Raw genomic sequence first — 57459 nt, 5'->3', positions numbered from 1 at the left:
GTCGGACCGTCATACGACTCTGGCGCGGGGGATCTCCGTGGTGGAGGCGGCGGTGGCCGCGGTGTCGGTGTTCTCCGGGGATGACGGGTCCGCGGACTGAGCGCTACGGCCGCAGGCCGAAGCGGCCGCGCCGCCCGCGCCAGACCGCGACGGCCGCGCCGAGGAGGACGACTCCGGTGCCGCCCGCGAGCCAGGCCGTCCAACCCGCCGGCCCGTCGTCGGAGGTGGCGGCGTCGGGGCCGGCGCCGAAGTACTCCTCGCTGTGCGCCACCGGCTTCAACTGCCGCGGCTTCATCCGGGCCGCCTTCGCGAGGGCCGCGGCCGGGTCGACGAAGCCGTAGCCGCGGGAGTCGTCGCGGCCCGAGGCGGGGGCGTTGCGGGCCGTGTCCTCCAGGAGCTTCTTGACCTGGGCCGGGGTCAGTGAAGGGTGGGCGGCCTTGATCAGGGCGACCGCCCCGGAGACGAAGGCGGCCGCCGCGCTCGTGCCCCAGCCCTCGTAGTACTTGCGGTCGGGGTCGGCGATGACGACCTTGTCGCCGGGTGCGCTGACGGTGGCGTACCAGCGGCGGGTGGAGAAGGAGGCGCGGGTGCCGTAGCGGTCGACGGCGGTCGCGGCGATGACGCCCGGGTAGGCGGCCGGGTAGGAGATGTGGTCGCCCTTCTCGCCGCCGTTGCCCGCCGAGGCGACGACGACGGCGCCCTTGCCGAGCGCGTACTGGACGGCCTCGTCCTCGCCGGCCTCGGGGTGAGCGGACTTGGAGTCGTCGCCGAGCGAGAGGTTGATGACGTCGGCGCCGTGGTCGGCGGCCCAGCGGATGCCCTCGGCGAGGGCGTTGCCACGGGTGTTGCGGGCCTCGGCGCGGGAGGGGTCGCCGTCCTCGAGGATGACCCGCACGGGGAGGATCTTGGCTTCGGGGGCGAGGCCCATGACGCCGTCGCCGTTGCCCTCGCCGTGTCCGTGACCGGCGATGATGCCGGCCATCGCGGTGCCGTGCCGGGCCCAGGCGCGGTCGCCGCGCTCGGCACCGAAGCCGACCATGTCCTTGCCGGTGAGGACGTTGCCCGCGAGGTCGGGGTGGTCGTTCTCGACGCCGGTGTCGAGGACGGCGACGGTGACGCCGGCGCCCTTGGTGGTGCGCCAGGCCTCCTGGGTGTGCATGGCCTCCAGGGCCCACTGCTGGGCCCGTATGGAGTCGGCGTGCGCGGTGGTGGCGGGCAGGACGGCCAGGCAGGCGCCGAGCAGGGTCGCGAGGGGGGCGGTGCGCCGGGTCAGGAAGGTCTTCACAGCTCTGGTCACGGCGGTGGGCGCCGGTTCGTTCAGGGGGGCGGTCACGACGACGGCTCCGCGGAGGGGCCGACGTCCCTGCGCAGGGTGCGCTCGACGCGGTCGGCGAGGCCCCGCGCCTCGTGGCCGAGTCCGGCCTGGGCCACGGCGGAGGTGGCGCCGGCGCGCATGGCCTCCTCGGCGGGCTCGGGCCGGGCGACGACGCGGTCGTCGGCCCAGCCGGAGACGGCGTAGACGACCACGGGCGCGTCGGTGAGGACGGAGACGGTCCAGGCGGCCCGCTGCGCGTCGCCGAAGCCGGCGGCCAGGGTGCCCTGGGGGGCGTAGGGCCGCGGGACCAGGTCGGCGCGCCGGTCGAGGCCGTCCCGGGTGAAGCGGGTGTCGAGCGAGCGCATGGTCGCCGGGTCGGCGTTGGTGAACAGCAGGCCGACGGTGGTGACGTGGCTCTGGGTGGCGTCGATGTAGGTGGCGCGCAGCAGGCGCCGGCAGCCGGCCGGGGCGAGGGCCTTGCGCAGCAGCGGGTCGAAGGCGTTCGCGCAGCCGGTGTCGGGGGCTACGGCGATCCGCGTCCAGGTCCGGTCCGCGCCGCCGGGACCGGCGCCCTTGCCGTCCACGGTCGGCGGGAACAGCCGGTCGACGGGGATGCTGTGCCACAGGCTCCCGGCCGCGGCGAAGGTGCCCTGGGCTCCGTCGTCGCCGGGCTCGCCGACCAGCCAGCTTCCCGTCAGGGCGCCGCCGATGAGCCCGAGGCCCAGGACGACGCAGGCGGCGGCCAGGGCGGTCCGGGGCCGGATCCGCAGGCCGAGGGGGCGCGGCCGGGCCCGCTCGTCGTACCCCTCGGGCTCCCCGAACGACACGACGGGCCGTCCGGGGGGCGGAGGCGTCGGCGCGGTCCAGGAGAGGGAGGGGTCGGGCGCGGAGACTCCGGGGGCGTGCCCGGTGGACGGGTTCCGCGGCGGCACGGGGGGCGCGCCGAACACGCCGGGCGCCGGCCGGGTGGGCGTGCCGGTGCCTCCGGCGGCCGCCGACGGCTCGCTGGGGACGGGCCGGAGCCGGAACGTGGTCTCGGCGGACGTCTCGGCGGGGGCACCGCCCCGGCGCGGCTGCGGGGCCCGCTCGGGCTGCCGTGGCGCCGGAGGGCGGGGGGCGGCCCGTTCGGGGGCTTCCCCGGGCGCGCGGCTGGCCGGACGGGCGGCCGTGCCCGGGTATCCGCCCGCCGCAGCGCCGTCCCGGCGCTCGCTCTCGGCAGGCATCGGAGTACCCGTGCCGGAGCGGGAGGCGGCCGAGTGGGCCGAGGACTGCGGAGGCACCCCCTCATACCCGGCGGCCGACGAGGCATCCCGACGGGCGGCCTCGGCAGGCATCGGCGTACCGGTGCCCGGCCCGGAGGCGGCCGGATGGGCCGAGGACTGCGGAGGCACGCCCTCATACCCGGCGGCCGACGAGGCGTCGCGGCGGGCTGCCGTGCCCGGGTATCCGCCTGCCGCAGTGCCGTCCCGGCGCTCGCTGTCGGCGGGCATCGGAGTACCCGTGCCGGAGCGGGAGGCGGCCGAGTGGGCCGAGGACTGCGGAGGCACCCCCTGGTACCCGGCGGCCGACGAGGCATCCCGACGGGCGGCCTCGGCGGGCATCGGCGTACCGGTGCCAGGGCGGGAGGCGGCCGGGTGGGCCGAGGACTGCGGGGCCACGCCCTCGTACCCGGCGGCCGACGAGGCGCCCCGGCCGGCGGCCTCGGCAGGCATCGGCGTACCCGTGCCCGGCCGGGAGGCGGCCGGGTGGACCGAGGACTGCGGGGGCACGCCCTCGTACCCGGCGGCCGACGAGGCATCCCGGCCGGCGACCGTGCCCGGGTACCCGCCCACCGCAGCGCCGTCCCGGCGCTCGCCCTCGGCAGGCATCGGAGTACCCGTGCCCGGCCGGGAGGTGGCCGGGGGCTGCTGGGGGACGCTCTCGTGCCGGGCGGACCGAGGGGCCGTCGTCGGAGGTGCGGACTCGCGGCCCGCCGTCGGAGGGGTGTCCGGGAAGCGGGCCGAGGCGCGGGGCGGAGGCGGGGTGCTGTCGCCGGGCGGCGGGGAAGGGACCGAGGAGTCGTCCGACGGGGCCGGGGGCTCCGTGGGGCGGGGCGGTGCCGTCGGAGGGGGCGGGGCGGCCGGGGGCGGCGGCGTGGCGGGACGCGGCGGGATGGGGGCGCGGCGCGCTTCCGTGCTCATGCACCCCCCGTTTCCTCGTGTCCGGGCCCGTCCTCGTCCACGGGCCGTCGTCCCCGGTGCCGGTCCGCCCCGTGGACTTCCCCGACCAGGCACGCATACCCGCACCCGGGAAGCGTCATCCCGGCGCGGTGCGCGGCCGGTGGCGTTCCCCTTGCGTGCGCGTCACTCTACGGGTTGATGCCGGGCGAGAGGGAACCAGTCCGCGTCCCCGTGTGCATCTGCCCGGAACGTCCCCCTACCCTGCGGTAATCCGTTCTGGCAGGCTTCGTTCATGACTGCGCGCGCCGCCGACCGGGCCCGTTACGACCGGGCCACCGCCCATCTCGACGCCCCTCTCGCGATCGTGGACCTGGACGCCTTCGACGCCAACGCGGACGACATGCTCCGCCGGGCCGGCGGTAAGCCGATCCGGGTCGCGAGCAAGTCCGTGCGCTGCCGGGCGCTGCTCGAACGCGTCCTCGCGAAGGACGGCTTCACGGGTGTCATGTCGTTCACCCTCGCCGAGTCCCTGTGGCTGGCGCGGTCCGGTTTCGACGACGTCCTGCTGGCCTATCCGTCCGCGGACCGGGCCCGCTTCGCCGAGCTGACGAGTGATCCCAAGCTCGCGGCCGCGGTCACCGTGATGATCGACGACCCGGCGCAGCTGCGGCTGATCGACGAGTCCCGCTCGGGTGGCCGTGAAGTGGTGCGGGTGTGCCTGGAGTTGGACACCTCGCTGAGGCTGTTCGGCGGCCGGGTGCGGGTCGGTGCCCGCAGGTCGCCGCTGCACTCCCCCGCCCAGGTCGCCGACATGGCCCGGGCGGTGGCCCGCCGGCCGGGCTTCGAGGTGGTCGGGATCATGGCGTACGAGGGGCACGTCGCGGGTGTGGGCGACTCCGTGCCGGGGCGGCCGCTGCGCTCACGTGCCGTCCGGCTGATGCAGGCCAGGGCCCGCCGGGAGCTGGCGGAGCGGCGGGCCGCGGTGGTGCGGGCCGTCCGGGACGTGGTGCCGGGGCTGGAGTTCGTCAACGGCGGCGGGACGGGCAGCGTGCAGTTCACGGCCGCCGAGGAGTGCGTCACCGAGATCGGGGCCGGTTCGGGGCTGTACGTGCCGCGTCTGTTCGACAACTACACGTCCTTCACGGGGCGTCCGGCCGCGCTGTTCGCGCAGCCGGTGGTGCGCCGGCCGGGGGTCGGTGTGGTGACCGTGCTCGGCGGCGGCTATCCCGCGTCCGGTGTCGCGGGCACGGACCGGCTGCCGGTGCCGTACCTGCCCGAGGGCCTGCGGTACGACCCGCAGGAGGGGCCCGGCGAGGTGCAGACCCCGCTGCTCGGCTCCCCGGCCGACGATCTGCTGATCGGGGACAAGGTGTGGTTCCGGCACGCCAAGGCCGGGGAGCTGTGCGAGCGGTTCGACGCGCTGCATCTCGTGCAGGGCGACACGGTGACGGAGACGGTGCCGACGTACCGGGGCGAGGGTCACACGTTCCTGTAGCCGGGCCGGCCGGACGGGGGCACTCCCTTCCGGCCGGACGGGGCGCCGGGCTACAGCGGGGTGACGTACGCCCCGGAGATCCCGCCGTCGACCAGGAAGTCGGTGGCGTTCACGAAGGACGAGTCGTCGCTGGCCAGGAACGCGACGGCGGCGGCGATCTCGTCGGCCTCGGCGAACCGGCCGACGGGGATGTGGACGAGGCGCCGGGCGGCCCGCTCGGGGTCCTTGGCGAACAGCTCCTGCAGCAGCGGGGTGTTGACCGGCCCGGGGCACAGGGCGTTGACCCGGATGCCGTCGCGGGCGAACTGCACTCCCAGCTCACGGGACATGGCGAGCACGCCGCCCTTGGATGCCGTGTAGGAGATCTGGGAGGTGGCGGCGCCCATCCGGGCCACGAAGGACGCCGTGTTGATGATGGAGCCCTTGCCCTGCCGCCGCATGTAGGGGATGGCGGCCTTGCAGCACAGGTAGACGGAGGTGAGATTGACCTCCTGGACCCGCTTCCACGCCTCCAGGCCGGTCTCCAGGATGGAGTCGTCGTCGGGCGGTGAGATGCCGGCGTTGTTGAAGGCGATGTCGACGCTGCCGTAGGTGTCGTTCGCGGTCCTGAACAGCGCCTCGACCTGCTCGGCGTCGGTGACGTCGACCTTCACGAACGTCCCGCCGACCTCCTCGGCGACGGCCTTGCCGCGCTGCTCGTCGACGTCGCCGCAGACGACGTGCGCCCCTTCGGAGGCGAGCCGGCGGGCGGTGGCGAGGCCGATGCCGCTGCCGGCTCCGGTGATGACGGCCGTACGGCCGACGAGGCGACGGCACACGATTGCTTCGGTCACTGTGCGGGGCCCTCCGTGCTGATGAAGACGTTCTTGGTCTCGGTGAAGGCGGTCAGGGCGTCCGGTCCCAGTTCACGGCCGATGCCGGACTGCTTGAACCCGCCGAACGGGGTCCAGTAGCGGACGCTGGAGTGGGAGTTGACGGACAGGTTGCCGGCGCGGACGGCCTGCGAGACGCGCAGGGCGCGGCCGACGTCGCGGGTCCAGATGGAGCCGGACAGGCCGTAGTCGGTGGCGTTGGCCAGTCGTACGGCGTCCGCCTCGTCCTCGAAGGGGAGGACCACGGCGACGGGGCCGAAGACCTCCTCGACGGCCACGCGCGCCCGCGGGTCGACACCGGTGAGGACGGTCGGCGGGAACCAGAAGCCGGGCCCCTCGGGCGCCTTGCCGCGGATGCCGGGCGCCCGCGGGTCGACGTAGGAGCGGACCCGGTCGAGCTGGGCGCGGGAGATCAGCGGGCCCATCTGGGTCTGCTCGTCGGCCGGGTCGCCGACCCGCACGGCCTCGATCGCCGGGGCCAGCAGTTCCAGGAAGCGGTCGTGGACGGAGCGCTGGACGAGGATGCGGGTGCGGGCGCAGCAGTCCTGGCCGGAGTTGTCGAGGAAGGACAGGGGCGCGGCGGCCGCGGCGGCTTCGAGGTCGGCGTCGGCGAAGACGACGTTGGGGCTCTTGCCGCCGAGTTCGAGGGTGACGCGCTTGAGCAGGGCGGAGCCCTTCGCCAGGACCTGCTTGCCCACGGTGGTGGAGCCGGTGAACACGATCTTCGCGACGCCCGGGTGGGTGACCAGGGCGTCGCCCGTGACCGGGCCGTGGCCGGGCAGGACCTGGAACAGCCCTTCGGGCAGCCCGGCCTCCAGGGCGAGTTCCGCCAGCCGCAGGGCCGTCAGCGGGGTCGTCTCGGCGGGCTTGAGCAGGACGGCGTTGCCGGCCGCGAGCGCGGGGGCGGTGCCCCAGGCGGCGATCGGCATGGGGAAGTTCCAGGGGGCGATGACGGCGACGACGCCGAGGGGTTCGGGGATCGTCACGTTCAGGCCGCCGGCGACCGGGATCTGCCGGCCGGTGAGCCGCTCCACTCCCCCGGCCGCGTAGTCGAGCAGGTCGCGGACGTTGCCCGCCTCCCAGCGGGCGTTGCCGAGGGTGTGCCCGGCCTCGCGGACCTCGAGGCGGGCCAGTTCCTCGAGGTGGTCGTCGACGGTGGCGGCGAACCGGCGCAGCAGGCGGGCGCGTTCGCCGGGCGCGAGGGCGGACCATACGGCCTGCGTCCTCGTGGCGCGTACGACGGCCGCGTCCACGTCGGCGGCGCCGGCGGCCGGGACGGTGGCGACGACCTCTTCGGTGGCCGGGTTCAGGACCTGGAGCCGGTCGGATGCCTGGAGCTGGTCGGACAAGAAGGGCCTCACATGCGTTCGAAGGAGCGGCGCAGCTCCCAGTCGGTCACCGCGGCGTCGAAGGCGTCGAGTTCGACGCGCGCCATGTTGCGGTAGTGGGCGACGACCTCGTCGCCGAAGGCGGCCTTGGCGATGGGGCTGTTCTCCCAGAGTTCGGCGGCCTCGCGCAGCGTGGTGGGGACGTGCTCGAAGTCGGCGGTGTAGGCGTTGCCGGCGCAGGGCTCGGGCAGTTCCAGCTTCTGCTCGATGCCGTACAGACCGGCGGCGACGAGCCCGGCGACGGCGAGGTGCGGGTTGACGTCGCCACCGGGGAGCCGGTTCTCGAAGCGCAGGGAGCGGCCGTGGCCGACGACGCGCAGGGCGCAGGTGCGGTTGTCGCGGCCCCAGGCGACGGCGGTCGGCGCGAAGGAACCCGGCGCGAACCGCTTGTAGGAGTTGATGTTGGGTGCGTACAGCAGGGAGAAGTCGCGCAGGGCGGCGAGCTGGCCGGCCAGGAAGTGCCGCATGACCTCGGACATGCCGTCGGGCCCGGCCATGACGCTGTCGCCGTCGGCGTCGGCGAGCGAGAGGTGGATGTGGCAGGAGTTGCCCTCGCGCTCGTTGTACTTGGCCATGAAGGTGATCGAGACGCCCTCCTGGGCGGCGATCTCCTTGGCGCCGGTCTTGTAGACGGCGTGCTGGTCGCAGGTGACCAGGGCCGCGTCGTACCGGAAGACGATCTCGTGCTGGCCGGGGTTGCACTCGCCCTTGGCGGACTCCACGGTGAGCCCCGCGGCCGCCATCTCGTTGCGGATGCGGCGCAGCAGGGGCTCGATGCGGCCGGTGCCCAGCACCGAGTAGTCGATGTTGTACTGGTTGGCAGGGGTGAGACCCCGGTAGCCGGCGTCCCACGCCTGCTCGTAGGTGTCCTTGAAGACGATGAACTCCAGCTCGGTGCCGACGTTCGCCGTGTAGCCGTGCTCGGCGAGGCGCTCCAGCTGGCGGCGCAGGATCTGGCGGGGCGCGGCGGCCACGGGTGAGCCGTCCTCCCACGCGAGGTCGGCGATCAGCATCGCGGTGCCGGCGTTCCAGGGGACGCGGCGCAGGGTGGTGAGGTCCGGGTGCATGGCGAAGTCGCCGTAGCCGCGGTCCCAGGACGACATGGCGTAGCCGTCGACGGTGTTCATCTCGGTGTCGACGGCGAGCAGGTAGTTGCAGCCCTCGGTGCCGTGGTGCAGGACCTCGTCGAGGAAGAACCGGGCGGCGAACCGCTTGCCCTGGAGCCGGCCTTGCATGTCGGGGAAGGCCAGGACGACAGTGTCGATCTCACCGCCGGCGACGAGGGCGCGCAGCTCCTCGACGCTCAGCGGGGGTGTGCGGTCTGCCACGGGAGAGCCTCCATTCGGCTACTTCGGTCAGCCGGGAGCCATAAGGTATTGCGCAGGACCATTGATTGGGAAGGGGGTCCGGTGACATGTCGCGGACGGACACGGGGCACGGGGCGCCCGGGGCCGCCGACCGGCTGACGTCGGTCCTGCGGCCGGTGCGGGCCGGCAACGGCTTCGAGGAGGCCCTGGAGCAGATCCTCCAGGTGGTCAGGCTGGGCCTGGTGCCGGGCGGGGAGCGGCTGCCGGCGGAGCGGGAGCTGGCCGAGCGGCTGGGGATCAGCCGGGTGACGCTGCGCGAGGTGCTGAAGGTCCTCCAGGACCAGGGGCTGGTCGAGTCGCGGCGCGGGCGCTACGGCGGCACCTTCGTGCTGCCGCGCACCGAGACGCCCGGCGAGGAGGAGCTGCGGCGCCGGCTGAAGGACGTCGACGTGGAGGACGCGCTGCGCTTCCGTGAGGTCCTGGAGGTGGGCGCGGCCGGGCTGTGCGCGGCGCACGGGCTGGACGAGAAGCAGGCGGACCGGCTGCGTGAGGCGCTGGCCCGCACGCACGACGCGCCGCTGAGCGAGTACCGGCGGCGGGACACGCTGCTGCACCTGACCCTGGCCGAGCTGTCCGGCTCCCCCACGCTGACCGCGCAGTACGCGGCCGTCCGCGCGAGCGTCAACGACCTGCTGGACTGCATCCCACTGCTGGTGCGCAACCTGGAGCACTCGCAGCGGCAGCACAGCGCGCTGGTGGAGGCCGTGATCGACGGCGACGCCGAGGAGGCGCGGGAGATCATGCGCGAGCACTGCGCGGGCACGGCGGCGCTACTGCGGGGCTTCCTCGGCTGAGCGACGGCGCGGGCTTCCTCGGCGAAGCTGATCGCTGCGCGAGTTGACCGGGGACCGAGGCGCGACCGGGGACCGAGGCGTGACCGGGGACGGCCGGGGAAGGTTTTACGGGCGATTAACGCACGGGGCTTGCCTTCCCCGGACGGCGACCGCAAAGGTATGCATCCATTCCATTGCGCCGGAGCCCGGTCGTCGACCCCACCGTGCCCGGAACAGTCCGTGCCCGTCGCCCCGTGGGGAGTCCGCACATGTCCCAGGAATCCACCGACACCCCGTCCGCCGCGGAGGCGGACGACTATCTCAGCCGCAGAGCGCTGCGCCGCGGCAGCGCCGGCTGGGTGCTGCTGACCGGTCTCGGCGTCGCCTACGTGGTCTCCGGCGACTACTCCGGCTGGAACTTCGGCCTGGCCGAGGGCGGCTTCGGCGGCCTGGCGATCGCCATGGTGCTCATGGGCGCGATGTACGCATGCATGGTCTTCGCGCTCGCCGAGCTGTCCTCGATCCTGCCGACGGCCGGCGGCGGCTACGGCTTCGCCCGCCGGGCGCTCGGCCCCTGGGGCGGCTTCCTCACCGGTACGGCCATCCTCATCGAGTACGTGCTCGCGCCCGCCGCCATCGTCATCTTCATCGGCGACTACGTCGAGTCGCTCGGCCTGTTCGGTCTGGAGTCGGGCTGGCCGCTGTACCTGGTGTGCTTCGCGATCTTCCTCGGCATCCATCTGTGGGGCGTGGGCGAGGCGCTGCGGTTCAGCTTCGTCGTCACCGGCATCGCGGTCGCGGCCCTGGTCGTGTTCGCCCTGTCGGCGCTGCCCGAGTTCTCGTTCGGCGCGCTGGACGACATCCCGGTGGACCCGTCGGCCGCCGGGTCGAGTTCGTGGCTGCCGTTCGGTCTGCTCGGGATCTGGGCGGCGTTCCCCTTCGGCATGTGGTTCTTCCTGGGCGTCGAGGGCGTGCCGCTGGCCGCGGAGGAGACCAAGGAGCCGGCCCGGACGCTGCCGCGGGCCATCCGCTGGTCGATGGGCGTGCTGGTGGTCCTGGCCGTGGTGACCTTCTTCGCGGCGGCGGGGGCGCGCGGCTCGTCCGCGATCCAGGGCGCGGGCAACCCGCTCGTCGAGGCCCTCCAGCCGGACGGCGAGGCGACCACGCTGAGCCGGATCGTCAACTACGCGGGCCTGGCCGGGCTGGTGGCCTCCTTCTTCTCCCTGATCTACGCGGGCTCCCGGCAGCTGTTCGCGCTGTCCCGCGCCGGCTACCTGCCCCGCTTCCTGTCCCTCACCAGCCGCCGCAAGGCGCCCTACCTGGGCCTGCTCGTGCCCGGCAGCATCGGCTTCCTGCTGGCGGCGGCGTCCGGCAACGGCGCCAGGATGCTGAACATCGCCGTCTTCGGCGCGACGATCTCCTACGCGCTGATGTCCCTGTCGCACATCGTGCTGCGCCGCCGCGAGCCCGGGCTGCCGCGGCCGTACCGGACGCCGGGCGGGGTGGTGACCTCTTCCGTCGCGCTGGTGCTGGCGTGCGCGGCGCTGGTGGCGACGTTCCTGGTGGACGTGACGGCCGCGCTCATCGCGGTCGCGGTGTACGCCGTGGCCGTGGCCTACTTCGGGCTGTACAGCCGCAAGCACCTGGTGGCGAAGGCACCGGAGGAGGAGTTCGCGGCGCTGGCGGCGGCCGAGGCAGAGTTGACACGGGACTGAGCACAGCGGGAAGGAGCGGTCGTGAGCAGGCCGTTGATCGGGGTCAGCACCTATATGGAGGTCGGGGCGCGCTGGGGCGTGTGGGAGCTGGAGGCGGCCCTGCTGCCGGTGGGCTACCCGCGGCTGGTGCAGCGGGCGGGCGGCCTGGCCGCGATGCTGCCGCCGGACGACCCCGAGCACGCGGCGGCCGCCGTGGCCCGGCTGGACGGGCTGGTCGTCGCGGGCGGCCCGGACGTCGATCCGGTCCGCTACGGCGCCGAGCGCGACCCCCGCACGGGCCCGCCGGCGCCGGACCGCGACGTCTGGGAGCTGGCCCTGATCGACGCGGCGCTGGCGGCGGGGATCCCGCTGCTCGGGATCTGCCGGGGCATGCAGCTGCTGAACGTCGCCCTCGGCGGGACGCTCGTCCAGCACCTGGACGGGCACGCGGAGGTCGTGGGCGTCTTCGGCGGCCACCCCGTCAAGCCGGTGCCGGGCACCCTGTACGCCGCCGCCGTCCCGGAGGAGACGACCGTACCGACCTACCACCACCAGGCCGTCGACCGCCTCGGCGAGGGCCTGGTCCCCTCGGCCCACGCGGCCGACGGCACGGTGGAGGCGGTGGAACTCCCCACCGCCGGCTGGGTCCTGGGCGTGCAGTGGCACCCGGAGATGGGCGACGACGTGCGGGTCATGCGGGCGCTGGTGGAGGCGGCGGGCGGCTGATGCGCGGGTCGCGGGCCGGCGATCCGGCGCCTGCCCCACCTGCGCGCCCGGTCCCGGGCGGCGGCACCGGCGCCCTTCGGCCGCCCGGCAGGGCGTGGTCGACCTCCTCGGCGCCGCGCCGGTCGCGGCGGGCCGTCCCCGCCGAGCCGACGGCAGCCGCCCGTCCCGCCGACGGAAGGCGTTCTCCGGCGTACTCGGGCGCCGCCGGCCACGGGCCGAAGGCTCCCGCGGGTGCGGGCGGCGGATGATCGATCCGGCGGATCCGGGGGCCGCGCCCCGCGCCGGCCGCAAGCCGCGAGCGGCCGGTCCCGCGGGCGGAACCCCCTCCACCCCCGCGTCAGCGACAGCACGTCCCCTGGACGAAGCCCCTCCACCCCCGCGTCAGCGACAGCACGTCCCCTGGACGAAGCCCCTCCACCCCCGCGTCAACGACAGCACCGCCCCTGGACGAAGCCCCTCCACCCCCGCGTCAACGACAGCACGTCCCCTGGACGAAGCCCCTCCACCCCCGCGTCAACGACAGCACGTCCCCTGGACGAAGCCCCTCCACCCCCGCGTCAACGACAGCACCGCCCCTGGACGGAGCCCCCTCACCCCCGCGTCAGCGACAGCAGGTCCCGTGCCGGGCCGACCGGACGGTGGCCCGTCGGCCAGACCGCTCGCAGGTCACGGGCCAGGGAGACGCCGGACAGGGGGATGCCGACCAGACGGCGCATGGCCAGTTCCTCCCCCACCGCGAGTTCGCTGAGGACCGCGGGGCCGGCTCCGCTGACGGCGGCCGCCTTGACCGCCGTCGTCGAGGACAGTTCGATCAGCGGCCGGGCCAGTCCGCCCAGTGCCGCGTCCAGGACCTGCCGGGTGCCCGAGCCCTTCTCCCGCAGGATCAGCGGGGTCGCCCCGAGCTCCGCCGCGTCCAGCGGCCTGCGCCGCCGCGACCAGGCGTGTCCCGGCGCGGTGACCACGATCAGGTTGTCGTGGGCGATGACGACCGAGTCCAGCCCGGTCGGCACGGTCAGCCCCTCGACGAACCCGAGGTCCGCCTCGTCGGCCAGGAGCCGCTCCGCCACGGCCGCCGAGTTCCCGGCGTGCAGGGACACCGCGGTGTCCGGCCGCTGGGCGCGCAGGGCGAGCAGCCACCCCGGCAGCAGGTACTCGGCGATGGTCATGCTCGCCGCGACCCGCAGCCGCGAGTCCCGCCGTACGCGCAGGGCCTGTGCCCCGGCGTCGAACGCCTCCGCCGCCTCCACGACCCGCCGCGCCCAGTCCGTCACCAGCGCCCCGGCGTCGGTCAGCCGTGAGCCGCGCGGCGACCGGTCCACGAGCGCGACCCCCAACTGGCGTTCCATGGAGCGGATCCGGCTGCTCGCCGCCGGCTGCGTGATGCCCAGCTCCCGCGCCGCCCCGCCCAGACTGCCCAGCCGCGCGACCGCCAGCAGGAGTTCCATCGCGCCCAGATCGGGGACGCGGTGCGCCACGGACCCGGCACGGTACGTCTCCCCCGGCTGCTCGCTCATAAGGTCAGTTTATGTCGCCATAGGGAGAGGCTCCCTGGTGGGCCGGGCGGAACACCCCGACGCTGAGGCCATGGTCACCGCCGTCCGTCACCTCGGACCCCACTGGTACGCCGCCGTCATGGGCACCGCCGCCGTCGCCACCGCGGGCGCGGCGCTGCCCGTGCCCCGCGTCCCGGGCCTGCGCACCGTCTGCGCGGCCGTCTGGGCGCTGTCGCTGCTGCTGCTCCTCGCCCTGCTTTCGGCCCGCGCCCTGCACTGGGCCCACCACCGCGACCAGGCCCGTGCCCATCTCCTCGACCCGGCGGTGGCCCCGTTCTACGGCTGCCTGTCGATGGCCCTGCTCGCCGTCGGCGGCGGGGCCCTCACCGCCGGCCGCGTGTGGATCGGCGACCGGGCCGCGCTCGGCCTGGACGCCGTGCTGTTCACCGCCGGTACGGCGACCGGGCTGGCGGCGGCCGTCGCCGTCCCGTACCTGATGGCGGTACGGCACCGGGCCGAGGCGGCCCAGGCGACGCCCGTGTGGCTGCTGCCGCTGGTCGCGCCCATGGTGGCCGCGGCGACCGGTCCGCTCCTCGTGCCGCATCTGCCGCCGGGTCAGCTGCGCCGGACGCTGCTGCTGGGCTGCGTGGCGTTGTTCGGACTGAGTCTGCTCGCCACCGCGCTGATGCTGCCGCTCGTCTTCGCCCGGCTGATCACCGGGGGTCCGCTGCCGCTCGCGTCGACGCCGTCGCTGTTCCTGGTGCTGGGGCCGCTCGGGCAGTCCACGACCGCCGTCGGCGCGTTCGCGGACGCCGCCCCGGGCGCGTTGCCCGCCCCGTACGCCGACGGCTTCGGTGTGCTCGCCGTGCTCTACGGCGTGCCCGTGACGGGTTTCGCGCTGCTGTGGCTGGGGCTGGCCGCCGCGCACGTCGTCCGGGCCCGGCAGCACGGCATGGGCTTCGCGATGACCTGGTGGGCGTTCACCTTCCCGGTCGGCACCTGTGTCACCGGCGCGGCGGCGCTCGCCCGGCACACCGGGCTGTTCGTCTACGACGGGCTCGCCGTGGGCCTGTACGGCCTGCTGGTCGCCGCCTGGGCCGTCGCCTCCGTGCGCACCGCGCGCGGGCTGCTCAGCGGAGCGCTCCTCGCAGCGCCCCGGCCAGCACCCGTGGCGCCTCGGCCAGTGACGGTCCGTACCACGTCAGGTGCCGTCCGCTGACGAGTGCGCAGGGCACCGGGGCGAACGCCTCGGGCCCGTCGCCGGCCGTGAAGCGGTACGGCTCGTCCGGGAGGACGACCACGTCGGGGGCCGCCGCGCGCAGGTCGTCCAGCGGGACGCGCGGGTAACGCTCCGGATGGCCGGCGTACCGGTGGTCCACGCCGAGGCGGGCGAGGACGTCCCCCGCGAAGGTGTCGCGGCCCAGCACCATCCAGGGCCGCCGCCACACCGGCACGACGGCCGTCACCCGGCGCGGGAGCCCGCACGGGGCCGCCCAGGCGGCCTCCGCCTCGTCCAGCCACCGCGGGCGCGTCCGCACCCCGCACGCGTCCAGCACCCGCGCCAGCTCACGGAAGGACGCGGGTACGTCCCGCACCTCGGTCAGCAGGACACCGACGCCCGCGGCGCGCAGCGCGTCGAGGTCGGCGGCGCGGTTCTCCTCCTCGTTGGCGACCACCAGGTCGGGCTCGAGGGCGGTGATCCGGTCGAGCGCGGGGTTCTTGGTGCCGCCGACCCGGGTGACGTCCAGGCCGTGGGGGTGGGTGCACCAGTCGGTGGCGCCGACGAGGAGGCCGGGCGCCGACACGTCGACGGCCTCCGTCAGCGACGGCACCAGGGAGACGACGCGCATCAGCGGCGCGGCCGGTCCCGGACCGCCTCGATGTGCTCGGCCACGGCGACGACGACGATCCGGGTCTCCGGCACGGTCGCCCGCCACCGGTGGCGCACCCCGCCGGTCAGATACAGGGTGTCGCCGCGGCCCAGGCGGTAGGCGCGGCCCTCGGCCTCGATCTCCACGGCACCGTCGGCGACGTACATCAACTGGTCGTTGCGGTGCTGCAGTTCCCGCCCGGCATCGTGGTCGCCGGTGTACTCGGAGGCGTGCATCTGGTGGTGACCGCGCACCAGCGACCGGGTGCGCGGCTCCGGTGCCGGGTCGGTGGTGTCGGCGCGGACGACGTCGACGCTGCACGCCGGGTCGGCGGCGGCGAGGAGTTCCACGGCGGTCGTGCGCAGCGCGTCGGCGACCTTCTCCAGGGAACTCTGGCTGGGGCGCGCCCGGTCGTTCTCGACCTGGCTCAGGAAGGGCACGGACAGGCCGCTGCGCCCGGCCACGACGGCGAGCGTCAGGTTCAGGGCACGACGGCGCCGGCGCACCGCCGCGCCCACCCGGAGGGGCTGCTCTTTGTGGTCGCCCATCGCTTCGGCTCCCTCCTTCGCTCGCCGGTCCGTCCACCTCGCGCCGGCCGTCCGGCGCGCACCTTTCGTTGGGTTCTCTGCACCCTACGCATGTTCGGCAAACCGTTTCATGCGCCCGTCGCATCGACGGCACATCGGGGGGAGCGCGACCCGCCGGATCGCGCCAGGACCACCGGCCGCCGGACGCGTCACGGGCCGGGACGCGCGCCCCGGCCACCGCCCCGGCGGACATGACCCGCTGCCTTGTTCAATGCGCCTGCCGCCCCCCGTGTTCCCTCGGCGCCGGGGACCGACGGCCCAGCTCCCGGGGCCGGGCGCAGCCGCGCGCCCAGCGGTGAAACCGGCCCGGGGCAGCGGCGTTCGGGGACCCCGGTCGGGCGGGGAAGGTCGCCCTGCGTGGTTGGCCGGATCCTTTTCGTAGGGGTGGTGCCGCCCCGGAGACGGAAAACCCCGAGGGGCGGGCGCGCGGTACGAAGGGGAAGAACGTACGGCGTGACCCGCCCCTCGGGGGCGGCGGTCGGGTCCGTCAGGTCACCCGGCCGCCTGGCTCTTGTGCTCCGATCCGGCGACCGGGGCCCACTTGTCGACCAGCCCGGGGTCGCGGTCCAGCCAGGCGCGCACGGCGTCCTGCTCCTTGCCCTTGCCGGCCCTGGTGATCTCCGACTCCAGACCGGTGAGCTGCTTCTCCGTCATGGAGAAGTCCTTCAGCCACGCGCCGACCTCGGGGTTGTCCTCGGCGAAGCCGTCGCGGGAGAGGGTGTGCACCTCGTCGCCCGTGCCCCAGGCGCCCTTGGGGTCCTTGAGCTTCTTCAGGTCGTAGTCGCTGTACGCCCAGTGCGGCGACCAGAGCGTGACGACGATGGGCTCCTTCTTGGCGTACGCCCGCTTGAGCTCGGCGAGCATCGCGGGCGTGGAGCCGTCCACGACGTCGTACGAGCCCTCCAGGCCGTACTCCTTGAGGACCTTGTCCTTGAGCAGGCCCATCATCCCGGCGCTCGGCTCGATGCCGACGATCTTGCCCTTGAGGTCGGCGGACTTGTCCTTCAGGTCCTCGAGCGAGTTCACGTCCTTCATGTACGAGGGGACGGAGAGCTCCAGCGAGGTGGGGCCGTACCAGGAGCCGAGGTCGTCGAGCTTGTCGCCGTACTTCTTCCAGTACTCCTCGTGCGTGACGGGCAGCCAGGAGTCGGTCTGGAAGTCGATCTGCCCGGTGGCGAGGCCGGTGTAGAGCGGCCCGGCGGCGTACTGGGTGGTCGTGACGTCGAAGCCGCGCCGCTCCAGCAGCTCCTTCCACAGGAACGTGGAGGCGATGCCCTCGTCCCAGGGGATGTAGCCGAGCTTGATCTGCCGGCCCTCACCGATGTTCGTGGCGGACGCCTCGGTGGTGCCGGAGGAGGGGCGGAAGACGCCCATGCCGCCCGCGACGAGGGCCAGCACGGCGACGCCGGCCACCGCGACGACCGGGCGCGGCCGGTGGTTCCAGGCCATTCGGGTGCCGGTCACGCGGGCCTTGGCGGCGCTGCGGCGGCCGAGCGGGGAGATCTGCGTGCCGAGGGCGCCGGTGACGCGGTCGAGGTAGATGGCGAGGACGACGATGCCGACGCCCGCCTCGAAGCCGAACCCGATGTCGAGCTGGCCGATGGCCTCGTTGACCGCGCCGCCCAGGCCGCCGGTGCCGACCATGCCGGCGATGACGACCATCGACAGGCTCAGCATGATGACCTGGTTGACGCCCGCCATGATCGTCGGCAGGGCCAGCGGGAGCTGGACGCGCAGCAGGGTGTCGCGGGGCGTGGTGCCGAAGGCCTCGGCGGCCTCCACCAGTTCGCCGTCGACCTGCCGGATGCCCAGCTCGGTCATGCGGACGCCGGGGGCGAGCGCGAAGATCAGGGTGGCGATGACACCGGCGGCGGTGCCCAGCCCGAAGAACAGGATGGCCGGGATGAGCAGCACCATCGACGGCATCGTCTGGAGCAGGTCCATGACGGGCCGCAGCACCGCGCCGACCGTCCTGGAGCGGGCCGCCCAGATGCCCAGCGGGACCGAGATCACCAGGGCGATGACGGTCGCGACCAGGACCAGGGCCAGCGTGGACATCGCCCGGTCCCACAGGTCGAGCGAGTCGATCAGGGCGAATCCGGCGAAGGCGAGGACGCCCGCGACCAGTCCGCGCAGCCACCAGGCCAGCACGGCGAGGATGCCCGCGAGGAGCAGGGGTTCGGGTGCGGTCAGGACGGTGTTCACACCGTCGTACATGCCTTCCACGACGGCCTTGACGGCGTCGAAGAGCCAGCCCATGTGGGCGACGAGCCAGTCGACACCGGAGTCGACCCAGTCGCCGAGACGCAGCCTAGGCACGGGCGGTCACCTTCCCCTCGGGGTGGTCGCAGGGGGAGGGATCGGCGCTCTCGTCGCCGAGGAAGCCGATGAGCCGGCGGCGCGGTACGACGCCGACGACCCGGCCCGACTCGTCCACGACCGAGACGCGGTGCGTGAGCCGGGTGCTGATGGCGCACAGCTCGGCGAACGTCGTGTCGGGGGTCGCGGTCTCGCACGCGCACAGCGGGGTGTCCGCGGTGACGGCGGTGTCCATGAGCGCGCTCGCGGTGAGCACGCGGGAGCGGTCGACGTCCTGGATGAAGGAGGCGACGTAGTCGTTCGCGGGGCGCAGCAGGATGTCCTCGGCGGTGCCGGTCTGCACGATGCGCCCGTCGCGCATGACGGCGATGCGGTCGCCGAGCCGCATGGCCTCGTTGAGGTCGTGGGTGATGAAGACGATGGTCTTCTTCAGGGTCTTCTGGAGCTGGAGGAGCTGGTCCTGCATGTCACGGCGGATCAGCGGGTCGAGCGCGCTGAACGACTCGTCCATGAGCAGCAGGTCGGCGTCGGTGGCGAGGGCGCGGGCGAGGCCCACGCGCTGCTGCATGCCGCCGGACAGCTCGTCGGGCCAGGACTTCTCCCAGCCGCCCAGGCCGCACAGCCGCAGTGCCTCGGCGGCGCGTTTCTCCCGCTCGGCGCGGGGTACCCCCTGCACGGCCAGGCCGTAGGCGGCGTTCTCCAGGACGCTGCGGTGCGGGAAGAGAGCGAAGTGCTGGAAGACCATGCTGATCTTGTGGGCGCGGACGTCGCGCAGCTCGCGGTCGCCGAGCGCCGTCAGGTCCTGCCCGTCGAAGCGGACGTGGCCCGCGGTCGGCTCCAGCAGGCCGTTCAGCATGCGCAGCAAGGTGGACTTGCCGGAGCCGGACAGGCCCATGACGACGAAGATCTGGCCGGGTTCGACGGTGAAGGAGGCGTCGATCACGGCGGCGGTGGTGCCGTCGGCGCGCAGCTCCTCACGGTCGGATCCCTGGCGGAGCCGTTCGACGGCCTGGTCCGGTCGTCTGCCGAACACCTTGAACAGATGGTCGGCCTCAAGCCTGGATGACACGGGTACCTCTTGTCTCGACGGCGGGTGGACGGAGCGGCCTGCGCAACAGTTGCGCAGGGAGCATCCCGAGGCCGCCCCTGCCCTGGTTCCATGACCACAAACGCACAAGTGGCCCAGCCCACAGGATTGCCACACAGCGTGCCCGGACGCTCACGCGCGGGCCGCTGTCGGTGCCGTGCGGCATGATGCGTGCGTGACCGGACGACTGATGCTCCTCGACACCGCCTCGCTGTACTTCCGCGCCTACTTCGGCGTCCCGGACTCCGTGAAGGCCCCCGACGGCACCCCGGTGAACGCCGTGCGCGGGCTCCTCGACTTCATCGACCGCCTCGTCAAGGACCATCACCCGGACGAGCTGGTGGCCTGCATGGACGCCGACTGGCGGCCGCAGTGGCGGGTCGACCTGATCCCCTCCTACAAGGCGCACCGCGTCGCCGAGGAGCACGAGGCGGGCCCCGACGAGGAGGAGGTCCCCGACACGCTGTCGCCGCAGGTGCCGGTGATCGAGGCGGTCCTGGACGCGCTCGGCATCGCCCGCGTCGGCGTCGAGGGGTACGAGGCGGACGACGTGATCGGCACGTTCACCGCGCGCGCGAAGGGCCCGGTCGACATCGTCACCGGCGACCGCGACCTGTACCAGCTGGTGGACGACGCGCGCGGCGTCCGCGTGCTGTACCCGCTGAAGGGCGTCGGCACCCTGCAGCTCACCGACGAGGCGTGGCTGCGCGAGAAGTACGGCGTCGACGGCCGGGGGTACGCGGACCTGGCGCTGCTGCGGGGCGACCCGAGCGACGGCCTGCCGGGGGTGCCGGGGATCGGTGAGAAGACGGCGGCGAAGCTGCTCGCGGAGTTCGGCGACCTGGCCGGGATCATGGCGGCGGTCGACGACCCGAAGGCGAAGCTGACGCCCTCGCAGCGCAGGCGGCTGGACGAGTCCCGGCCCTATGTGGCGGTCGCGCCGACCGTGGTGCGGGTCGCGGCCGACGTCCCGTTGCCGGACGTCGAGGTGGCCCTGCCGCGCGCCCCGCGCGACGCGGAGGCGCTGGAGGCGCTGGCGGCGCGCTGGGGGCTCGGCGGCTCGCTGCAGCGGCTGCTCACGACGCTGGCCGAGTGACGGGCGCGGCCGCCCCGGACGCATGGGGACGGCCGCGACGGGGCAGTCGGCCCGCACTACGCCGTGCACGGCCGTACGAGACGGCCCATGTACCCCGCACGACCCGATCGAGGTGCTAACTTAGGTAAACCTAAGCTCATGAGAGGGAGGCCGTCATGGCTGAACGCCCTGCCCGCAAGCCGCGGAAGGTCCGCTCCGCGCAGGTCGTCCGTACCGAACGGCTGTCCCCGCACATGCAGCGCGTGGTGCTCGGAGGCGAGGGCCTCGCCGACTTCTCGGCGGACACCTGCACGGACCACTATGTGAAGATCCTCTTCTCCCCGGAGGACGTGAGCTACCCCGAGCCCTTCGACCTGGAGCGCATCCGCGAGGAGCTTCCGCGCGAGCAGTGGCCGGTCACCCGGACGTACACCGTGCGGGCCTGGGACCCCGAACACCGTGAGCTGACGCTGGACTTCGTCATCCATGGCGACGAGGGCCTGGCGGGCCCCTGGGCGATGCGCACCCAGCCCGGTGAGACGGTGCGGTTCCTGGGCCCCGGCGGCGCCTACGCCCCCGACCCCGAGGCCGACTGGCATCTGCTCGCCGGCGACGAGAGCGCCCTGCCCGCCATCGCCCGCTCCCTGGAGTCGCTGCCCGCCGGCGCCGCCGCGTACGCCTTCGTGGAGGTCGCCGGCCCCGAGGAGGAGCAGAAGATCGATTCGGACATCGACGTCGTCTGGCTGCACCGCGGCTCCCGCCCGGTCGGCGAGGCCCTGCTCGACGCCGTGCGCTCCTTCACCTTCCCCGAGGGCCGCCTCCACGCCTTCGTCCACGGCGAGGCCCACTTCGTCAAGGAACTGCGCCACCTGCTCCGCGTGGAGCGGGGCGTCCCGCGCGAGGCTCTGTCGATCTCCGGCTACTGGCGCCTCGGCCACAACGAGGACGGCTGGCAGGCGTCGAAGCGGGACTGGAACGCGCGGATCGAGGCCGAACAGGAGGGGGCGACGCCGGCGGCGTAGCCCGGCGGCCCTCTCTTCCTTCCCCGGTGCCGGACGAGCCGACGGCACCGGCGGGCGGCAGCGCGCACGTCGGACGGCGGACACGTCCCATGCGCCGGAGCGCACGCCCTGTTCGGCGGCCGGAAACCGTCGCATGGTGCGAAGCAGGGTTCCCGTGAATCCGGAGAACAGCTCCACCAGTTTGAACAGTTGACGAAACGCACGGTGGCGAAGGAAGGTGTAGGTGATCCACGACCGCGTCGCCGACGCCGCGGTCGTGGCGTGGTGACCACCGATCACCTGTACCGTCCGGCGGTCGCCTCGGAGGTCTTGACTGACGGCACCACACGGCGCGCGATCGACGATGCCCCACTCGGCCGGTTCCGTCAGCGAGCCTCATCCGTGCACGAGTCAGCCATACCGCGGCAGCAGCATAGGGAAGCACAGCGCGTAGTTCCTGGACTTGGTCGACTCCGCCACTCGGAGGGCTTCGTGAAGGGCTCTGTTCCCGCTTGGTCGCCCTGGGCTCCGTCCCGCGACGGTGCTCGGGGGTCGTGGGCCGGCCGCCCGCGCGGAGGAACCGACCTTGTCCGCGGACCTCTGATTCCGGGAGAGGCTCATGCCCCAGAACGTCGCCATAAACTTACCCATTCCGTCCCGGATGAATCCCGGTCTGACAGCCGCCAGGGACCGACATCTGGAGTGGATGCGCCGCCATGGACTCGTGGTGGGCCACATCGCCGCCCGCCGCTACCTGTTCTCGGCGGTGGCGGACCTGGCCGCCTACAGCTACCCGGATGCCGTCGGCGAGGACCTCGACCTGGCCTTCGACACGATGGGCTGGTTCTTCCTGTTCGACGACCTCTTCGACGTACCTGAGGGATGCGAGGCCGACGAGGCCGTCGACGTCTGCCAGCAGCTCATCGCGCTCCTCAGCGGTGGTACGCGGCCGCGCCCCGACAGTGAGCCGCCCCTCGTGACCGCCTTCACGGACATCTGGCGCCGCACCCGGGCGGGCATGTCCGAGGAATGGCGGCTGCGGGCCGCCCACAACTGGGTCGACTACCTGGTCGGCAACCTGACCGAGGAGATCGACCGGCGCACCTGGGTCCCCCAGGACTTCGCCACCCGGATGCGGATAGGACACCGCACCCTGGGACTGATTCCCTCGCTGGACCTCGCCGAGCGGCTCGGGCACTTCGAGATTCCGCCGCTCGTCTGGCACAGCAGCCACCTGGACGCGATGCGCCGGGCCGCCGTCGAGGCCGTCAAGCTCATCAACGAGATCATGTCCCTGGAGAACGACGACGCGCGCGGGGACCCGAACCTCGTGCACTGCCTGATGCGGCAGCGCGACTGCTCCCGGCAGGAGGCCATCCCGATGGCCGTCGCCCTCGTCCAGACCTCGGTCGCCCGGCTCCACGAACAGGCCCGGACGATCCCGTTGGTCTCCTCCCGGCTCGGGCTCACGGGCGCCCAGTCCGAGAAGCTCCACCGTTATGCGACGGCCATGCTCACATGGATACGCGGCAGCTACGACTGGAGCCGGAGCAACGGCCGCTACTCCCCCCTCACGGCCAACGCCCTGCGCCCGGACGAGTCGGGTCAGCTCCACCCCACGAACCTGGCTCCGGTGTCCCGCTAGCCTCTCGTAGGCTGGGCGGCGATGAGACGCCGTACGCCGCCCCCGCCCTCTCCCCTGCCGCAGCTCCACGGGGTGGATCCGATGCGCGTGCGGCTGCCCGCCGCGGACGGCTGGGCGACCGTTCGGGACCATCTCGTGGAGCGCCTCTCCGCCGGGTCCGCCGTCATCGACGGCATGCTGGACACGGGACGGATCGTGGACTCCGCCGGGCACCCGGTGGCACGCGACACCGCGTACGCCCCCGGGATGTACGTCTGGTTCCACCGGGAGCTCGCCGCCGAGGAGCAGGTGCCCTTCCCGATCGAGGTCGTCCACCGGGACGAGCACGTGGTGATCGCCGACAAGCCGCACTTCCTGGCCACCACACCCCGCGGCAGCCACGTCGCCGAGACGGCGCTCGCCCGGCTGCGGCGGGACCTCGGCGTACCGACGCTCGGCGCGGCGCACCGGCTGGACCGTCTGACGGCGGGACTGGTGCTGTTCACGGTCCGGCCAGAGGAGCGCGGGGCCTACCAGTCGCTGTTCCGCGACCGGCAGGTGGCGAAGGAGTACGAGGCGGTGGCCCCGTACGGCCCCGGGCTGGACCTGCCCCGCACCGTGCGCAGCCGCATCGTGAAGGAGCGCGGGGTGATGGCGGCCCGGGAGGTGGCGGGCGAACCCAACGCGGTCAGCCGCATCGAGCTGGTGGAGCACCGCGACGCACGCGCCCGCTACCGTCTCATCCCCCGCACCGGCCAGACGCATCAGCTGCGGGTGCACATGAACGCCCTGGGGGTGCCGATCCTGGGCGATCCGCTGTACCCGGTGGTGACCGGCCCGGTCGCGCCCGGTGACTTCCGGCGCCCGCTCCAACTGCTCGCGCGGACGCTGGAGTTCACCGACCCGATCACCGGGCGCCGGCACCGGTTCGTCAGCTCGCGTGTCCTGGAGTCCTGGTCGTCGTACGACGCCTGGGCCGCCGCCTGACCCGGTGCCCCGCGGGGGGTCACTCGCCACGCCACCAGCGCAGGAAGCGCCGCAGCAGACCGGGCCGGGCGGACGGCTCGGGCGGCGCCGCGGGTGCCGTGGCGGCGGGCGCCGGGATCCTCGCCTGCCGTTCCGGCGTACCGACCTGCCAGGTGCTGACGCGCGGCGAGGCGAGCGGATGCGCGGGCCGGGCCATCACGTCCTGCTGCGGCTTGGGCGCGAACTTCACCGGCAGCTCCACCAGATGCCGGTTCGAGATGGACGACGACCAGCGCAGCTCGTCCTCGGGGCAGGCGAGCTGCACATCCGGCAGCCGGGTCAGCAGGGCGTCCACCCCGACGTCGGCGATCGCACGGCCGATGTCCTGCCCCGGGCATTCGTGCGGGCCCCCGCCGAAGGCGAGATGGGACCGGTTGCCCTGCATATGGGCGGAGAGGTCGGGCCGGACCCGGGGGTCGACGTTGCCCGGCGCGATCCCCATGATCAGGGCGTCGCCCTTGCTGATGTGCTCCCCGCCCAGCTCCGTGTCGTGTTTGGCGACGTACGGCAGGACGGTGCTGAACGGCGGCTCGTCCCAGAGGGACTGCTCGACCGCCTCGGGGACCGTCATCTGCCCGCCCTTGAGCTGCGCCCGGAATCGCGGGTCGGTCAGCACCACCCGCAGCACGTTGGCGATCAGGTTCGCGGTCGCCTCGTAGGCGGCGACCAGGATGATCCGCAGGTGCTGGCTGACCTCGTCGTCGGTGAGCCGTGCCGGATGGCTGATCAGATGGCTGGTGAAGTCGTCCGCCGGCTCGGCGCGCCGGCGGGCGGTCAGCCGCATCAGGACGTCCATCAGATACGCGTTGCTGGCGATGGCGGTCTCGCTGCCCTTGGGCATGTCACGGGCGGCCTGCACGATCCGGTCGTTGTACTCGTCGGGCATGCCGAGGATCTCGCACATCACCATCATCGGCAGGTGCTCGGCGAACCGGCTCACCAGATCGGCGCTTCCGGCCTCGCAGAACTGGTTCACCAGGTGCTGCGTGGCCCGGTTGATGTACCGGCGGATCCCGCGGTGGTCGATGCTCGAGATGGCGCCGGTGACCGCGCCCCGCAGCCGCAGGTGCTCGTCGCCCTCGGCGTGGACGCAGATGGGCTGCCAGGCGAAGTGCGGCATCATCGGGTGGTCGGGCTTGACCGTGCCGTCCTGGAGGGCGGACCACAGCCGGGTGTCGCGGCAGAACTGCGAGGGGCTGCGCACCATGTGGAGGTTCTCCGCGTGGCCGAGCACCACCCAGATGGGCACGTCGTCGTGGAGCAGCACCGGGGCCACGGGCCCGTGTTCGGCGCGGAGCTTCTCGTACACGGCTCCCAGGTCCTCCGCCTCGGGCCCGTACAGCCGCCGCAGCCCGCCGGGGCCGATGCCGTGTGCGGGGCAGCCCGGGGGCGGGGTGGCCGTGGGATCGTCCATACCGGTCGGGAAAGGGGATTCAGACGTCACGATGGTCGCTCCGAAGCGAGGTTGTCCGGTTGCAAGAGGTCGGGGGGAGGACCCGGTCGGCACCAGGGGGACGGCTCGACCGGTGCGTGGCTCACACAGGCGTCTTCGCCGTCGCCAGCGCGTGCAGGAAGTGCATCAGGGTCATCAGGACGTCCCGGCTGGAGGCCCGGCGGCGGACGTCGCACTCGACGATGGGGATCTCCTCGGCCAGGTCGAGGGCCGTGCGCAGCTCGGAGACGGCGTAACGGGGCGCGTCCGGGAAGGTGTTGACCGCCACGACGAAGGGCACACCGCGTTCCTCGAGCCGCCCTATGACGTCGAAGCTGACCTCCAGGCGGCGGGTGTCGGCCAGGACGACCGCGCCCAGCGCGCCTTCGAACAGCCCGTTCCACAGGAACCAGAAGCGTTCCTGGCCCGGGGTGCCGAACAGGTACAGCACGAGCTGTTCCGTGATGCTGATGCGGCCGAAGTCCATGGCGACCGTGGTGGCCGTCTTGGTGTCCGAGCCGTAGTTGTCGTCGACGCCGATACCGGCCTGCGTCATGGTCTCCTCGGTGGTCAGCGGTTTGATCTCGCTGACCGACCCGACCATGGTCGTCTTGCCGACGCCGAAGCCACCCACGATCACGATCTTGACCGCGGCCTCGGCCGTCTGCGGCAGTTGGTCCTCGGTCCGTGGACCAGGGACGACGTCAGAGCCTTTGAAGTCCATGCATCACCGCTTCGAGGATTGAACGGTCGGCGACTGCCTGGCGCACGATCGGCGCGCGGGCGGTCACCAGCCCGGCCGTGAGCATGTCGGTGAGAACGACCGTCATCATGCTGAACGGCAGGCTGAGATAGGCCGAGAGTTCGGCCACGGACAGGGGGGCCGTACACAGCCGGAGCAGTGCCGCTTGCTCCGGTGTGGCCGAGGGCGGGGGGTCGGCGCGCGCCACGATCAGCGTGACGAGGTCGAGGTCCCCGTCCCGCTCCCCGCCGTCGGGGCCGGCCACGACGAACAGCCGTTCCGGGTTCTTCTGCTTCCCGGCGGGTGCGGGCGGTGGAGGTAAGTGTTCCTGGGGTTCGCGCCGCCGGCGTTTCGGAGGAGTCATACGGTCTGCCCGTTCCGCCGGGGCGGACTGGTGAGATGGGCGCCGATGCGGGCCACGAGGTCGGACATGCGGTTGCTCATCAGGCCGGGCTCGGCGAACGTGTCGGACAGGACGGCGAGATAGGCGTTGGCGCCGGCGGCCATCAGATAGAAGTAGCCGCCGTTGATCTCGATCAGGACCATCTTCATCTTGCCGTCGCTCTTCGGGATCTCCTGGGCGACCGCGCTGGCCAGGCTCTGCAGGCCGGCGCAGGCCGCCGCGACCCGGTCGGCGGTGTCGGGTTCGCCGCCGTAGCGGGCGATGCGCAGACCGTCGGCGGACAGCACGACGATCATCTGGATGCCTGGTACGCCGTCGTAGAGCTCCTTGAGCATCCAGTCGAAGTTGGCACGCTGCTGGATCACTTGAGGTCCCCCTCGTCATCGGCCTCGGGGCGGGCCGGTTGGGTTCGCGGTTGGAGTGTGAGCGGGTCCGGCTTGTCCTTGAGTCCGTTCCAGAACGCCTCCACCCAGGCGCCGGGCACGGGCTCGTCCTCCGCCGGTGCGGCGGGCTCGGGCTCGGCCGCGCGCGTCGACCAGATCGTCGGACGGCCCTCCCGCTCGGCCTGCTCGATGGCCGCCTGCTCGGCGATCCGCTTGCTGAGCGGGGTCTTCACCCGGCTGCGGCGCTGGGGCAGTCCGTTCGCGGTCCACTCCGTGACGACGGGGACGTCGTCCTCCATGGAGACCGCCGCGGGGATCCTGGGGCTGGTGGGGCGGCGCTTCTTGGGGGCGCGCTTGGGTCCTTCGAGCACGTCGGGGCCCTCCGCCTTGGGGGCGGCGCCGGCGCCGATGCCGTGGGCGAGACCGGGAGCCGGCTCGGTGGTCATCATGTCGCGCGGCACGACGAGGACGGCGCGGACACCGCCGTACGCCGACGACCGCAGCGAGACCTGCATGTTGTACGCCGTGCACAGGCGTCCCACGACGGCCAGGCCGAGGCGCGGGGACTCGCCGAGCTCCTGGAGGTCGGTGCCCTGCTTGGCCCGTTCGAGCATGCCCTCGACCCGGGCGCGGGCCTCCTCGCTGAGGCTGACCCCGGCGTCCTCGATCTCGATGGCGACGCCGGTCTGCACCTCGGTGGCGGTGACGTGCACCTTGGTCTGCGGCGGCGAGTACCGCGTGGCGTTGTCGAGGAGTTCGGCGGCGGCGTGGATGACCGGCTCGACGGAGATGCCGGCGATGTTGACCTTGGCGATCGAGTCCAGGCTGATGCGCCGGTACTCGAGGATGCGGGACATGGCGCCGCGCAGCACGCTGTACAGCGGGACGGGGTCGGGCCACTGCCGTCCGGGGCGGCCGCCGCCGAGGACGGAGATGGAGTCGGCGAGGCGGCCGATCAGCATGGTGCCGTGGTCGATGCGCAGGAGGTCGTCGAAGACCTCGGGGTTGCGCCCGTGGTCCTCCTCCATCTCCCGCAGTTCCACGGCCTGCTGGTGGACGATCGACTGGACGCGGCGGGCGATGCTGACGAAGGAGCGCTGCGCGGAGTCGCGCAGGGCTTCCTCGTGGTCGACGAGGTCGATCATCTGGCGCACGAACTCCACCTGCACCGGGGGGAGTTCCGCGTACGACGGATCGATCTCCCCCAGGTCCCGCATCACCTCGTACGGCGAGGCGCCGCACCGCAGCCGGTGGATGGCGGCCGGCGTGATCTCCGTGGCGAGGCGGACCATCTCCTCCTCGTGGGCGGCGACGCGTCGTTCCAGATACGCGATGTGACGGGCGTGCTCGGCCTGCGCGTCCCGCAGGGCACGTCCACGGCGGACCGCCTCGGCCGCACAGGCCAGCACGAGCGCCAAGGCCACGGCACCGCACACACCGACGGCCGTCCGGGCCGGTTCCGCCACGACGGCGACGGCGGCTCCGGTGGCCGCGGCCATCGCTATGGCCGGCAGCAGAAGCACGCGCGCATAAGGGAGTTCACGCCGACGGGTCGGGGATTGAACGCTCACCATGTGGGCCCTCTGAAATGGATCGAGTGGGTGTAGGGAGGGTTTGCAGGGGGGTATGTCATGGGTATGTCGGACTTCTCCGATGTTTAGGGAACAAGCGCACGAATACACCTCAACTCGGTGCGCTGCGGGCGAGCTTAGTCCGACCGGATCATCGCCGTGTCATATTCAGCAAGCACCTGAAACGGCCCGTGCGGCAGGAGTACGCTCGGCTCTTTTGCACGCTGGGCACACATTCGAACACGGAATGTCATGACGTACGCGTGTGCGAATACCACTCACGTGAAGGCCCCGTTTCCGGGGCGGCGAGAGCGGGGAGAGGCAGGCGGGACGGGCGGGGCACGCCTGGCGGATGTGGCGCGCGAGACGAACCGAACACACGCCCTGCCCCGACCGGATCGAAGAGGTCCGGGAATCCGCGTCGAAGGGGTCCGGGAAACACGAAAGGCAAGGAGTCAGGCACTCCTTGCCACTTTCAACTTATAGCGCACAGGGGGCCTTGCGGCAAGGCCCCCTCGATGGCGCACAATCTCCGGTCTGACCAGCAAACACTCCCGGCGCCTCGGCGACCTCGGATCGGAGACCCCGCTTGCACCCTCTCCCCACCACCGCGTTCGCCCTCGACGACCGTCGACGGGCCAAGGCCGGCCCCGAGCTGATCGCCGACGACGACCGGCACTTCGCCGCCATCGCCCGCTGCCTCGAGGAGACGACGGCCGACCTCACCGAGCGGCTCGCCGCCGAACGCAGAGCGGAGGGCGGCCTGGGCCGGCAGGCCATGGACCGGGACACCGAGATCCACCGCCTCACCGCCCGGCTGCGCACCCTGCGCCGCTTCGGCCTGGACCTCTGCCTGGGCCGGATGGTCTTCGCGGACGACCCGCGGCCCGTGTACGTGGGACGGCTCGGCCTGACCGACAGCACGGGCCGCCGGCTGCTGGTCGACTGGCGCTCCCCCGCCGCCGAGCCGTTCTTCGGGGCCACCCACGCCCGCCCGATGGGCCTGGCGAGCCGCCGCCGGTACCGGTGGACCGGCGGCCTGATCAGCGACTACTGGGACGAGGTGTTCACCCCGGACGGCCTGTCGGGGCACGCCGCGCTCGACGACCAGTCGGCGTTCGTCGCGAGCCTCGCCGGGAACCGCTCGGCGCGGATGCGGGACGTGCTCGGCACCATCCAGGCCGACCAGGACGCCATCATCCGCGCCGGGTCCCGGGGCGCGCTCGTCGTGGACGGCGGACCGGGCACCGGCAAGACCGTGGTCGCCCTGCACCGCTCGGCCTACCTCCTGCACGCCGACCCGCGCCTCGGGCACCGCAGGGGCGGGGTGCTGTTCGTCGGCCCGCACCGGCCCTATCTGGCGTACGTCTCCGACGTGCTCCCCAGCCTCGGCGAGGAGGGTGTGCAGACCTGCGTACTGCGGGATCTCGTGGCCGAGGGCGCCACGGCCACCGCCGAGCCGGACCCGGAGGTGGCCCGGCTCAAGTCGTCCGCGGACCTGGTGCGGGCGATCGAGAAGGGGGTGCGGTTCTACGAGGAACCGCCCCACGAGGGCATGACGGTGTCGACCCCCTGGTCCGAGATCCGGCTGACCGCCGGCGACTGGGCGGCGGCGTTCGACGCGGCGGAGCCCGGCACCCCGCACAACGAGGCCCGCGGCCAGGTCTGGGAGGAACTGCTCACCCTCCTGGCCGACCGGCACGAGGAGGACGCCTCGGGCGACGACGCGGAGGTACCGGCGCGGCTGCTGCGCAGAGCGCTGGAGCGGCACAGGGAGTTGCGCGCCGCCTTCGACCGGGCGTGGCCGCTTCTGGAGGCCGCCGACCTGGTCGGCGACCTGTGGACGGTCCCCGCGTATCTGCGTCTGTGCGCCCCGTGGCTCGGCCCGGACGAGGTACGGCTGCTCCAGCGTGAGCGGCCGGACGCCTGGACGGTGTCCGACCTTCCCTTCCTGGACGCGGCCCGCCAGCGGCTCGGCGATCCGGAGGCGGCCCGGCGCAGGCAGCGGCACGCACGGACCCTCGCCGCGCAGCGGGAGCGGATGACGCGGGTCGTGGACAACCTGATCGACGCCGTCGCGGACTCGGGGGCGGACGGTGACGACGGCGAGGGCCTGGTGCGGATGCTGCGCGGTCAGGACGCCCAGGTCAGCCTGGTCGACGAGGCGGAGCTCGACGAACCCGACCCGGATCTGCTGGCGGGCCCGTTCGCGCACATCGTGGTCGACGAGGCACAGGAGCTCACCGACGCCGAGTGGCAGATGCTGCTGCAGCGGTGCCCGTCCCGGAGCTTCACCATCGTCGGCGACCGGGCCCAGGCCCGGCACGGCTTCACCGAGTCATGGCGGGAACGCCTGGAGCGGGTCGGTCTGGACCGGGTCGAAGAGGCGTCCCTGACCGTCAACTACCGCACCCCGCGGGAGATCATGGCGGAGGCGGAGCCGGTGATCCGGGCCGTGCTGCCGGACGCCAACGTGCCGACGTCCATCCGCAGCGGAGGCTTCCCCGTCGTTCACGGCCCGGTCGCGGACCTGGACGCGGTCGTGGACGCCTGGCTGGCCGGGAACGCCGACGGGATCGCCTGTGTCATCGGCGCCCCCGGCCACCCGTCGACGGACCGGGTGCGTTCCCTTCCACCGGAGTTGACGAAGGGACTGGAGTTCGACCTGGTCGTGCTGGTCCGGCCCGAGCGTTTCGGCGAGGGCGTCGAGGCCGCCGTCGACCACTACGTGGCGATGACCCGGGCCACCCGGCAACTGGTCGTCCTCCGGTGAGGGCCGGTGGCCGGCCGGTCCGGGGTCACCCCCCGGACCGGTGCGGGCGCCGGCCCCGTACGCTCAGCCCACCGACGAGTAGGCGACGACGCCGCGCAGCAGCCCGTCCACGGCCTTGCGCGCGCTCTTGGCCACCGTCGAGCCCTCCATCGGGGAGGCGGCCGCGATCTGCCCGAGCACGTCGATCACCTGCTTGCACCAGCGCACGAAGTCCCCGGCCGGCATCTCCGCCTCCCGCAGCACCTCGTCCAGGCCCTTGCCGTTGGCCCACATGTAGGCGGCCCAGGCGAAGCCGAGGTCGGGTTCGCGCTGGCCGACACCCTCGCTCTGAGTGATCCGGAAGTCCTCCTCCAGGGCGTCGAGGCGCCCCCAGATCCGGACCATCTCGCCGAGGGCGGCCTTCGCCTTGCCGGACGGCAGCTTGGGGGCCATGGCGTCGTCCCCGACGCGTGCCTCGTACACCAGCGCCGAGACGCACGCGGCCAGTTCGGCCGGGTCCAGGCCCTCCCACACCCGCTCGCGCAGGCATTCGCTGGCCAGCAGGTCGAGTTCGCCGTAGAGCCGGGCGAGCCGCTTGCCGTGCTCGGTGACCTCGTCGCCCCGCAGGTAGTCCATCTCGGTGAGCAGGGCGACGATCCGGTCGAAGGTGCGCGCGATGGTGTTCGTGCGGCCCTCGATACGGCGCTCCAGCTGCGAGGTGTCACGCAGCAGCCGGTGATAGCGCTCGGCCCAGCGGGCGTGGTCCTCGCGGTCGTCGCAGCCGTGGCAGGGGTGCGCCCGGATCGCCTTGCGCAGCCGGGCGATCTCCCGGTCGTCGGCGGCCTGCGCACGCCGCTTGCGGTGGCGCTCCGGCGCGATGTGCCCGGCCTTGGTGCGCAGCGCGGAGGCGAGGTCGCGACGCGACTGCGGGGAGCGCGGGTTGAAGGACTTCGGGATGCGCATCCGCTCCAGCGCCTCCACGGGCACCGGGAAGTCCATCGACGCCAGCCGCTTGACCTGCCGTTCGGCGGTGAGGACCAGGGGGCGCGGACCGTCGTGGTGCTCGAAGCCCCGGTGGCCGTTGGACCGGCCGGCCGGCAGACCGGGGTCCAGCACGAGGGCGAGGCCCGCGTACTTGCCCGTCGGCACGTGGATGACGTCTCCCGGCTTGAGCCGCTCCAGCGCGACCGCGGCCTCCGCGCGGCGCTCCACCGCGCCCTGCCGGGCCAGCTCGGTCTCGCGGTCCTTGAGTTCGCGGCGCAGCCGCGCGTACTCCTCGAAGTCGCCGAGGTGGCAGGTCATGGACGCCTGGTAGCCGGAGAGCCCCTCCTCGTTGCGCTGCACCTGGCGGGAGATGCCGACGACCGACTTGTCGGCCTGGAACTGGGCGAACGACGTCTCCAGCAGCTCGCGCGAGCGGTGCCGGCCGAACTGCTCCACCAGGTTGACCGCCATGTTGTACGACGGCTTGAAGCTGGAGCGCAGCGGATAGGTGCGGGTGCCGGCGAGGCCCGCGAGGTGCTCGGGGCTCATGCCGCGCTGCCACAGCACCACGGCGTGCCCCTCGACGTCGATGCCGCGGCGGCCCGCACGGCCGGTGAGCTGGGTGTACTCGCCGGGGGTGATGTCGGCGTGCTGCTCGCCGTTCCACTTGACGAGCTTCTCCAGGACCACCGAGCGGGCGGGCATGTTGATCCCGAGGGCGAGGGTCTCGGTGGCGAAGACGGCCTTGACGAGGCCGCGGACGAAGAGCTCCTCGACGACCTCCTTGAACGTCGGCAGCATCCCGGCGTGGTGGGCGGCTATACCGCGCTCCAGGCCCTCCAGCCACTCGTAGTACCCGAGGACGTGCAGGTCCTCGGTGGGGATGGCGGCGGTGCGCTCCTCGACCAGGGAGCGCACCCGCTCCCGGGCCTCGTCGTCGTTGAGCCGCAGCCCCGCGTGCAGGCACTGCTGGACGGCGGCCTCGCAGGCGGCGCGGCTGAAGATGAACGTGATGGCGGGCAGCAGGCCCTCGGCGTCGAGCCGCTCGATGACTTCGGGACGGCTCGGGGTCCACACGCGGGAGCGCTGGCGGCGCTCGCGCTCGCGGTCGGCCTCCCGCATGGCGCGGCCGCGTCTGCGGTCCTGGTAGGAGGGCCGGGTGGCCTCCATCCGCGCCAGCCGGGTCAGGTCGGGGTTGACCGCCTTGCGGTGGCCCTCGCCCTCCTCGAACAGGTCGTACATCCGGCGTCCGGCGAGCACGTGCTGGAACAGCGGCACGGGCCGGTGCTCGGAGACGATCACCTCGGTGTCGCCGCGGACGGTGTCGAGCCAGTCGCCGAACTCCTCGGCGTTGGAGACGGTCGCCGACAGCGAGACGAGGGTGACCGACTCGGGGAGGTGGATGATCACTTCCTCCCAGACGGCGCCGCGGAAGCGGTCGGAGAGGTAGTGCACCTCGTCCATGACGACGTAGCCGAGGCCCAGGAGGGTCTGCGATCCGGCGTACAGCATGTTCCGCAGGACCTCGGTCGTCATCACGACGACGGGGGCGTCGGAGTTGATGCTGTTGTCACCGGTGAGCAGGCCGACCTTGTCGTCCCCGTAGCGGCGGCACAGGTCGGCGTACTTCTGGTTGGACAGCGCCTTGATGGGCGTGGTGTAGAAGCACTTCTTGCCCTGCAGCAGGGCGAGGTGGACGGCGAACTCGCCGACGATCGTCTTGCCCGAGCCGGTGGGCGCGGCCACCAGGACGCCCTTGCCCGCCTCGAGCGCCTGGCACGCCTCGATCTGGAAGGGGTCGAGGCCGAAGTCGTACATCTCGCGGAAGGAGGCGAGCGCGGTGGCCTGCTCGGTAGCGCGCCTGCGTGCTGCCGCGTACCGCTCGGCCGGTGAGAGATCCTCTGTCATCGTGCTTTCGAGCGTACCGGGCGCCGCTGACAACAGGACGATCATTATCCGGATCTGCGGCCGGCGCCCCGGCGTCCGCCCGGCGCAGGACTGCGGAGCGCGAGCAGCCGGGCACACGCCGTGGGCGCCCCGGCCGTGTGCTCGTGGTGGCTGCCGGTCAGGTCACGTCGTCGTAGCCGTTGACGCGTTCCGTGGTGGCCTGCTCCGGCAGGGCGCGGCTCGGGGAGACGCGCTCGACCTCGCCGATGCTCTCGGGGGTCAGGTCGAGGTCGGAGGCCTCGTCGTCGTCGAGGGCCGCGTCGGGGTCGTTGCGGTGGCGGCGGCGGTCGTTCAGCAGGGAGATGCCGACGGCGATGAAGTACAGGACGACGATCGGCCCGGCGAGGGCGATCATGCCGACCGGGTCGGTGGTGGGCGTGGCGACCGCGCCGAAGATGAAGACGCCCATGACGACGCCGCGCCACCAGGCGAGCATGCGGCGGCCCGTCACCACGCCGGTGAGGTTCAGCATGATCAGCAGCAGCGGCAGTTCGAAGGCGGCGCCGAAGACGAGGACCATCCGGACGCTGAAGTCGAGGATCTTGTCCATCGGCAGGATGTTCGCCGAGCCCTCGGGCGTGATGCCGAGCAGCACGCGCATGCTCACCGGCATGATCGTGTAGGCGAGCCAGGCGCCGCCGAGGAACAGCGGGACCGCGGCCGCCACGAAGTAGTACGTGTACTTGCGCTCGTGCCTGTGCAGACCCGGGGCGACGAACGCCCACAGCTGGTACAGCCAGAACGGGCTCGCCAGGACGATGCCCGCCATGAGGCTCACCTTCACCGTGGTGGTGAAGGGAGAGAGGAGATCGGTGTACGCGACGACCGCGCAGGCGCCGCCCGTGGTCTCACCGAGACCCTTCGCGCACTTGGGCACGGGGTCGGAGAGGAACTCCATCAACTGCTGGTTGTAGAAGGCGGCCACGATGGTGACGAGCGTGATGGCCAGCATGCCCTTCGCGAGCCGGTTGCGGAGCTCACGAAGGTGCTCCGCGAGCGGCATCCGCCCCTCGGGGTCCTTCTCCTGTTTGCGGGCAGACTTCAGCAACCCACGTTCCCATCTCGTGCGGCGGGCCGGAGGTCACCGGCCCTGCGTCAGCGCTGCGTGGTGTCCGTCGACTCGTTGACCGGGCGCGAGCTGTTCACGTCGCCGGGGGAAGCCTGGATGACGCGCTGGGCGGGGGGCTGCTGGTCGCCGGTGGTGTTCGGCGGGTCGGCGGGGGCGGCGGACTTGTCGTCGTCCTTCATCGCCTTGGCCTCGCTCTTGAGGATGCGGGCCGACTTGCCGAGGGATCGGGCCATGTCCGGGAGCTTCTTCGCACCGAACAGCAGGATGATGACGACGAGGATCAGGATGATCTCGGTGGGGCCGAGCCTACCCATAGCTGTATACCTTCTTCACCGAGGCGACATGGTCCGAATACCCGGCCGGTCGGACATACGTCCGACCACCGTGCTGCCAGCGATCGTAACGCTCGGGGGTGAACGCAGGACAATCCCTGTGCATACTCCCAGTCGCGTGCCCGCGCCTCGCTCCCGGGCCGCAAGTGAGCAGCGTACCTGTCACCCACTGCCCGTCGACAGGGCGAAGCGGTCCAAAACGCACACGGCCCGGCACTCACACCGATTCCTTGAACGCCCTACAGGGAGTCCGCGGCGCGGGCCACACCGACCGACGCCCGCTCCAGGTCCTCCGCCGCCCTGTTGATGCGGCGGGCCGACTCCGTCACCTGACGGCCGAGGCGCTGCGCCTCCACGAACACCCGCACGGCGAGCACACCGAGGACGGCGAGACCCACGAAACCCACAGCTACCGCGAACATCGGCCAGAACATGAGCCGAGCCTAGACGGTCCTCGGAGTGTCCTGTCGATCAGGCCGGATCACCGGGAGCCCGGCACGATCGGCGAGACGACCCCTAGACCGTCGAGTGCAGCCGCAGGGTGCTGACGCCGCCGCCGGTCAGCAGCTCCACGACCCGCTCCCCCGCCGGCTTGCGGACCCCGGCCCCGCACGCGGGACACGTGAACGAGTAGAACGTCGTGCGGCTGCTGGCGCCGACGACGAGTCTGAGGGCCTGCGCGGCGAGTTCGAACCGGCCCCGGCAGTCCGGGCAGCCCGCCCGGAACACCACCGGGGTCACGCTTCTCATCCCGGCGAAAGCGGATGCCACCGTCACTGCCCGCACCCCGGACGTCGCCGACTCGTTCAAAGTCCTGCTCCCGCCTGTCGCCTGCTGCCGTGCCGCCGGCCCGGCCGGCCGCCGGACCGCTTCGCCCCTACTGCCCGTCCCGCACCGCGTGCGCCGCGCCGGCGCCCCGCATCTCCATCCCGTCGTACGCCGCCAGCGCCTCGCGGGCCGCCTGCCGGGCGCTGTCGGCCAGATCGGACGGCGACACGATCCGGCCGTCCCGGCCGAGCCGCAGCGCCAGACGCCGCAGGGACGCCGGGTCGGGCGTACGCAAGGTGATACGCAGCCCGCCGTCCGGAAGCTCATCGGCGTTGTCGTGCGGGTAGTACTCGGCGACCCAGCGTCCGCCCGGGCCGACCTCGGCCACGACCTCCGGGTCCTCCGCGGCGGGCTGCACCAGGCCCTCGGAAAGGTCCCGCAGCTCCACCTCCGGCGGCGCGGACGGCTCGTCGAGGATCTTGATCTCGGCGACCCGGTCCAGCCGGAAGGTGCGCCGCGCCTCCGAGCGCCGGCACCAGGCCTCCACATAGGTGTGGCCGACGCTGACCAGCCGGATGGGGTCGATCTCCCGCTCGGTCACCTCGTCACGGGCCGGCGAGTAGTAGCGGATCCACAGCCGGCGCCGCTCGGAGATCGCCCGGTCGACGTCGGCGAAGACCCCGCCCTCGGACTCGAACGTCACCGACAGCCGGGCGCTCGCCCCGGCCGCCTCACCGGCCGCCGTCTCCACTTTCGCGGTGGCCCGCAGCAGCGCCTGCCGGTCGCTCTCGCGCAGCCCCGGCAGCGTGGCCACCGCGCGGGCCGCCACGAGCAGCGCGGTCGCCTCGTCGGCGGCGATCCGCAGCGGCTCGGCGACGTCGTCCGGGTTGTGCCACCAGATGCGCTCGCCGTCGGTGTCGATGTCGAGCAGATCACCGCCGCGGAAGCTGGTGCCGCACATGGGCAGCACGTCGAGGTCGGAGACCAGCTCGTCCTCGGAGATGCCGAAGGCACGCGCGACGTCCTCGACGCGCGCGCCGGGCCGCTCCTTCAGATAGGTCACCAGGGAGAGCATCCGCCGGGTCTGGTCGATGGCGCTCGTGGGCCTGACCGGTTTGCCTGCCACTGTCTTGCTCCGCTCCCCCTCAGCCCTTGGCCACGGCACGCAGCCGGTCCACCACGTCGGCCCGCAGCTCGGCGGGCTCGAGCACCACCACGTCCGGTCCGAACTCCACCAGCCAGGCGTCCAGTCCGTGGCCGTACGGAATCTCCAACTCGTCCCAGCCGTCCCCGAGTTCCCGGACCGAGGTGGCCTTCGCCCGAAGGGGGTAACCGGCGCCCGTGCGCAGCCGGATCAGCGCGGACCGGTCGGCGATCTCCCCCGCCCAGCTCGCCACGGTCTCGCGCACGGTCACGACGTCCGGCACCTCGGCGGTGAAGCGGCCGCCGCGGCTGCGCACCTTGCCGGTGATCCGGGACAGCCGGAACACCCGCTCGGCGCCCCGGTCGCGGTCCCAGCCCGCCAGGTACCAGTGGCCGCGCCAGCACTCCAGCGCCCACGGCTCCACATGCCGGGGCTCGGGGCGGGCCGCGGTGGCCTTGCGGTAGTCGAACATGACCGGCCGCCGGTCCCGGCACGCCAGCATCAGCGGTTCGAACGCCGCCTCGTGCACCGGGATACGGGGCTCCAGCGCGCTGTGCGGCTCGTACGGGTCGACGTCCTCCGGCAGGCCGGCCGCGCGCAGCTTCTGCAGGGCGCCGCTGGCCGCGCCGGCGAGCCGGGCCTGCTGCCACACCTTCGCGGCCAGCCCGAGGGCGGCCGCCTCCTCGGCGTCCAGGGTGATCGGCGGCAGCCGGTTGCTGTCGCGGCGGGCGAGATAGCCGACCTCGCCGTCCAGGTTCTCCACCGTCTCGATGACCAGGCCGAGCTCGCGCAGATCGTCCTTGTCGCGCTCGAACATCCGGTTGAAGGAGTCGTCGGAGCCCGCCTCCAGGTAGGCCTCGATGGACTCACGCAGCTCGCGCTTGCTCAGCGGCCGCCGCGTCCCGAGCAGACACAGCGCCAGATTCATGAGCCGCTCTGCCTTGGCAATGGCCATCGACGCCCTTCGCCTTCCTTATGGTGCTTACGACCGATGACCGTACCGCCCCGCGGGGGCGCGGCAAAAGCCGAGGGCCCATGCCCGGACAGGCATGGACCCCAGGTAGTCGGCTTCGGTCGCCCCCCGATCACAGGCGGCGACCGGACGCGACGGTCAGACGCCGAGCAGGTCGACCACGAAGATCAGCGTCTCGCCGGGCTTGATCGCCGGGGTCGGGCTCTGGTTGCCGTAGGCCAGGTGCGCCGGGATCGTCAGCTGACGGCGGCCACCGACCTTCATGCCCTGCACGCCCTGGTCCCAGCCCTTGATGACCCGGCCGCCACCCAGCGGGAAGCGGAACGGCGTGCCGCGGTTCCAGCTGGCGTCGAACTCCTCGCCCGTGCTGAAGGCCACACCCACGTAGTGGACGGTGACGGTCTGACCCGCCTCCGCGACCGGACCGTCGCCCTCCCAGATGTCCTTGATCTCGAGGTCCGCCGGGGGCTCGCCGCCCGGGAAGTCGATCTCGGGCTTGTCGATGCTCACGTCTTACGCTCCATGCTTGTCGTGGAAAGACAACGCGGTCAGTCTTTCATCACCCGGGGTGGGGTCACATCTTGGCGAGGATGTCCACGCTGAACACCAGCGTGGCGTTCTTCGCGATGCCGCTGCCCTGCGGCGGCTGGTCGCCGTACCCCAGCTCCGGCGGGATGACGATGAGCACGCGGCTGCCGACCTTCTTGCCGGCCAGCCCCTGCGACCAGCCCTTGACGACCTGCGCCAGCGGGAACGACACCAGCTGCTTCGCCGCGTACGACGAGTCGAACTCCTTGCCGGTGGCCCACTGCACGCCCTTGTACTGCACCAGGACGGTGTTCTCCGCGGCGACCTCGTCGCCGTCACCCTCCAGGATGTACCTCGACACCAGCTTCTTCGGCGGGTCGGTCTTCGGGACCTCGATGGAGGGCGCCTTGCCGTCGGTGTTGGTGCCGACCTTCGGCAGGTCCGGGTCGTCCTGGGCGACCTTCTTGCCCTTCGCGGAGCTCGACGCGTTGAACGAGTCCTCGATGTCGACCACGAACACCAGGGTGTCGGTGCCCTTGATCCCCGCCTGCTCGTTGCCCTCCTTGCCGTAGCCCCAGGTCGGCGGGACGGCCATCTCGACCCGGCTGCCGACCTTCTTGCCGGTCAGCGCGTACCGCCAGCCGTCGATGATGCGGCCCTGCGACAGCTGGATCAGCAGCGGTGTCTTGCGGTCGTAGGAGTTGTCGAAGACCTTGCCCGTCGCCCAGATCTGCCCCAGGTAGTTCGCCTGGAGGTAGTCGTTCTCGGCGACCGTCTTGCCGCTGCCCGCGATGACCGTGCGCACCGCCAGGTCCTTCGAGGGCTTCCCCTCGCCCTTGGCGACCTTGGGCTTCTGACCGAACTTCGTGCCCGCCGTGATCGCCGGCAGCGGACCGTCCACGATCTTCGGCGACGGCGCGGCCGACTGCTCCGGCGCCGACGGCGACACGCTGTCACTCGCCTCGCCCCCCGAGTCCTTGTCGTCACCGCAAGCGGCGAGCGTGACCATTCCTGCGGGTACGGCGATGAGAAGGGAGCGTCGGCGCACGGTGGGGGCCTCGTAATCAGTCGATCTTGCGGACAGGCGTGCGCGCAACTCTACGGCGTGGGGAGGGCGCCGTACGGGAAACGTACGGCGCCCGTGTTGCGTTCCGGCAGTCCGGCCCGGACCGCGCCCGCCTCACATTCCGGCGATCAGCTTCTCCACCCGGTCGTCCACCGAACGGAACGGGTCCTTGCACAACACCGTGCGCTGTGCCTGGTAGTTCAGCTTCAGATGCACCCAGTCGACCGTGAAGTCCCGGCGCTGCTCCTGCGCCCGGCGGATGAAGTCGCCGCGCAGCCGGGCCCGAGTGGTCTGCGGGGGCACCGACTTGCCCTCGAAGATCTTCAGGTCGTTGCAGATCCGGGTGGCCTGCCCCTTCTTCTCCAGCAGGTAGTACAGCCCACGGCGCCGGTGGATGTCGTGGTACGCGAGGTCTATCTGCGCGACCCGCGGATGCGACATCGTCATGTTGTGCTTGGCCCGGTACCGCTCGATGAGCTTGTACTTCATGACCCAGTCGATCTCGGTACCGATGCGGTCGAGGTCCTCCGTCTCGATCGCGTCCAGCGTCCGGCCCCACAGCTCCAGGACCTGCTCGACCGTCCCGGTACGGATACCGCGGCGCTCGCAGAAGTCCACGGCCTTCTCGTAGTACTCGCGCTGCACCTCCAGCGCCGAGGCCTCCCGGCCGCTGGCCAGACGCACCTTGCGCCGGCCCGTGATGTCATGGCTGACCTCGCGGATCGCCCGGATCGGGTTCTCCAGGGTCAGGTCCCGCATCACCGTGCCCGCCTCGATCATGCGCAGCACCAGGTCGGTGGCGCCGACCTTCAGCAGCATCGTCGTCTCGGACATGTTCGAGTCGCCCACGATGACGTGCAGACGCCGGTAGCGCTCCGCGTCCGCGTGCGGCTCGTCCCGCGTGTTGATGATCGGCCGGGAACGCGTCGTCGCCGAGGAGACGCCCTCCCAGATGTGCTCCGCCCGCTGGCTCACGCAGTACACCGCACCGCGCGGCGTCTGCAGCACCTTCCCGGCGCCGCACAGCAGCTGCCGGGTCACCAGGAACGGGATGAGGATGTCCGCGAGCCTGGAGAACTCGCCATGGCGTGCCACCAGATAGTTCTCATGGCAGCCGTAGGAGTTTCCGGCCGAGTCCGTGTTGTTCTTGAAGAGGTAGACGTCGCCCGCGATTCCCTCCTCGTGCAGGCGTCGTTCGGCGTCCACCAGGAGTCCTTCGAGAATGCGCTCGCCGGCCTTGTCGTGGGTGACCAGCTCGGTCACGTTGTCACATTCGGGTGTCGCGTATTCCGGATGTGAGCCCACGTCAAGATAGAGGCGGGCGCCGTTTCGCAGAAAGACATTGCTGCTGCGGCCCCATGACACGACACGGCGGAAGAGGTACCGCGCCACCTCGTCGGGAGACAGGCGGCGCTGTCCCCTGAACGTACACGTGACGCCGTACTCGTTCTCCAGCCCGAAAATGCGGCGGTCCATGACTGAACATTACGCCCGATCCCCTGAGCTGAAACGGGGTTCGACAGCACGGTTCGGATCATTTTCCGATGAAGCCGCAACGACCGCCCCCCGTCCGGGAGCTGCGAGGACCCGCCCCGTGGCCACCAGAACCAGCAACGACACGGCCCCCGCCGCCCCCGGCACCGCGAACCCCCACAGCGCCCCGCCCGCCTGCACCACCGGCCCGGCCACACCCGTCCCCACCGACGCGCCCACCGTGAACGTCGTCACCAGCCACGAGAACGCCTCCGTCACCGTGCCCCGCGGGGCGTGCCGGTCCACCAGCACGAACGCGCACGCGATCGACGGCGCCAGGAACACCCCCGCCAGCACCGCGAGGGCCGTCATCGCCACCACGCCCGGCATCAGCGTCAGCGGCAGGTAACACACCGCCAGGAACGCCACCAGCGTCCGCAGCCGTCGCGCGGGCTCACCGCCCCACTGCCGCGCCCCGTACACCACACCGCCCATGAGCGCGCCCAGCCCGAGGCCGGCCATCAGCCAGCCGTACACCACGTCCCCGCCGTGGTCGTCCGCGTACGACACCGCCGCGACCGCTATCGACCCCATCGCCATGCCGACGAACAGGAACGCCCCCAGCAGCGCGAGCAGCCCCGGCGACCGCAGCGCCCCCAGCCAGTGCGCCTCACGCGGCTCCGAACGCCAGGCACGCGACGGCGGCGAGACCACCACCGACAGCGCCCCCAGCACGCCGATCACGTTCAGCAGCACCAGGGCGGCCTGTGCCGACCACAGCGACGCCCCCAGCGTCAGCAGCAGCGGGCCGACCGTGAACATCACCTCCTGCGCCACGGCGTCCATCGCGTACGCCGTGTGCACCTGCCCCTCCCCCGGCAGCACCGACGACCACAGGGCCCGCAGACCGCCCTCCAGCGGCGGGGTGAACAGCCCCGCCGCCACCACGGCCGCGTACGCCGCCCCCAGGGCGCCGATGCCCACGACGGCGAAGACGGCCGTCGCGACGGCCGACGCGACGGCGGCCGGCAGCTGCACCCGCGGCTGCCCGAACATGTCCACCAGCCGCCCCAGCACCGGCTGGCCCACCGCGTTGGCCACGCCGTACGCCGCCGCCAGTCCGCCGGCCAGGCTGTACGAGCCGCCCTCCGCCCGCACGAACAGCACGATGGCGAGGGCCGCCACCGCGTTCGGCAGCCGGCCCACCAGCGTGCCCACCAGCAGCCGGGCGGCGTGCCTCGCCCTGAGGACCTCCAGGTAGGCCCCGGTCATCGGCCGCACCACCCTCCGAAGTTTTACGTATAACGTCGCTCGTCATACGTACCATGTGCGCTGTTCGCAGTCCAGACGAAGGAGCAGGCCCACCGTGGCAGCAGGCAGGACCCGCCCCACCAGCCGGGACGTCGCCCGGGCCGCGGGAGTCTCCCAGGCGGCCGTCTCACTCGTCCTCGGCGACAAATGGCGCGGCCGCGTGTCCCCCGCCACCGCCGAACGCGTCCGCGAGGCCGCCCGCCGCCTCGGCTACCGGCCCAACCTCGCCGCCCGCAACCTCCGCCTCGGCCACACCCGCACCGTGCTCCTGGTGGTGCCCGCCCTGACCACCGAATTCTTCGCGGGCGTCTACACCGGGGCCGCCCGCGTCGCCGCCCGGCACGGCTTCGGCGTCGTCCTCTACCCCTCCCCCGAGGGCATCGGTCCCGCCCGCGACCCCTTCGCCTCCGCCCAGACCGCCCTGGACGGCGTCATCGCCTCCTCCATGGCCGCCGACGCCCTGACCACGATCCGCGGCGACCAGCTTCCCCTCGTCATGCTCGACAGCGACCCCGCAGGCAGCCTCGGCGCCGCCACCGTCAACCTCGACATCGCCGACGGCGTCCGCCAGATCACCGACCACCTGCTCGGCCTCGGCCACCGCCGCTTCCTGCACCTCGCCGCCGACATCCCCTCCTGGACCTTCGACGTACGCGCCCGCGAACTCACCACCCGGCTCGCCGCCGCGCCCGGCACCACCCTGCGCGTCGCACACGCCCCCATCTCCATCGACGCGGCCCGCACCGCCACCGCCGGCGCCCTCGCCGCAGCAGACCCCCACCCCACCGCCATCGTCTGCGACGACGACAAACTGGCCGCCGGCGCCTACAAGGCCGTCCGCCGCCTCGGGCTGCGCGTCCCCGACGACATCTCCGTCACCGGCCTCGACGACCTCGCCCTCGCCACCGCCATCGACCCCGAACTCACCACGGTCCGCCTCGACGCCGAGCTCTTCGGCGAGCGCGGCATGCAGGCCCTCCTCGCCGTCCTCGACGGGCGTACACCGGAACAGGGGGACATCCCCGTCCAGCTCGTCGTCCGCGGCTCCACGGCACCTCCCAAGGCCTCCTGAGCGTCCCCGGACACGCCGGTGCCCCGACCGCGCGGGCGACCGGGGCACACAAGCGGGGTGAAAGGGCCGGCTACTTCTCCGAACCGCCGGACGACCCCTCCGACTCGTCCGGCTCGTCCGCGCTCTCCGCCTCCGTGGCCGCGCCACCGGCCTCCAGCAGCCGGCCCAGCTGACGGCCCACGATCCGCTTGAACTTCCGCGACTGCGGACGCGTACGGTCGAGCACCGCCACCTCCAGCCGCTCCGCCGGAATCTCCCGCTGCGAACCGTTCGACTCCCGCGACAACGCCTGCACGGCCAGCTGCAGCGCCTCCGCCAGACTCATCCCGTCCTGATGCCGCTGATCCAGATAGTTGCTGATCAACTCCGCGTTGCCACCGACCGCGACCGAACCGTGCTCGTCCACGATCGAACCGTCATGCGGCAACCGATAGATCTGGTCGCCCTCCGGAGTCTCACCGACCTCCGCGACGACCAGCTCCACCTCGTACGGCTTTTCCGCCGCGGACGAGAAGATCGTGCCCAGCGTCTGCGCGTACACGTTCGCCAGACCCCGGGCCGTCACATCGTCACGGTCATAGGTGTAACCCCGCAGATCGGCATACCGCACTCCACCGATCCGCAGATTCTCGTACTCGTTGTACTTACCGGCGGCCGCGAAACCGATCCGGTCGTAGATCTCACTGAACTTGTGCAGCGCACGGGACGGATTCTCACCGACGAACACAATGCCGTCGGCATACTGCAGCACGACGAGGCTGCGACCACGCGCGATGCCCTTCCGGGCATACTCCGCCCGGTCGGCCATCGCCTGCTGGGGTGACACATAGAACGGCGTCGACACCGGTTATCCGTCCCTTTCTGTCGAAGTCACACGATCACCTGGAAAAACCGGACCAGCCGCTACAGCAGCGGAGCCCGCGGACCGTCGGGCTGCTCCAGACGCCGCTCCAGGACGGAACGCGCGATCTCGGAGGACTCCTCGTCGCCGAGCCGACGGAAACCGTCCTCGGTGATCACCGTGACGATCGGGTAGATCCGGCGCGCGACATCGGGACCACCGGTCGCCGAGTCGTCGTCAGCCGCGTCGTACAGGGCCTGCACCACCAGCGTCGTGGCTTCGGCCTCGCTCAGATCCTCACGGAACAGCTTCTTCATCGCGCCGCGCGCGAAGACCGAACCCGAACCCGTGGCCGCGTACCCGTGCTCCTCCGAACGCCCGCCCGTGACGTCGTAGGAGAAGATCCTCCCCCGCTCACGGTCCACGTCGTACCCCGCGAACAGCGGCACCACGGCCAGACCCTGCATCGCCATGCCCAGGTTCGACCGGATCATCGTGGACAGCCGGTTCGCCTTGCCCTCCAGCGACAGCTGCGCACCCTCGACCTTCTCGAAGTGCTCCAGCTCCAGCTGGAACAGCTTCACCATCTCCACGGCCAGACCCGCCGTGCCGGCGATCCCCACCGCCGAGTACTCGTCGGCCGGGAAAACCTTCTCGATGTCCCGCTGCGCGATGATGTTGCCCATCGTGGCCCGCCGGTCACCGGCGAGCACCACACCGCCCGGGAACGTCACGGCGACGATCGTGGTGCCGTGCGGCGCCTCGATCACACCCTGGGTGGGCGGCAGTTGACGCTTGCCGGGCAGCAGCTCGGGCTGTTGCTCGGCGAGGAAGTCCATGAACGAGGACGACCCAGGCGTCAGGAAGGCAGCTGGTAGACGCCCGGTGCTACGAGTGTTGGCTTCCACGCGATTCCTTCCAAGTAAGCGGCGGCCCGGCGGACGGCGTCAGGGTCGCCCCCAACTTGCCGATGGCCGAATTGCAGTTGAAGCACACTACGCCACGGACCCTACCCGTCTCATGGCAATGATCCACATGAAGGGCCGGAGCCGGGCACCAGGCATGCAAGCCGTCAGGCATCGAGCAGCTCGTGGCGAACGCTGCTCGCGGCTCGACCTCCCGGCACCGCGAACAGCGCGCCACCTCGCCTTCGTTAACAAACTGAGAGCCCCCCGCATCCTTCGATGTGAAGGCTACTCCCCGCCCTTTTGAACGAACGATCGAACGAAGTCCTCGGCGTTCTCCTCGAGCACGTCGTCGATCTCGTCCAGGACCGAGTCGACGTCGTCGCTCAGCTTCTCCTGGCGCTCCTTGAGGTCTTCCGAGGCCTGTGTCTCCGCGGCCTGCTCCTCGACCTCCTCGGTGGAACGCGTGGCCTTCTGCTGTCCGCCGCCGGTGTCCTTGGTTGCCATATCCCTCACCCCGCTCAGTTCGCCCGACATGGTCGACAGGTCGGCTTTCCTGCCGATCGGTGATGATCAGACCCTACAAGCCGGGTCCGACATCGGCCCCGCAGTTTGTCCAACGTACGGGGGCCATCTCGATGATTCCCGGCCGCCGGGTTTTCCACCCTGCCGGGCCGGTCCTCGGCCGGCCCGGCACGAGTACCCCTCAGTGACCCGACAGGACCCTGACCAGGTCTTCCGCGCTGCGGCAGCGGTCCAGGAGCTCCTTGACGTGATTTCGCGTTCCGCGAAGTGGTTCGAGGGTTGGGACGCGCTGGAGCGAGTCGCGTCCGGGGAGGTCGAAGATGACCGAGTCCCAGGAGGCCGCGGCGACGTCGTCGGCGTACTGCTCCAGGCAGCGGCCTCGGAAATAGGCGCGGGTGTCCTCCGGCGGCTTGGTCTTGGCCCGCTGGACGGTCTCCTCGTCCAGGAGGCGCTTGATGCGGCCCCGCTCGGCGAGGCGGTTGTAGAGGCCCTTGTCCGGCCGTACGTCGGCGTACTGGAGGTCGAGGAGGTGGAGCTTGGCGGCGTCCCAGTCGAGGCCGTCGCGGCGCCGGTAGCCCTCCATGAGTTCGCGCTTGGCGACCCAGTCGAGTTCGCCGGCGAGGCTCATGGGGTCGTGCTCGAGCCGGTTGAGGGTGTCCTCCCAGCGGGTGAGGACGTCCTTGGTCTGCTCGTCGGCGTCGGCTCCGAAACGTTCCTCGATGTACTTGCGGGACAGCTCGTAGTACTCCATCTGGAGCTGCACCGCGGTGAGCGTGCGGCCGCTGCGCAGGGTGATGAGGCGCTGCAGCGTCGGGTCGTGGGAGACCTGGTGGAGGGTGCGGACGGGCTGGTCCACGGCGAGGTCGACGGCGATGAAGCCGTCCTCGATCATGGACAGGACGAGCGCGGTGGTGCCGAGCTTGAGGTACGTCGAGATCTCGGAGAGGTTGGCGTCGCCGATGATCACATGGAGGCGGCGGTATTTCTCGGCGTCGGCGTGGGGCTCGTCCCGGGTGTTGATGATGGGCCGTTTGAGTGTCGTCTCGAGGCCGACCTCGACCTCGAAGTAGTCGGCGCGCTGACTGATCTGGAAGCCGTGTTCGTGGCCGTCCTGGCCGATGCCGACGCGGCCGGCCCCGGTGATGACCTGGCGGGAGACGAAGAAGGGCGTGAGGTGGCGCACGATGTCCGAGAAGGGGGTCTCCCGCTTCATCAGGTAGTTCTCGTGCGTGCCGTAGGAGGCGCCCTTGTTGTCGGTGTTGTTCTTGTAGAGGTGGATGGGCTGCGCGCCGGGCAGCTGAGCGGCTCGTTCGGCGGCTTCGGCCATGATGCGCTCGCCGGCCTTGTCCCAGAGGACGGCGTCCCGGGGGTTGGTCACCTCGGGGGCGCTGTACTCGGGGTGCGCGTGGTCGACGTAGAGCCGTGCGCCGTTGGTGAGGATCACGTTGGCGAGGCCGATGTCCTCGTCGGTGAGCTGGCTGGAGTCGGCGGCCTCGCGGGCGAGGTCGAAGCCTCGCGCGTCGCGCAGCGGGTTCTCCTCCTCGAAGTCCCAGCGGGCCCGGCGGGCCCGGTGCATCGCCGCCGCGTAGGCGTTGACGATCTGGGATGAGGTGAGCATGGCATTGGCGTTGGGGTGGCCGGGGACGGAGATTCCGTACTCGGTCTCGATGCCCATTACTCGCCGTACGGTCATGCGGCCCTCCTTGCCCGGCGGCGCCCTCGGTCGTGGGCGCCGCGCAGATACCGCTGGCGCTCGGTGGCGTGTGCGGTGCCCGTCCCCGCACTGCGCGACTCTGCGGTATGGAAGAGCCTAGAACGCCTTTGCGCTGGTGGGGAGATCATTTGCGTCATTGCGTTGGTCGCCTTCGGTCCGGCATGGCCGGAAAAACAGTCGGCTGCGGGTTCCCGGTGGGGAGCCCGCAGCCGCCCTGCCTTTTACAGGTACTGACCGGTGTTCGCCACCGTGTCGATGGAGCGTCCGGTGTCCGCGCCCTGCTTTCCGGTGATGAGGGTGCGGATGTAGACGATCCGTTCGCCCTTCTTTCCGGAGATGCGGGCCCAGTCGTCCGGGTTGGTGGTGTTGGGCAGGTCCTCGTTCTCCTTGAACTCGTCCACGCACGCCTGGAGGAGGTGGGAGACGCGCAGACCCTTCTGGTTGTGCTCGAGGAAGTCCTTGATCGCCATCTTCTTGGCGCGGCCGACGATGTTCTCGATCATGGCGCCGGAGTTGAAGTCCTTGAAGTAGAGGACTTCCTTGTCTCCGTTGGCGTAGGTGACTTCCAGGAAGCGGTTCTCCTCGGATTCGGCGTACATCTGCTCGACGGCGGTCTGGATCATGCTCTGGACCGTCATCGACTTGTCGCCGCTGTGTTCCCCGAGGTCTTCGGAGTGGAGCGGGAGGCGCTCGGTGAGGTACTTGCCGAAGATGTCCTTGGCGGCTTCGGCGTCGGGACGCTCGATCTTGATCTTCACGTCGAGCCGGCCGGGGCGCAGGATGGCGGGGTCGATCATGTCCTCGCGGTTGGAGGCGCCGATGACGACCACGTTCTGCAGGCCCTCCACGCCGTCGATCTCGGCGAGGAGCTGCGGGACGATGGTGTTCTCCACGTCCGAGCTGACGCCGGATCCGCGGGTGCGGAAGAGGGACTCCATCTCGTCGAAGAAGACGATGACGGGTGTGCCCTCGGAAGCCTTCTCCCGGGCGCGCTGGAAGACGAGGCGGATCTGCCGCTCGGTCTCGCCGACGTACTTGTTGAGGAGCTCGGGTCCCTTGATGTTGAGGAAGAAGCTCTTGCCGGCGGCCTGGCCGGTGACTTCGGCGACCTTCTTGGCCAGCGAGTTGGCGACGGCCTTGGCGATGAGCGTCTTTCCGCATCCGGGGGGCCCGTAGAGCAGGACGCCCTTGGGCGGGCGCAGTTCGTGCTCCTTGAACAGGTCCGGGTAGAGGTAGGGCAGTTCCACGGCGTCGCGGATGGCCTCGATCTGGCCGCCCAGGCCGCCGATCTGTTCGTAGCCGATGTCGGGGACTTCTTCGAGGACGAGTTCTTCGACCTCGCTCTTGGGGACGATCTCGTAGACGTAGCCGGATCGGGGTTCGAGCAGGAGGGCGTCGCCGGGGCGGATGTTGACGCCGCGCAGGGGTTCGGCGAGGCGTACGACGCGCTCTTCGTCGGTGTGCCCGAGGACGAGTGCGCGTTCGCCGTCCTCGAGGATCTCCTTGAGGGTGACGATGTCGCCGACGCTCTCGAACTCCATGGCCTCGACCACGTTGAGGGCTTCGTTGAGCATGACCTCCTGGCCGCGCCGGAGGTCGTCGAGTTCGACGCTCGGGCTGACGTTCACGCGGAGTTTGCGGCCTCCGGTGAAGATGTCGGCGGTGCCGTCCTCGTTGGCCTGCAGGAAGACACCGAAGCCGGCCGGTGGCTGTGCGAGCCGGTCCACTTCCTCCTTGAGGGCCACGATCTGGTCGCGGGCCTCACGGAGCGTGTTCGCGAGTCGCTCGTTCTGGGCGGACACGCCGGCCAGGTTGGTCTGCAGTTCGACGATCCGCTCTTCGAGAATCCTCGTGTGCCGCGGAGAGTCGGCGAGCTTGCGTCGCAGGACGGCGATCTCCTGCTCAAGGTAGGCGATCTGCCCGGCCGGGTCGTCGGACCCTCGTCCCGGGCGGATGCCGCGGTTCATGTCGTCGTCGTGGGCTGCCACGGTCCTCACCTCCTCCAAGGGGAGCTGGACGCTTCCAGACCCTACCTGGGTGGGTGTCGATTGAAACCCCTAGATCACAAAGACGGTCGGGGTGTGTCCGATCTTCACCCTTGCGCTCTCCCTCACGCCAGGGGAATACCCACCGAACATGATTGGAACCCAGGCAGGGGTAGTGTCGAGGTGTTCAACACCCGTCGGAGCTGGCCGGATTCCCGTGCGGCTGGGCGGGGGAAGCGGTGGGAGAGATGAGCGTGGAGCAGGCGGCCGGGGTCGAGGGTGAGGCGCTGGAGGTCTGGATCGATCAGGCGTTGTGCACCGGTGACGGTATTTGTGCCCAGTATGCGCCTGAGGTGTTCGAGCTGGACATCGACGGTCTGGCCTACGTGAAGAGCGCCGACGACGAGCTGTTGCAGACGGAGGGGGCGGCAACGCCCGTGCCGCTGCCGCTTCTCACGGATGTGGTGGACTCGGCGCGGGAGTGCCCGGGCGAGTGCATCCATGTACGCCGTGTTCTGGACAAGGTCGAGGTGTTCGGCCCGGACGCCGAGTGACCGTGTCCGCACGGCTCGTTACGCCTGTCTGATTTCTCACACGCTGGGTGGCGGGGGTCAGACGCTCTGTGCTCCGGCGGGTGTCGAGCGCACGAACGAGCCGTTCTTCCACTGCCATTTCGCGCTGTCGTTCACGTCGGGGCAGCAGCGGGGCACGTCCGGTGACGAGTAGCCGTAGAGGTGGGCGGCGACCGCTCCGTCACGCACCGCGATGTCACGGACGGTGATGCTGTCCTTGGGGTCGATGAGCGTGGCGACGATGCGGGGCGCGGTGGCGCCGGCGGCCTGGGTCAGGACGTAGACGCCGTCGGGCGGGGTGCCCATGGGCGAGTCGCAGTGGACGACGGCGACGGTCTCCGGGCGGTGGTCGCCGTCGAGGTCTCCGGTGGCCTTCTTGACGACGATCGCCTTGACCGGTCCGCAGGTGAGCGGGAAGTCGGCCTTGGCGGGGTCGGGGGGTGCGACGGCCGCCGGGGCGTTCTTGGCGTCGGTGGCGGTCGGCTGGGCCGCGGTCGCCGAGTCGGGCTGGAGGACGCTGGAGAGCGCCACGACGCCGGCGAGCGCCGTGGCGGTGGCGACCCAGTGGATGGGCCGGGTGTGGGTGTGTGCCAGTTCCGGGACGGCGGTTTGCTGCACTAGGAGCGTCTCCTGTGAGGGCTGTGCCGGTGGGGGTGGCCAGCATCGTGCCACACGTCACAGTGCGAGGGAACGGCGGGGTGGGTACTTGGTGCGGTTGCGGTCGGGCCGAGTGGGCGGGGCCGCGAACGAAAGGGCGCTGGGGTGGAGTTCCCGGGCGGTGCCGGGAACTCCACCCCAGCGCCTTCGCGTTGTCGGTGGTGCGGGCCGTGGGTCAGCGGCCGGCGCCGCGGTCGGCGTTGGGGCCCTCGTAGTCCTCGCCGTAGGCGCCCTTGGCGGGGCGGCGGCGCCGCATGGGCGGCTCGACGCCGTCGGCGAGGCGGCGGGCGGTGAGCAGGAAGCCGGTGTGCCCGATCATCCGGTGGTCGGGGCGGACGGCGAGGCCCTCGATGTGCCAGTTGCGGATCATCGTCTCCCAGGCGGTCGGCTCGTTGAAGCAGCCGATCTCGCGGATGGACTCGACGGTCCGGGCGAGCTGGGTGGTGGTGGCGACGTAGCAGCAGACGATGCCGCCGGGGACGAGCGCCTTGGAGACGGCCTCCAGGCATTCCCAGGGGGCGAGCATGTCGAGGATGACGCGGTCGACGTCGGTGTCGCTGAGGTTGTCCTGGAGGTCGCCGACGGTGAGCTGCCAGGCGGGGTGGGGGCCGCCGAAGTAGCGCTCGACGTTCTGCCGGGCGATGTCGGCGAAGTCCTCGCGCCGCTCGTAGGAGTGCAGCATGCCGTGGTCGCCGATGGCGCGCAGGAGGAAGCTGCTGAGCGAGCCGGAGCCGACGCCGGCCTCGACCACGCGGGCGCCGGGGAAGATGTCGGCGAAGGCGAGGATCTGCCCCGCGTCCTTGGGATAGACGACGGCCGCCCCGCGGGGCATGGACAGGACGTAGTCGGGGAGCAGGGGGCGCAGCGCGAGGTAGGCGACGTTACCGGTGGTGCGGACAACGCTGCCCTCGGGAGCGCCGATCAGCTCGTCGTGGGGGAAGGAACCCTTGTGGGTGTGGAAGTTCTTTCCCTCTTCGAGCGTGAACGTGTAGTGGCGGCCCTTGGGGTCGGTCAGCTGAACCTGGTCCCCGACCTTGAAGGGCCCGCGCCTGCGGGCGGCACCGGTCGGTTCGGACATGTGAACAGCCTACCGGCGTTTCGGGAGGCCGCCGACCACGGACGGCCGGTGGTCAACTGGGGCGGGCCATGGCCTTGACGAAGGCGCGTTCCACGTCGGCGGCGGACAGGACTCCGTAGATCTCGCCGGTCTCCTCGACGACGAGGTATTCGGTGGCGGGGGTGGCGCGCAGGGCGTCGAGGAGTTCCTCGCCGGAGAGTTCGGCGGAGACGCGCATGCCTTCGGTGATGTCCTGGGCGAGGCCGCCGACGGCGACCCAGGGGCGGCGGTGTTCGGGGACGCCGACGATGGCCGCTTCGCGGACGAGGGAGAGAGGGGTGCCGTCGGTCTCCACGACGACGAGGGCGCGGGCGCCGGCGGCGTTGGCGCGGCGCAGGGCCTCGGAGAGGGGGGTGTCGGCCTCGACGGGGACGGCGCGGCGGGTGAGGGCGCGGGCGCGCAGTTCGGGGAGGTGTTCGCGCAGCCGGGCCATGCGCAGGCTGTTGCCGGCTCCGGTCCAGATGATCGCGGCGAGGATGGCGGCGAGCAGGGCGTCCAGGACGGTGTCCATGCCGACGTTGTCGACGGCCTCGGAGCCGAGGGCGCCGGACTGGGTGAGCCAGGGCAGGCCGATGAGGACGGAGACGGCGAGGGCGCGGCCGACCCAGGCGGCGGCGACGGTGCCGCTCATGGGTCTGCCCGTGATCTTCCAGACGACGGCGCGGAGCATACGGCCGCCGTCCAGGGGGAGGCCGGGCAGCAGGTTGAACACGGCCACGATGAGGTTGGAGACCATCAGGCCGGCGAGCAGGACGCCGGGGACGGTGCCGGGTTCGACGAGACGCAGGGCTCCGTAGAAGACGCCGGAGAGGACGAGGGAGAGCAGGGGGCCGACGAAGGCGAGGACGAATTCGCGGCCAGGAGTCTCGGCTTCCTTCTCGATCTCGGAGACGCCGCCGAAGAACTGGAGCTGGATGCGGCGCACGGGCAGGCCGAAGCGCAGGGCGGCGACGGTGTGGGCGAGCTCGTGGACGAGGACGGAGGCGTAGAAGGCGACGGCGAAGAAGAGGGAGACGAGGTAGCGGGCGGCGCCGAGCTCGGGCAGGACGCGCTCGAGCTGGCCGCCGAATACCCAGGTGATCAGGGCGGCGACGAGGAACCAGCTGGGGGCGACGTAGACGGGCACGCCGAAGGGCCGGCCCATGAGCAGTCCGCCTCTGGGGTCGCGGGGGCGCCTCGGCGGGCGCGGCTTGGTGTCGGCGGAGTGGGCGAAGGCGCGGTCGTCGTGCTGGGGGTGGGGGCCGTCGGGGTGCGGCTCCTGCGGTGGCTGCGCGGTGCTCTCGTCGCCGGCGTCCCGGTGCTGCGGGTCCTCGGGGGCGGGCGGCGTCTCCTGTCGGCCGGGGCCGGTGGGTGCGTCGGGCCGTCCGGGGTCGGGGGCCGGCCGGTCCGTGCGGTGCTCGGTCGGCTCGTCGGTCCCGGAGCGCGGCTTCCCGCTCCCGCCGCTCTCGTCCACGGTGTCCCCTCGATGGATGCGTCGTCCGCGCCTGCCGTGCGGAAGGTCTCGGGTCGATGGTATGCGGCCGTCCTGACGGGGTCCGCCCCGGCACCCCACAGTGGCCGCTCCCCCGGCGGCCGCCGGTGCCCGCGGCTGGGTCACTGTCAGTGGTGGGCCGTAAGGTCTGTGGTCATGGAGACGAGCACGGAGGGCACCGCGGCGGACGGCGGCGGCGAGGCCACGCGGACGACGCCGCCGATGAGGGACGAGTACCCCGCGGGGGCGCCCGTTCATGCGGGGGCCCCGGAGACGATCGGGGCGGTGCCGGCGGAGGGGGCCGCCGGTGTGCTGCCCGTCCGGGCTCCTTCGTCGCTGTCTCCGTCGCGGGCCGGTGACTTCATGCAGTGCCCGTTGCTGTACCGGTTCCGGGTCATCGACCGGCTGCCGGAGAAGCCGAGCCCGGCGGCGACGAAGGGGACGCTGGTGCACGCGGTGCTGGAGCGTCTCTTCGACGCGCCCGCGGCGGAGCGGACGGCGCCGCGCGCGAAGTCGCTGATCCCGGGGCAGTGGGACCGGCTGCGGGAGAGCCGCCCGGAGGTCGCGGAGCTGTTCGCGGACGATCCGGAGGGTGAGCGGCTGGCGGCCTGGCTTGCCGAGGCGGAGCAGTTGGTGGAGCGCTGGTTCGGGCTGGAGGATCCGACACGGCTGGAGCCGGCCGAGCGGGAGTTGTTCGTGGAGGCGGAGCTGGAGTCGGGGCTCCGGCTGCGCGGGATCATCGACCGGGTCGACGTGGCGCCCACGGGTGAGGTGCGGATCGTCGACTACAAGACGGGCAAGGCGCCCCGCCCGGAGTACGCGGAGGGCGCGCTGTTCCAGATGAAGTTCTACGCCCTGGTGGTGTGGCGGCTGAAGGGCGTGGTGCCGCGCCGGCTGCAGCTGGTGTATCTGGGCAGTGGTGACGTGCTGACGTACGACCCGGTGATGGCGGACCTGGAGCGGGTGGAGCGCAAGCTGCTCGCGCTATGGGAGGCGATCCGGCTGGCGACGGAGACGGGTGACTGGCGGCCGCGGCCGACGAAGCTGTGCGGCTGGTGCGATCACCGGGAGCACTGCCCGGAGTTCGGCGGCACTCCCCCGCCCTACCCGCTGGCGCCGGTGGCCGGGGCGGGCGAGTCCGGGCAAGGCGCGCAGGGCAGAATGGGGCCGGACTAGCGAAGGAGACTTACGTGGCCATCCGCGTCCTACTGGTCGACGACCAGCCCCTGCTGCGCACCGGGTTCCGGATGATTCTGGAGGCCGAGCAGGATCTCGCGGTCGTCGGTGAGGCCGGTGACGGTCTGCAGGCCCTCGATCAGGTGCGGGCCCTGCAGCCCGACGTGGTCCTGATGGACATCCGTATGCCCCGGATGGACGGGGTGGAGGCGACGCGGCAGATCACCGGGCCGGGGCGGGACGGTCCGGCGAAGGTTCTGGTGCTGACCACGTTCGATCTGGACGAGTACGTGGTGGAGGCGCTGAGGGCGGGGGCCAGCGGCTTTCTGCTGAAGGACGCTCCCGCCCATGAGCTGGTGCAGGCGATCCGGGTGGTCGCGGCCGGTGAGGCGATGCTCGCGCCGAGCATCACACGCCGGCTGCTGGACAAGTACGCCACGCATCTGCCGTCGGGGGACGAGCCGGTGCCGGACACCCTGCACACGCTGACCGAGCGTGAGGTGGAGGTGCTGAAGCTGGTGGCGCGCGGGTTGTCGAACGCGGAGATCGCGGCGGACCTGTTCGTCAGCGAGACCACGGTGAAGACGCATGTGGGGCATGTGCTGACGAAGCTGGGGCTGCGGGACCGGGTGCAGGCCGCGGTGTACGCGTACGAGAGCGGGCTGGTGCGTCCGGGCGCGCAGTAGGGCCGGGCATGGGCAGAGGGCGCTCCTTCGGTGGAAGGGGCGCCCTCTGCCGTGGTCGGGGGCCGGAGGTCAGCCCTTCTTGAGCTCCCAGAAGCGGAAGACGGTGGAGGCGTCGAGGCAGTACTCCAGGCCGTACACGTTCTCGTGGACGACGGCGTACTGCTTGCCCTGCCAGACCGGGAGGATGGGCAGTTCCTCGGCGACGATGTCCTGGAGCTGGCCGAAGGCGTCGTCGGTGGCGGCGCGGTCGCTCTCGGCGGCGGTGCTGGGGATGAGCGTGTTGGTGATGCGCCTGTTCTCGTAGTTGTTGCCGAGGACGTTGCCCTTGCCGAAGAAGGGCGCCGTGAAGTTGTCGGCGTCCGGGTAGTCCGGCACCCAGCCCTTGACGTAGACGCCGTACCTGCCCTTGGCGATGTCCTTCTCGTACTGGTCGAAGGCGACGGAGCGGACGTCGGCCTGGAAGAGGCCGCTGTCGTTGAGCTGCTTGGCGATGGCCTTCAACTGCTGGTCGGTGGCCGGGCCGTAGCGGGACGGGGTGGACCACAGGGTCAGCCGGACCTTGCCGGTGATGCCTTCGCTCTGCAGGGCGGCGGCGGCCTTGGCGCGGGAGGGGCGGGCGCCGTAGGTGTCGAAGAAGGCGGTGTTGTGGCCGCCGATGCCGGCCGGGATGATCGAGTACAGCGGGGTGGCGGTGCCCTCGTGGACGTCCCGGATGAGGGCGTCGCGGTCGAGCAGGTAGGCGATGGCCTTGCGCACGCCGAGCTGTCCGGCGACCGGGTCGTCCATGTTGAAGACGAGGTGCTGGACCTCGGCGCTGCTGCCTTCGACGATCTCGACGCCGGAGGAGTCGGTGCCGGCCTTCTCGATGTCGGCGATGTCGCCGGCGCTGAGGCCGCGGTAGGCGATGTCGACGTCGTCGGCGAGCAGGGCCCGCTTGAGGCGCTGCTGGTCGCCGCGGAAGAACTTCAGGGTGACGCCGCTGTTCTCCACCTCGGCGGTGCCCTTGTAGTTCTCGTTGACGGTGAAGACGGCCTCGTCGTCGTTGAACGCGTCGAGCTTGTAGGGGCCGGAGCCGACGGCTTCGCCGTCCTCGCGCAGGCCGTCGGCGTCGTACGCGTCCTCGTCGACGATGGAGCCGGCGCCGGAGGCGATCTTGCTCGGGAAGGTGGCGTCCGGGGTGTTGAGCCGGAAGACGACGGTGCGCTCGTCGGGGGTCTCGACCTTGTCCAGGGTGGAGAACATGACGGCGGGGCCGTCGGGGTCGTCGATCTTCAGCATGCGGTCGAAGGAGAACTTGACGTCCGCGGCGGTGAGTTCGTCACCGTTGCTGAACTTGAGGCCGGCCTTCAGCGTGCACTTGTAGACGGTGGCCCCGGCGTCGGAGAAGGAGCACTCCTCGGCGGCTTCGGGCTGGGGTTCCGTGGCGCCCTTGGGGAAGCTGAGCAACGACTGGAAGACGTTGTTGAACAGCAGCCAGGATCCTGGGTCGTAGCCGGAGGCGGGGTCGGTGGCCAGGACGTCGTCCGACATCCCCACGACCACGGAGTTCCCGTCCGCGCCGCTTTCCCCGGATTCCGTTCCGCAGCCGGTCAACAGGCCGGAGGCCAGCCCTGCCACAAGGGGCAGCACCGGCCAGTGGGTGCGCATGTTCACTTACGAGTGCCTTGTCGTCGGTTGTGAGGAACCCGGGCCCGCGCGGGATCCGGGCGGTCCGGCGCCCCGGGCGAGGGGCGCCGGACGGGTGCGTCAGCCGCTCACGCCGCGGCCGAGCTCCCAGAGCTGGAGGGTGGAGGAGGAGTTGAGCGCGTAGGCCGTGCCCGTGATGTCGTCACCGGCGGCGACGTACTGCTTGCCCTGCCACAGCGGGAGGACCGGCACGTCGTTGGCGACGATGTCCTGGATCTCGGTGAGGCTGCCGGTCGCGGCGATGCGGTCGGCGGCGCGCCGGGACTCGGGGATGAGGCTGTTGCGGATGCGGCCGTTGGCGT

At 71.8% G+C, this 57459-nt stretch carries 51 protein-coding genes and 1 pseudogene (2 of these 52 cut by a window edge); 15 read left to right on the top strand and 37 right to left on the bottom strand.

Features of this window, described 5'->3' with window-relative positions; translation table 11 throughout:
* Positions 1-100, top strand: partial view of a hypothetical protein gene (locus tag ABZ899_RS03400; RefSeq protein WP_361340067.1) — the 3' end only. Its footprint begins 836 nt before the window's first position; the window shows 100 of its 936 coding nt (coding positions 837-936); the start codon falls outside the window, past its left edge; the stop codon is at positions 98-100.
* 3 nt (positions 101-103) lie between these two features.
* On the opposite strand, the gene mycP is transcribed toward ABZ899_RS03400, so the two are convergent.
* Positions 104-1273 carry a type VII secretion-associated serine protease mycosin gene (gene mycP, locus ABZ899_RS03395; protein WP_361340559.1) on the bottom strand — a complete coding sequence of 390 codons (1170 nt, stop codon included), beginning with the start codon at positions 1271-1273 and terminating at the stop codon, positions 104-106.
* A 56-nt stretch (positions 1274-1329) separates the two neighbouring features.
* A complete protein-coding gene (locus tag ABZ899_RS03390; protein ID WP_361340064.1) occupies positions 1330-3183 on the bottom strand; it encodes a hypothetical protein in 1854 nt (617 codons plus the stop codon).
* A 583-nt stretch (positions 3184-3766) separates the two neighbouring features.
* On the opposite strand from ABZ899_RS03390, the gene ABZ899_RS03385 reads away from it, so the two are divergent.
* Positions 3767-4969: an amino acid deaminase/aldolase gene (locus ABZ899_RS03385; RefSeq protein WP_361340061.1), complete on the top strand. Its 1203-nt coding sequence runs from the start codon at positions 3767-3769 to the stop codon at positions 4967-4969.
* Positions 4970-5019: 50 nt separating this feature from the next.
* Here ABZ899_RS03385 and ABZ899_RS03380 read toward each other — a convergent pair whose 3' ends face one another.
* From ABZ899_RS03380 to ABZ899_RS03370, 3 genes are read right to left on the bottom strand one after another with little or no spacing between them, the layout of a single operon-like run.
* The gene (locus ABZ899_RS03380) at positions 5020-5802 is read right to left on the bottom strand and encodes a 3-oxoacyl-ACP reductase (RefSeq protein WP_361340059.1); all 783 of its coding nucleotides are present in this window, start codon (positions 5800-5802) and stop codon (positions 5020-5022) included.
* Positions 5799-7190 carry an aldehyde dehydrogenase family protein gene (locus tag ABZ899_RS03375; protein ID WP_361340056.1) on the bottom strand — a complete coding sequence of 464 codons (1392 nt, stop codon included), beginning with the start codon at positions 7188-7190 and terminating at the stop codon, positions 5799-5801. Before ABZ899_RS03375 ends, ABZ899_RS03380 begins: the two co-directional genes overlap by 4 nt.
* Before the next feature lie 8 nt (positions 7191-7198).
* Positions 7199-8557 carry a glutamine synthetase family protein gene (locus tag ABZ899_RS03370; RefSeq protein WP_361340053.1) on the bottom strand — a complete coding sequence of 453 codons (1359 nt, stop codon included), beginning with the start codon at positions 8555-8557 and terminating at the stop codon, positions 7199-7201.
* An 86-nt stretch (positions 8558-8643) separates the two neighbouring features.
* Here ABZ899_RS03370 and ABZ899_RS03365 point away from each other — a divergent pair, with 86 nt between their 5' ends.
* The 3 genes from ABZ899_RS03365 to ABZ899_RS03355 all read left to right on the top strand — a co-directional run bounded on the left by ABZ899_RS03365 (position 8644) and on the right by ABZ899_RS03355 (position 11789).
* Complete coding sequence (locus ABZ899_RS03365) at positions 8644-9390, top strand: FCD domain-containing protein (RefSeq protein ID WP_361340050.1); 747 nt, start codon at positions 8644-8646, stop codon at positions 9388-9390.
* 248 nt (positions 9391-9638) lie between these two features.
* Entirely contained in the window at positions 9639-11084 is a 1446-nt protein-coding gene (gene eat, locus ABZ899_RS03360; protein ID WP_361340048.1) for an ethanolamine permease, read from the top strand.
* A 33-nt stretch (positions 11085-11117) separates the two neighbouring features.
* Positions 11118-11789 (top strand): gamma-glutamyl-gamma-aminobutyrate hydrolase family protein, encoded by a 672-nt coding sequence (locus ABZ899_RS03355; protein ID WP_361340558.1) that lies wholly within the window; start codon positions 11118-11120, stop codon positions 11787-11789.
* A gap of 590 nt (positions 11790-12379) precedes the next feature.
* Here the strand turns inward: ABZ899_RS03355 and ABZ899_RS03350 are convergent.
* A complete protein-coding gene (locus tag ABZ899_RS03350; RefSeq protein ID WP_361340046.1) occupies positions 12380-13303 on the bottom strand; it encodes a LysR family transcriptional regulator in 924 nt (307 codons plus the stop codon).
* A 70-nt stretch (positions 13304-13373) separates the two neighbouring features.
* Here ABZ899_RS03350 and ABZ899_RS03345 point away from each other — a divergent pair, with 70 nt between their 5' ends.
* Positions 13374-14501 carry a TDT family transporter gene (locus ABZ899_RS03345; RefSeq protein WP_361340043.1) on the top strand — a complete coding sequence of 376 codons (1128 nt, stop codon included), beginning with the start codon at positions 13374-13376 and terminating at the stop codon, positions 14499-14501.
* Here the strand turns inward: ABZ899_RS03345 and ABZ899_RS03340 are convergent.
* From ABZ899_RS03340 to ABZ899_RS03325, 4 genes are all read right to left on the bottom strand, one after another.
* Positions 14413-15132 carry a helical backbone metal receptor gene (locus ABZ899_RS03340; RefSeq protein ID WP_361340041.1) on the bottom strand — a complete coding sequence of 240 codons (720 nt, stop codon included), beginning with the start codon at positions 15130-15132 and terminating at the stop codon, positions 14413-14415. The genes ABZ899_RS03345 and ABZ899_RS03340 overlap by 89 nt on opposite strands.
* Positions 15132-15701, bottom strand: coding sequence for an XRE family transcriptional regulator (locus tag ABZ899_RS03335; protein ID WP_361340039.1), 570 nt, complete (start codon positions 15699-15701; stop codon positions 15132-15134). Before ABZ899_RS03335 ends, ABZ899_RS03340 begins: the two co-directional genes overlap by 1 nt.
* A 531-nt stretch (positions 15702-16232) precedes the next feature.
* Positions 16233-18059, bottom strand: a complete 1827-nt coding sequence (locus tag ABZ899_RS03330; protein ID WP_361340036.1) for an ABC transporter permease/substrate binding protein — start codon at positions 18057-18059, stop codon at positions 16233-16235.
* On the bottom strand, positions 18052-19128 hold the full coding sequence (locus ABZ899_RS03325) for a glycine betaine/L-proline ABC transporter ATP-binding protein (RefSeq protein WP_361340033.1): 1077 nt from the start codon (positions 19126-19128) through the stop codon (positions 18052-18054). The genes ABZ899_RS03330 and ABZ899_RS03325 overlap by 8 nt, the downstream gene beginning before the upstream one ends.
* Before the next feature lie 208 nt (positions 19129-19336).
* Between ABZ899_RS03325 and ABZ899_RS03320 the strand changes: the two genes are divergently transcribed.
* From ABZ899_RS03320 to ABZ899_RS03305, 4 genes are all read left to right on the top strand, one after another.
* On the top strand, positions 19337-20242 hold the full coding sequence (locus tag ABZ899_RS03320; RefSeq protein ID WP_361340555.1) for a 5'-3' exonuclease: 906 nt from the start codon (positions 19337-19339) through the stop codon (positions 20240-20242).
* A gap of 155 nt (positions 20243-20397) precedes the next feature.
* Entirely contained in the window at positions 20398-21243 is an 846-nt protein-coding gene (locus ABZ899_RS03315; protein ID WP_361340030.1) for a siderophore-interacting protein, read from the top strand.
* 685 nt (positions 21244-21928) lie between these two features.
* Complete coding sequence (locus tag ABZ899_RS03310) at positions 21929-22867, top strand: pentalenene synthase (protein ID WP_361340027.1); 939 nt, start codon at positions 21929-21931, stop codon at positions 22865-22867.
* A 21-nt stretch (positions 22868-22888) separates the two neighbouring features.
* The gene (locus ABZ899_RS03305) at positions 22889-23833 is read left to right on the top strand and encodes an RluA family pseudouridine synthase (protein ID WP_361340024.1); all 945 of its coding nucleotides are present in this window, start codon (positions 22889-22891) and stop codon (positions 23831-23833) included.
* Between the two features lie 19 nt (positions 23834-23852).
* On the opposite strand, the gene ABZ899_RS03300 is transcribed toward ABZ899_RS03305, so the two are convergent.
* The 5 genes from ABZ899_RS03300 to ABZ899_RS03280 all read right to left on the bottom strand — a co-directional run bounded on the left by ABZ899_RS03300 (position 23853) and on the right by ABZ899_RS03280 (position 28406).
* Positions 23853-25286 carry a cytochrome P450 gene (locus ABZ899_RS03300; protein WP_361340022.1) on the bottom strand — a complete coding sequence of 478 codons (1434 nt, stop codon included), beginning with the start codon at positions 25284-25286 and terminating at the stop codon, positions 23853-23855.
* A gap of 121 nt (positions 25287-25407) precedes the next feature.
* Positions 25408-26028 (bottom strand): ATP/GTP-binding protein, encoded by a 621-nt coding sequence (locus tag ABZ899_RS03295; protein WP_361340019.1) that lies wholly within the window; start codon positions 26026-26028, stop codon positions 25408-25410.
* Complete coding sequence (locus ABZ899_RS03290; RefSeq protein WP_361340016.1) at positions 26009-26410, bottom strand: DUF742 domain-containing protein; 402 nt, start codon at positions 26408-26410, stop codon at positions 26009-26011. The genes ABZ899_RS03295 and ABZ899_RS03290 overlap by 20 nt, the downstream gene beginning before the upstream one ends.
* Positions 26407-26814, bottom strand: a complete 408-nt coding sequence (locus ABZ899_RS03285) for a roadblock/LC7 domain-containing protein (RefSeq protein ID WP_062672133.1) — start codon at positions 26812-26814, stop codon at positions 26407-26409. Before ABZ899_RS03285 ends, ABZ899_RS03290 begins: the two co-directional genes overlap by 4 nt.
* Positions 26811-28406: an ATP-binding protein gene (locus tag ABZ899_RS03280; RefSeq protein ID WP_361340013.1), complete on the bottom strand. Its 1596-nt coding sequence runs from the start codon at positions 28404-28406 to the stop codon at positions 26811-26813. The genes ABZ899_RS03285 and ABZ899_RS03280 overlap by 4 nt, the downstream gene beginning before the upstream one ends.
* 586 nt (positions 28407-28992) lie before the next feature.
* Here ABZ899_RS03280 and helR point away from each other — a divergent pair.
* The gene (helR, locus tag ABZ899_RS03275) at positions 28993-31176 is read left to right on the top strand and encodes an RNA polymerase recycling motor ATPase HelR (RefSeq protein WP_361340011.1); all 2184 of its coding nucleotides are present in this window, start codon (positions 28993-28995) and stop codon (positions 31174-31176) included.
* Positions 31177-31239: 63 nt separating this feature from the next.
* Here helR and ABZ899_RS03270 read toward each other — a convergent pair whose 3' ends face one another.
* From ABZ899_RS03270 to ABZ899_RS03220, 11 genes are all read right to left on the bottom strand, one after another.
* Entirely contained in the window at positions 31240-34092 is a 2853-nt protein-coding gene (locus ABZ899_RS03270; RefSeq protein ID WP_361340008.1) for a DEAD/DEAH box helicase, read from the bottom strand.
* A 112-nt stretch (positions 34093-34204) separates the two neighbouring features.
* Positions 34205-35134: a twin-arginine translocase subunit TatC gene (tatC, locus tag ABZ899_RS03265; protein WP_361340005.1), complete on the bottom strand. Its 930-nt coding sequence runs from the start codon at positions 35132-35134 to the stop codon at positions 34205-34207.
* A gap of 47 nt (positions 35135-35181) precedes the next feature.
* Complete coding sequence (gene tatA, locus ABZ899_RS03260) at positions 35182-35469, bottom strand: Sec-independent protein translocase subunit TatA (RefSeq protein ID WP_361340003.1); 288 nt, start codon at positions 35467-35469, stop codon at positions 35182-35184.
* Between the two features lie 257 nt (positions 35470-35726).
* A complete protein-coding gene (locus ABZ899_RS03255; protein ID WP_361340000.1) occupies positions 35727-35921 on the bottom strand; it encodes a hypothetical protein in 195 nt (64 codons plus the stop codon).
* Between the two features lie 82 nt (positions 35922-36003).
* Entirely contained in the window at positions 36004-36297 is a 294-nt protein-coding gene (locus ABZ899_RS03250) for a hypothetical protein (RefSeq protein ID WP_361339997.1), read from the bottom strand.
* 67 nt (positions 36298-36364) lie between these two features.
* Positions 36365-37381 carry a WYL domain-containing protein gene (locus ABZ899_RS03245; protein ID WP_361339995.1) on the bottom strand — a complete coding sequence of 339 codons (1017 nt, stop codon included), beginning with the start codon at positions 37379-37381 and terminating at the stop codon, positions 36365-36367.
* Between the two features lie 19 nt (positions 37382-37400).
* A complete protein-coding gene (locus ABZ899_RS03240; RefSeq protein WP_361339992.1) occupies positions 37401-38354 on the bottom strand; it encodes a WYL domain-containing protein in 954 nt (317 codons plus the stop codon).
* 156 nt (positions 38355-38510) lie between these two features.
* On the bottom strand, positions 38511-38882 hold the full coding sequence (locus ABZ899_RS03235; RefSeq protein ID WP_094055282.1) for an FKBP-type peptidyl-prolyl cis-trans isomerase: 372 nt from the start codon (positions 38880-38882) through the stop codon (positions 38511-38513).
* 64 nt (positions 38883-38946) lie between these two features.
* Positions 38947-39948: an FKBP-type peptidyl-prolyl cis-trans isomerase gene (locus ABZ899_RS03230; RefSeq protein WP_361339988.1), complete on the bottom strand. Its 1002-nt coding sequence runs from the start codon at positions 39946-39948 to the stop codon at positions 38947-38949.
* A gap of 132 nt (positions 39949-40080) precedes the next feature.
* Complete coding sequence (pafA, locus tag ABZ899_RS03225; RefSeq protein WP_361339985.1) at positions 40081-41442, bottom strand: Pup--protein ligase; 1362 nt, start codon at positions 41440-41442, stop codon at positions 40081-40083.
* A 9-nt stretch (positions 41443-41451) separates the two neighbouring features.
* Positions 41452-42711, bottom strand: a complete 1260-nt coding sequence (locus tag ABZ899_RS03220; protein ID WP_361339982.1) for an MFS transporter — start codon at positions 42709-42711, stop codon at positions 41452-41454.
* Between the two features lie 94 nt (positions 42712-42805).
* Between ABZ899_RS03220 and ABZ899_RS03215 the strand changes: the two genes are divergently transcribed.
* Positions 42806-43822 (top strand): LacI family DNA-binding transcriptional regulator, encoded by a 1017-nt coding sequence (locus ABZ899_RS03215; protein WP_361339979.1) that lies wholly within the window; start codon positions 42806-42808, stop codon positions 43820-43822.
* Positions 43823-43892: 70 nt separating this feature from the next.
* Here the strand turns inward: ABZ899_RS03215 and prcA are convergent, their stop codons facing one another.
* From prcA to arc, 6 genes and pseudogenes are all read right to left on the bottom strand, one after another.
* The gene (gene prcA / locus ABZ899_RS03210; RefSeq protein ID WP_361339977.1) at positions 43893-44666 is read right to left on the bottom strand and encodes a proteasome subunit alpha; all 774 of its coding nucleotides are present in this window, start codon (positions 44664-44666) and stop codon (positions 43893-43895) included.
* A 59-nt stretch (positions 44667-44725) separates the two neighbouring features.
* Entirely contained in the window at positions 44726-45571 is an 846-nt protein-coding gene (gene prcB, locus ABZ899_RS03205) for a proteasome subunit beta (protein WP_361339974.1), read from the bottom strand.
* Positions 45523-45713 (bottom strand): annotated as a pseudogene (locus tag ABZ899_RS03200) (endonuclease VII domain-containing protein); the annotation flags it as partial. The pseudogene ABZ899_RS03200 and the gene prcB, both read right to left, overlap by 49 nt.
* 143 nt (positions 45714-45856) lie before the next feature.
* Complete coding sequence (locus tag ABZ899_RS03195) at positions 45857-46075, bottom strand: ubiquitin-like protein Pup (protein ID WP_030955201.1); 219 nt, start codon at positions 46073-46075, stop codon at positions 45857-45859.
* 199 nt (positions 46076-46274) lie between these two features.
* Positions 46275-47786: a depupylase/deamidase Dop gene (dop, locus tag ABZ899_RS03190; protein WP_361339971.1), complete on the bottom strand. Its 1512-nt coding sequence runs from the start codon at positions 47784-47786 to the stop codon at positions 46275-46277.
* A 242-nt stretch (positions 47787-48028) separates the two neighbouring features.
* Entirely contained in the window at positions 48029-49795 is a 1767-nt protein-coding gene (gene arc, locus ABZ899_RS03185; RefSeq protein ID WP_361339968.1) for a proteasome ATPase, read from the bottom strand.
* Between the two features lie 245 nt (positions 49796-50040).
* Between arc and ABZ899_RS03180 the strand changes: the two genes are divergently transcribed.
* Entirely contained in the window at positions 50041-50346 is a 306-nt protein-coding gene (locus ABZ899_RS03180; protein WP_361339966.1) for a ferredoxin, read from the top strand.
* Between the two features lie 57 nt (positions 50347-50403).
* Here ABZ899_RS03180 and ABZ899_RS03175 read toward each other — a convergent pair whose 3' ends face one another.
* The 3 genes from ABZ899_RS03175 to ABZ899_RS03165 form a co-directional block, all read right to left on the bottom strand.
* On the bottom strand, positions 50404-50982 hold the full coding sequence (locus ABZ899_RS03175; protein WP_361339964.1) for a hypothetical protein: 579 nt from the start codon (positions 50980-50982) through the stop codon (positions 50404-50406).
* Between the two features lie 214 nt (positions 50983-51196).
* A complete protein-coding gene (locus ABZ899_RS03170) occupies positions 51197-52099 on the bottom strand; it encodes a tRNA (adenine-N1)-methyltransferase (RefSeq protein WP_055622871.1) in 903 nt (300 codons plus the stop codon).
* Between the two features lie 52 nt (positions 52100-52151).
* Positions 52152-53591 carry a site-2 protease family protein gene (locus ABZ899_RS03165; protein ID WP_361339961.1) on the bottom strand — a complete coding sequence of 480 codons (1440 nt, stop codon included), beginning with the start codon at positions 53589-53591 and terminating at the stop codon, positions 52152-52154.
* Positions 53592-53765: 174 nt separating this feature from the next.
* On the opposite strand from ABZ899_RS03165, the gene ABZ899_RS03160 reads away from it, so the two are divergent.
* The gene (locus tag ABZ899_RS03160) at positions 53766-54785 is read left to right on the top strand and encodes a RecB family exonuclease (RefSeq protein ID WP_361339958.1); all 1020 of its coding nucleotides are present in this window, start codon (positions 53766-53768) and stop codon (positions 54783-54785) included.
* 14 nt (positions 54786-54799) lie between these two features.
* Positions 54800-55471: a response regulator transcription factor gene (locus ABZ899_RS03155; protein WP_062670896.1), complete on the top strand. Its 672-nt coding sequence runs from the start codon at positions 54800-54802 to the stop codon at positions 55469-55471.
* A 69-nt stretch (positions 55472-55540) separates the two neighbouring features.
* Here the strand turns inward: ABZ899_RS03155 and ABZ899_RS03150 are convergent, their stop codons facing one another.
* The gene (locus ABZ899_RS03150) at positions 55541-57124 is read right to left on the bottom strand and encodes an ABC transporter substrate-binding protein (RefSeq protein ID WP_361339955.1); all 1584 of its coding nucleotides are present in this window, start codon (positions 57122-57124) and stop codon (positions 55541-55543) included.
* A gap of 93 nt (positions 57125-57217) precedes the next feature.
* Positions 57218-57459 carry the 3' end of an ABC transporter substrate-binding protein gene (locus ABZ899_RS03145; protein ID WP_361339952.1) on the bottom strand. Its footprint extends 1363 nt past the window's final position, so only the last 242 of its 1605 coding nucleotides appear in the window; its start codon lies beyond the right edge, outside the window; its stop codon occupies positions 57218-57220.

The sequence above is a fragment of the Streptomyces sp. NPDC046859 genome, from assembly GCF_040645135.1.
Taxonomy (GTDB): Bacteria; Actinomycetota; Actinomycetes; order Streptomycetales; family Streptomycetaceae; genus Streptomyces.
Note: the sequence above shows the minus strand (reverse complement) of the source record. Positions and strands in the feature narration are given on the sequence as shown.

Coding starts and splice junctions, on each gene's coding strand:
- ABZ899_RS03305 (WP_361340024.1), top strand. CDS start 22,889: ATGAGACGCCGTACGCCGCCCCCGCCCTCTCCCCTGCCGCAGCTCCAC.
- ABZ899_RS03160 (WP_361339958.1), top strand. CDS start 53,766: ATGGAGACGAGCACGGAGGGCACCGCGGCGGACGGCGGCGGCGAGGCC.
- ABZ899_RS03300 (WP_361340022.1), bottom strand. CDS start 25,286: ATGGACGATCCCACGGCCACCCCGCCCCCGGGCTGCCCCGCACACGGC.
- ABZ899_RS03385 (WP_361340061.1), top strand. CDS start 3,767: ATGACTGCGCGCGCCGCCGACCGGGCCCGTTACGACCGGGCCACCGCC.
- ABZ899_RS03220 (WP_361339982.1), bottom strand. CDS start 42,711: ATGACCGGGGCCTACCTGGAGGTCCTCAGGGCGAGGCACGCCGCCCGG.
- eat (WP_361340048.1), top strand. CDS start 9,639: ATGTCCCAGGAATCCACCGACACCCCGTCCGCCGCGGAGGCGGACGAC.
- ABZ899_RS03170 (WP_055622871.1), bottom strand. CDS start 52,099: ATGTCCGAACCGACCGGTGCCGCCCGCAGGCGCGGGCCCTTCAAGGTC.
- ABZ899_RS03365 (WP_361340050.1), top strand. CDS start 8,644: ATGTCGCGGACGGACACGGGGCACGGGGCGCCCGGGGCCGCCGACCGG.
- ABZ899_RS03255 (WP_361340000.1), bottom strand. CDS start 35,921: ATGTTCTGGCCGATGTTCGCGGTAGCTGTGGGTTTCGTGGGTCTCGCC.
- tatA (WP_361340003.1), bottom strand. CDS start 35,469: ATGGGTAGGCTCGGCCCCACCGAGATCATCCTGATCCTCGTCGTCATC.
- ABZ899_RS03180 (WP_361339966.1), top strand. CDS start 50,041: ATGAGCGTGGAGCAGGCGGCCGGGGTCGAGGGTGAGGCGCTGGAGGTC.
- ABZ899_RS03195 (WP_030955201.1), bottom strand. CDS start 46,075: ATGGCAACCAAGGACACCGGCGGCGGACAGCAGAAGGCCACGCGTTCC.
- dop (WP_361339971.1), bottom strand. CDS start 47,786: ATGACCGTACGGCGAGTAATGGGCATCGAGACCGAGTACGGAATCTCC.
- ABZ899_RS03295 (WP_361340019.1), bottom strand. CDS start 26,028: ATGGACTTCAAAGGCTCTGACGTCGTCCCTGGTCCACGGACCGAGGAC.
- ABZ899_RS03320 (WP_361340555.1), top strand. CDS start 19,337: ATGCTCCTCGACACCGCCTCGCTGTACTTCCGCGCCTACTTCGGCGTC.
- ABZ899_RS03345 (WP_361340043.1), top strand. CDS start 13,374: ATGGTCACCGCCGTCCGTCACCTCGGACCCCACTGGTACGCCGCCGTC.
- ABZ899_RS03270 (WP_361340008.1), bottom strand. CDS start 34,092: ATGATCGTCCTGTTGTCAGCGGCGCCCGGTACGCTCGAAAGCACGATG.
- ABZ899_RS03390 (WP_361340064.1), bottom strand. CDS start 3,183: ATGCCTGCCGAGGGCGAGCGCCGGGACGGCGCTGCGGTGGGCGGGTAC.
- ABZ899_RS03240 (WP_361339992.1), bottom strand. CDS start 38,354: ATGGCCATTGCCAAGGCAGAGCGGCTCATGAATCTGGCGCTGTGTCTG.
- ABZ899_RS03315 (WP_361340030.1), top strand. CDS start 20,398: ATGGCTGAACGCCCTGCCCGCAAGCCGCGGAAGGTCCGCTCCGCGCAG.
- ABZ899_RS03310 (WP_361340027.1), top strand. CDS start 21,929: ATGCGCCGCCATGGACTCGTGGTGGGCCACATCGCCGCCCGCCGCTAC.
- ABZ899_RS03335 (WP_361340039.1), bottom strand. CDS start 15,701: ATGGGCGACCACAAAGAGCAGCCCCTCCGGGTGGGCGCGGCGGTGCGC.
- ABZ899_RS03340 (WP_361340041.1), bottom strand. CDS start 15,132: ATGCGCGTCGTCTCCCTGGTGCCGTCGCTGACGGAGGCCGTCGACGTG.
- ABZ899_RS03280 (WP_361340013.1), bottom strand. CDS start 28,406: ATGGTGAGCGTTCAATCCCCGACCCGTCGGCGTGAACTCCCTTATGCG.
- pafA (WP_361339985.1), bottom strand. CDS start 41,442: ATGGACCGCCGCATTTTCGGGCTGGAGAACGAGTACGGCGTCACGTGT.
- ABZ899_RS03350 (WP_361340046.1), bottom strand. CDS start 13,303: ATGAGCGAGCAGCCGGGGGAGACGTACCGTGCCGGGTCCGTGGCGCAC.
- ABZ899_RS03290 (WP_361340016.1), bottom strand. CDS start 26,410: ATGACTCCTCCGAAACGCCGGCGGCGCGAACCCCAGGAACACTTACCT.